The organism is Candidatus Hartigia pinicola (genome assembly GCA_020541205.1).
Lineage (GTDB): Bacteria > Pseudomonadota > Gammaproteobacteria > Enterobacterales > Enterobacteriaceae > Hartigia > Hartigia pinicola.
This window is the reverse complement of the sequence record CP048208.1, coordinates 461,372-519,042: the sequence shown is the minus strand read 5'-3', so window position 1 is coordinate 519,042 and position 57,671 is coordinate 461,372. Positions and strand designations below refer to the sequence as shown.

Genomic DNA, 57,671 nt, shown 5'->3' with positions numbered 1-57,671 from the left:
TTACTTTCAAAATTCTTTTTGAGAAAATGCAACATCACACAACCTTTTGTAGATATAAATTAATACATAAATATTTATATACAGTAATTTTCTAGGCATTAACGCTTGTAGATATTAAAAAAGTATTTAATTTATGAGAAATTGCGCAACTGATCTTTTTTATAGAAATTTATTATTGTGAAAATAGATAAAATTACTACGTGTAAAAAATAAATAAGTTCTAAAAATATGTTGTATGAAATCATTTTTTTAATTTAGATACCATGAAATTAAAAATGATAACCTGTCTAAAAGTTACAGGTGTTTAATCTATTATTTACTTAATTAATTAATTTTATAATATTACATAAATCAACTTTATAAATATAAATAATAATTAAGGTAAATTTTATTTTATTTTATTTTATAATTAATATATAACTATTAACTAAAAGGTATTAATAATAATGAATAATGATTCATATTTGATAATTTAATTGAATTTAAAAACGTATTTTAAAAAATAAAATATGAAACTAAATATTGCTTGTATTTAATAATAAACGGTTATATTTAATTTATAGTTATATATAAATACATCATACTTAAATTTACTAAAATAAAATAATAACAATTCAATATTATATTATAATAATAAATTTTATTTTTTAAAAAATTAAAATTTATGTAAATTTTACAGATCTATTAAATATTATAAAAAATGCATCAAAAGTAATAAAATGAAAAATATAATTATAAATAAATTAAGATAAATATAAATTTTTATATTATGATTTAAAATAAACTTTCATTTTAATCTAAATGTTAATCTAAAAAAATAAAAGAGTGAAGGAGTTAATTATCACTTAAAATATTATTTATTCTATATTATTAATTAATATAAAATATCTTAATAAATTATGAATAATGTATATTAAGTATTAAAAAGACTAAATAAATCTTATTGTTGAGAAATAATATATATACTAATATCAATCTAAATAAAAAATTATCTTATTTTTTATTGATATATCTTTAGATGCTCATATTGAGCATTAATAATAAATAAAGATAACATTTATTAATCCCATCCACTAAAACCAATTTTTTAGCTTAAATCATATTAAAATCAATAATTGTAAATTAATATTTTAATCATTATACATCTAGATGCTAGACCTAAAACTCTCTGGGTATTTTTGTAAAAAAATTCATAATTACATCTATTAACACCCTGAATTAAAATGATCTATTACACTATGTTATTTAGAAAAAATAATTAAATGATGATGAATATATAAATTTATAAAACAATAATGAAAATAGAAAAAAGTTTAAATATTTTTGTAAATGCACTACTATTTTAAAATAATAATAATTGATTTTATTTATTTAATTTTTAAAAAATTAATGATGTTGAAATATAATATAACACATAATAAGATTGATTCTATTATGTTAATTATATTTATTTTAAAAAAATAAATTAAAAATCTATTTATGCAAAAATAATTGATATGAATTTGATACTTCAACAAGATTATTATTTTATATTTTAAAAACGAACCTTCATTAACTACAAAAGAATAAGTGTAATGTTAAGAATTTGATAGAAAAAATATTAATTGATTTTTTTAACCTTATATCCTTTTCATCTTTCTCTACCTAAAAACTAGATACTCAGATATAATCATGTAAAATTTGTCTACTTTATAAAGTAGAAAGGAGAAGTTACATGTCGATTGCAATTAATTCATTAATAAGTGATAGCATTAATTTTTTTAAAAATCAATTAGTTGATATTCTTACACTTGTGTTCTTAGCAACCGCTACAAGTGTTGTTATTTATTCTATTATGATCCCAAATACATTAATGATATCAGTACTATTTAATGCTCAAGCTACACTTATAGATGCTGGTAGCTCAGGTTTGCAAGACTGGGTACAAAGTCTTTCTGAAGAAGATAAAAGTAATATCTTACGTGTTTCATTTGGTTTGATCTTTTCTATTATTGTTGGTAGTTTAATTCTCATATGCGGTATACTATCTTATATGTTTAGATTATCACATGGTGAAAAGATAACAGGAATTCAAGCTCTTTTAGCTTCATCATCTAAAGCTCCGTCTATGTTATTGCTGTTAATTGTTTGTTCTTTATTAGTGCAACTTGGTATTACTATCATGGTATTACCTGGAATTTTACTTGCAATTGGTTTTTCTTTAGCACCAGCTATCCTTATGCGTGAAAACACTAACCCTTTTAGTGCAATGAGTAAAAGTTGGAGTATAGCCTATAATAATTGGCGTTCAGTATTACCAATGGTTTTAATATGGATGACATCACAAATTCTCATAAGCTTATTTTTGAATAGTCTTAACTTAAATCATATTATTAACAATGGTCTCTCATTTTTACTTAATAATATGATTTCTGCATTTGCTTTTATTTATTTTTATCGTCTTCATATGTTAATTATTAATGTTACTAATAAAAATTAACAAACCAAATCAAATATATCAAACCTACATGTGTATAGTAGATATAAAAGATCGCATTTTATTATCTAATATCTCACAACTTTAAATATAAAATTTAAAGCGTATTTAGCTTTTATCTGTATAAAAAGAAGGGAAGAAATGCTAAAATGTCTTACTAAAACAAGTGTTAAAAAACTTCTTGTACTTTTACATTAAGCGATATTTTAGCTAATTTCATGTATTTTCCAAGACAAACTTTTATAAAATAAATTACAAATATAAAGTAATAAAATGTCAACATTTTAACGATGAATATTAGCATCTAATAGTCATTATTTATGCATACCCTAGCTACATAATAATAATCTACCAATACATACTTCGTGAAAAAAATTATTTTCATGCACACTAAACTAACGATTATGACACCTTTTCTATTTGTAATATCACTTTTTCGCGAAAAGAATGAGATAAGATAATAAAATTCAGTTAATATATTATATAATATATCCTTTAATAATAAAAATCTTTCTATTTTTTATACTAGTTCTAGTAATTTGGATTTTGTTTCTGACAACTAAAAATGTATTTTAAAAAATTTAAAAAATAATATAAAATATTTTTACTCAAATATCATTAAATACATCACTAATTGAGCACTATGTTTAAATACATATGTATGATACATACAATATATCACACACATTTATTTCCGGAGACATATTACTTTTATTCTTCCGTAAAACTATTTTATTGTATTAAAATATTTTTTTGACTCTTATCACTGCTGTCATTATTTTCTTTTTGAAAGAAAGTATTAACAAACATTTTAAAATAATCAATCAGCTTTAAGAGGTTCTTGCATATTAATTTTTAATTTATAACTTAACATTTATGTTCTTGATTTTAAGAAAGAAAATACTTCATAGGATTTGAAGTAAATTATATATCTTTTGAAGATTTATTTTTTTGACTGTAAATTAAATATAGTAAAAATAAATATTAGCTGAAACGTATCCGTTATCACCCAAACAATTAATTGATTTTTCTATAAAAAAATCTGACTCAAATTTTTTATCTATCCTTGAATAAAATCAATTAAGCTTATATTTTAACTATTTGAAAAATATCACTTAAAAAACACTAAAATCATTCTGAATACAATTCATAACTGAGTCAGAAACAACATATACGAAGTATTTAGGTTAATCATCTGAAGATCTATATAAATTATTCTTTTAGGCGTTGGTTTTAAAAAAGTTAATACTAAAGTGAAATAATAAATTTATACTCTTTTAATAAATTAACAATCCTTATCTTCAATATCAAAATCATCTTTACGTATAAATATCTAAAATAGTAAACAAGTCTAAAATAATTTTATTAAAAATTTATCGCTAAATATACTTGATATTTTGCAATGATCAATTCAACTACAAAATAGAAAACAAATAAAACATATCTTATAAAAGATTCACAGTTACACTGATATATTGCAAATATATTGCAGAAACGTGCTAATAACTTATGTTTCAACAATAAACAGACTACTTCATGCAAGGATTAAAATATTACTGGAAAATTATTGAAGATACTCAATTTTTCAAATATCTAATTCAGAAACATTGAAATTAAGTGATGTAGTTTTGTCTAATTATTATATCACTTAGTTTAAGCTACTATCTATGCTTATCAAAACCCTGAAAAAATAAAAAAAATATATAGCATACTGAAAATATGAAGTGACTGATTAGAGTTAATATAATATTATTCTATTCGCAGAATTCTTTAACGTTATGATCAAATTTATAAATCTAATCACTCATAAATTTTATAAAATATAATAATACGCGTATTCAGCTCAGTTGCAATGATAAAAAAATAAAAATGTTATCTAATTTTATAATAATTTTAATAATGCGATTTTTTAATATCTATTAAACATAAGAATAATATACTAAATAAATATTATCATTACAAATAATAATCATATGACAAATACCAAAAAACACTTCATGACATCAATAATATAAAAGTATTACAACTAACATCACAGTTAAAATATCGACTTTACTCATCAAGTCAGGAAAAAATCAGTATTTTAACAAAATCTTAAAAAACTATAGCACTTGTAAATTTTTCCTATCGAATTTAACAGATAGTAAAGTTAATCTTATTTTATAAATCTAATATAATTTACCGAAATAAAATTTTGGCTCGTATCTCATATCGAAAACTAATGAGTGATTAAATCACTATACTATAAATTCTATGATTTACACTCATTATTATAATCAGTGACCACAGAAAATTTTATCTGATTACTCGACAACCTGTCCATAACTAAATCACTAACAAGCTCTATGACTAAAATTATAATTAACTATTTTAATGTAAAATAAAACATAAAAAAGTTAGGATACAAATACGTAAATAAATAATACCATTTATACCTATTAGTTTAACGTATGAAAATATTGACAGATCAAATAATGATAGAAATAGATAATCTCACCTTAATTTTTAAGTTTAAACCAAGTAAAATATATAAATAATATTTTTAATCGAGTATATTAAAAATATATTTGAATATTATCAAATAAAATTTCTATATATCAGTAAATTTCATAAATTTCATTATTATATATCTTGAGTTTTGATAATGCTTTATCTTTAAAATTAAGGTAAAATATAATTAGTAATAAATATTTTTTTTAAAAAATTCACACGTAGTATAAAATTAGTTAAACTACATACTATTTTATGTATACCTTGGTATTGACTGTTATGAAACAAATTATTGATTTTATTCCGTTAGTTATTTTTTTTATTGTTTATAAAAGTTATGATGTTTTTTATGCAAGCGGCGTTTTACTAATCACGACTCCACTTGCCTTATTTGCTACCTATGTGATTTATAAAAAAGTTGAAGCAGTCGCTAAAATAGCATGTATTATTGTGATGTTTTTCACGTCTTTAACATTAATTTTTCACAGTGATATTTTTATTAAATGGAAAGTTACTATTATCTATACATTATTTGCGTTAATATTACTGTTCAGTCAATTTTGCACAAAAAAACCACTCATGCAAAGAATTTTAGGTCATCATCAAGAAATTAAACTTCTAGATAGTAATTGGGCTAAATTAAATAGTGCATGGGCAATATTTTTTACTATTTGCGCTGTGTCTAACATCTATATTGCATTTTGGTTACCTCTAGATACCTGGATAAATTTTAAAGTATTTGGTTTAACCACGGCAACCTTACTTTTTACAATATTAAGTATTGTATACATCTATAAAAATACGTCCAAAAAGAAAGCTAACGAAAAGAAAAACAAGCCTTCAGAATAATACTTTATACTTTTATTCAAATAACAAATTCCTTAACTTTATACTAATAAATCAGTAAGTTATGATATTAATCTAATAAATATATACGCAAAACTCAAAATCTATTTCATTCAAAACTGTAGAAAATAAAATACATATACTTTTATACGATATAATTTAAAATACATTTTACTTAAAAAGTATTTTTATAAATTGTATTAGGATTATATAGAAACTACATAATTCGTCTTATCATTTTTGTTAGTATATTCTTCTGCATAAAGTCTGAAACAGAATATATCAAGCAAAATACTAGAGAGAACCTACTTATTTAAAGTAATATATAAAATATAAATAAATTCTCCCAGAAATAATCATCTGAGTTATATGAAAATGTTATCAGTCAATAAAAATCATACTAATCAAAATCTTATTTTACTCATTATATGAATTTAAAATGTATCTTTTAAATAAAAGAATGATTTTATCATAAATATAAAAGACATTGTATGATATAATTATACTTAACATTTATGCACTATTACACTGCATTTGATCCTTAAATATATATGTGAATCACACTATTTTCTGAACACCATGTGTAATATATATTCATATATATCATTAAACCACTCGGAATATTTTAGATATATTCTGTTGATTTTTATTATGCTGAGCAGAGATGTATTTCGAATCATTATAATAAATTGATAATTTTATAGTAGGATAATCACTGATAACATACTTCATTATTACTAGTATTACAATACTAGTTTATGCTTGATTTAAATTAAAACATCATTGTATTTTAACAAAGAGTTAAATATGGAATTCCCAAATAACGAATTAGTTTTACGTACACTAGCAATGCCTGCTGATACCAATGCTAATGGTGATATTTTTGGTGATTGGTTGATGTCTCAAATGGATATTGGCGGCGCTATTTTAGAAAAAAAAATTGCTTTAGGACGTGCTGTAACCGTTGAAGTTAACGGACTTAAGTTTCAAAAACCTGTTTCTGTTGGTGATGTAATGTACTGTTATGCTTACTGTTTAAAGACAGAAAAAAGTTCTATGACAATTAATATAAAATATGGGTTAGGAAAATTGCCACTCAACCAGTTGGTCAACATTACCTTTCTATAAATGCTGTTTTTGCTTATATTGGCTGTTAATGCCAATAATACAGCACGAGAAATTCCTAAAGAAAAACAACACTTTGAATTATAAAAACTAGATCATCTTATTATTAGCTGTATCTATAAAAAAGATTTCAGAAAAATAATTGCTATCTTTCAAAGATCAACGTTAATTTAGCAGTATAAAAATATAACGTGTAAATGAAAGATTAACTTCATAATAGGTAATTAAAGAAATTACATTTAAATGAAATTATAGTCACATAACTTTTCTATGTTTATGCAGACTTTTAATAATGTATTGTACACTTAATATTGCATGTAAACATGCATTATCTGAGAGCTTATTAAACTAAATATTAGTTTAATAATGCATCTTCATTAAAATGATATATATTTTAACATAATTTTTAACTAATTAATACATAGTAAGTGCTACATAAATTCAATGTTGGTTGATACATTATTTATTGCTATAATATTTTACTAAAATAGCTCACATTGAGATCGTCTAATAATTTTCAACCATGTTTTAAATTGCTTCAGATTCATTATCTTAAATTTACTTTTAATTTTACGTTGCTTTTATTTTTTAAGTTTTCTTTATTTTTCTCTTAATTTTTGAAGTTCATCAACCTCTAATTTACTAAAAGATGTAATGCACGTACAATAATAATCTTTTTCTGAATTTTATTGTGATTATAATTATGTATAACTAGCGTGGTTTATAAAATAATTCTTATTGTGAGTTATGAAAATATTTAATCTTATTTCATATTGCCTTGAATGGTTTAAGGTTATGGATGAAATCTGAAAAACAATATAGTTATGCAGATTTCATCCATAACCTTAAACCATTCAAGGCAATACCGAGCAGAATTAAATATTCTACATACAATATATAAAAACCTTGTTTATAAAATAATATTACACTAATGAAGTTAATAATTACCCATAAAATCCAATTTTCAACATACTTTCTCGTCATTAGTATCATTGCAACGACAGATAAAACAGTCATGGTTGCATCCCAGAATGGAAATGCATCAAGTTCTAATACAGGCATGATTAGTTGCACCCCAAATATATTTAATATTTTAATAATCCACGTTGCTAATATGCGAAAAATAGTTTCTATATTCAAAGTTATGTAAATAATAACTAAGCTTGACACTACTGAAATACTAACTGCTTGAGGAAAGCTTAACCAACGAATTTTTAGTTTAGTATTTTGATTTTTTTTAACTCTACTCCATACATACCAGCCATAAATATTGATAATAAAAAAGAAAATTTGTAATAATAAATTCGCATATAGCTGCATGTGGAAAAATATAATACCAAATAACGTAACGTTTATCAAACCAAATAAATAATTAATCGCTTTTTCAAAGCTAGCAAAAAGCATACACAATAAACCAGAAATAGCACTAACCACTTCAAGATATGATAGTTGGTAATTTACATTTCCTAAAGAAATATTCACTAATATATGCTTTATGCTAAAAAAATCCATCTCAAAATCCCTTTAATAATTTACAATATATATTTAATAAAAAAATATATAGCATACAATCTCAATCTCTTCTATTTTAAAGACTATAAATATTATCTGCGATAACGATAAAAGAAATACTATATAAATAAACTAAATATATTCATTAATACACTTCTCACAACTACTCCTTGCATTCGTAAAGATTTTCCAGATAATCTAATCCAAATTCGATAATCTCATATTTAGAGTTTATTTTTAAGCATAAAGTCTATAAATTTTTATTAGCGATATTATAATTCCCAATTCTAATATATATAGTAAATATTTCACTGTATAAATTAAGATGAATTAATAGAATATTTTCGTACACAGATTATTATCTGTATAAAATAAAAATAATCAAATCATATTTTTCTCTAAAATCTTCCTGCATATCTTAATCATAATGTTATAAAGTAGAATGATAATATTTACTATAATACAGTATGCAACCTCCAAAACGTTTTTATTTTTCATCATAACTTTTTCTATATAGTATGCGTGTTGTTTGATGCTTTATTGCATGAATAATCACGAAAGTATTTTAATCTTTTCTAATGATTGTAATATCGATATTAAACAAGTATATTGTAATTTTTTTATCAAAAGTGACTATACTTTAACGAGTTTTTTAAAACGTAATAATACGCACAAATATCATACTTACTGAGTACTGTACTGGTAAATACGTTTTACTTGTCATTCATTATAAAATATATAAAAATCAAAACCTATCTAATTATTTGTTCTAAAAGGGTATAAATTTTATCTTCTAATTAACAAAATTTAGTTTATTAAAAATTCTTTTACTGATGCAATGGTATCGAATTTTCTCATTTTAAAATAATAAATGAAATTATTATATTAAAAAAACCTAAATAAATTCTCAGCTTAAAAATTAAGTTTTATAAGTCAACTAATTTCATGACATTAATTATCGCGTATCATAATTCAAACTATCAACAAGAGAAAATTTATAAAATAAATATAAAATAGTATATAAATTAATATATGGCTGACGTATTAATACATTAATTATATTCACGTATATCAATTATTAGATTATACTAGTTAAATGATTCATCACTAGTTATTAGTTGTGTATATGATTATATTGAGACTTATTTAGTCATTTTTGTAGAAAAATTCTCAGATTATACCAATACCACATCTTATTAAGCTGAATTGAAATAAACAATAAATTTAACGCTCTTATTGCGAAGTTTTTGATGTTTCTGACATTTTTTAATGTATACATTGAGTTATATGGTATTATCAGTATTTTAGACAACGGTAAAATCACACGATAAAATTTTATCACAAAAAAATAAATATAATAAAGTGAATTTTCAAATTCATTTTACCCTCATTTCCGAAATAATATAGAAGATAACTTAAAACTTAATAAAATAATCTTTTAACAGGAATGTTTGACATTCAAGACAATCATTTAATCAATACACACTAAGCACAGTATTAAATCAGTGATAACAGTATATACGAAATCACATTCATCACTAAAAAATATAATAATTCTCTAGATGAATCTCTATTTATTGATATGTTAAAAAACAGTTCATACAAGTTCTCTCAAACTTATTAAACTTATCTGAAGTAAAATTTAAAATTGAGTGATGCTTACATGACTGAGCATTGATAATATTACGCTTTCTAGCGTACTGTTAATAGTTATTTAATTAATCTAATAATAAGATTCGTGATGCTGATCATTCATATCAATATCAAATTCAACTAAATTAATTATTCTTTATAAGTTATTCTTGCTAAATAAAGATATTTTAAAAGACTTATTAATACAATCGTATTTATACAATAACATTTTTTGATAATATGAAAAAAATCAACAAATCTCCTGTTAAATTAGTATTTGCATTAAGTTAGTTTTCTTAATGATCTTCGGCTATATTTATCAATAAGATCTCATCATACTTATAGCACCCACTCTCGAAAAAAACTGTCCAACAATAGTTCTTAAGAAGTTATTAACTAGATATTTTTTAAAATATTATAAATAAAGTTTACGAAAATTCAGAAATTATTTTTTCCATCATCTTAGTATTTACAAGATAAACTACATCTTCAATTATAATCTCATATACATCTTTCTAAGATAGAATCATTATAACTTGTAGTACCTAGTATATCTTACGGTCTTTCTTTAATTAGTGAATTTGATTTCTAATGTACTACTATTAAAGTAGTTTTTTGTTGTTCATATCTTAATAAAATAAAAATCTCTAACATAGGAATTCAAAACATTCATCATTTTTATACAATCAAAACAGTCTTAATGGAAAACGGTAAAATAATACAGACTCTTAATGTTTCAGACAGAATGATAATATTATTGTATTGATTATATTCATCAGACTGATTAATATTATAAATCTTTAAAAAGTGAAAAAATGTTATTGATATTAAAATAAAAATATTTTATTTTAAACGAGATTATTATTAAAATTAGTTTAATTTCTCTGAAAAAAATTATATTATGAATTATATTTTATAAAAATATTACCATACAATAAATACAGTATTGTTCTTTTTAGTTTAAAATACTTAATTACTAACTAAATACTCTTGTATTAAAACACAATAAATGTATTTTCTTTACAGAGTATTATCAATATTATTGATCATTATTAAAAATGAACAAGTGTTTTGAAAGTACAATATTTATTCAACAAAATTTAGTAACAATCAGACATATATTAAATACATTATTATATAATTATTTTTCAGAAAAATTCTTTATTTACTTAATAGTTTTTAAAAAATGATAATAACAAATTATTCTTCTTCATTCTCTCTTTAAGAAAAATTGTTATCCACTACCATTATTTTAAAATTTTTCTTTCATATAAAGTAAAAAAATAACGTCTGACTGAACCAGCTGTCTTACTAATTATAAACTTTATAAAATTAGATAAAGAGTGATGAGTTAAAATTCGTTATATTGCTTATAAATTAATATTATTAAATATACTATGGGGACATTAGTAAATCTCAAAAGAACAAAATTCATTCATCTCCTTACTCGACATACGTAATACCAAGTAAGGTATTAAATGATAAGATAATTGATGCTATTAATTAAACTTACAAACCTATTAATCTATATTTCAATAGAGAATGATTGCAGAATAGCTATCTGACGCTACTTTAAGATAAGTACAATTAATTAAAAATCTATAATTTTCAGAGAAATAAATAAATTTAAACTTTAGAAAACAGACTATATCAAAAACTGAGATAAGATATTACTTCTTATACTCAAATTTTAAAAATACTATCCACCTATTTAAAATAATATATCATTATAAATATGACAGACAAGCAATTTCAACATATAACTGTACTTCTGCATGAAGCAGTCAATAGTTTACATATTAAGCCAAATGGTATCTATATTGATGGAACCTTCGGACGAGGTGGTCATTCAAAATTAATTTTAAGTCAACTCAATGCAAGCGGTCGTCTTATAGCTATCGACAGAGACCCAGAAGCTATTCAAGCTGCAAAATCAATTAATGACCCAAGATTTAAAATTAAATATGGATCTTTTTCTAAAATTTCTCAATATGTTGAAGAAGAAAGGTTAACTGGAAACATTAATGGTGTATTGTTAGATTTAGGAGTATCTTCGCCTCAATTAGATAACCCAGAGCGTGGTTTTTCATTTATGCGTGATGGTCAATTAGATATGCGCATGGACATACAAAAAGGTGAATCAGCGCAACAATGGTTAATGAATGCAAAAACAGATGATATTATATGGGTATTAAAAACATTTGGGGAAGAGCGTTTTGCAAAACGTATTGCCAGAGCAATTGTCAAACGTAATCATAATGCAAAAGAAACACCTTTAACTCGCACTTATCAGCTAGCAGAGTTAATTGCTAAAGTAACTCCGTTAAAAAAATATTATAAACATCCAGCAACGAGAAGTTTTCAAGCAATACGTATTTATATCAATAACGAATTAGAAGAAATTAAGAAAGTATTACATGGAACAATGTCAGTTTTAGCACCATCAGGGCGATTATCAGTAATTAGTTTTCATTCATTAGAAGATAGACTTGTTAAACAATTTATTCGTCAAAATAGTAAAGAATTAAGCATTCCAATAAGAATGCCTTTAACTGACGTTCAAATACGCAATCGTGGTGCTATAAAGCTTCGAGGAGCTGGTAGGATAAAACCTTCTAAAATAGAAATGCTCAACAATCCTAGAGCACGTAGCTCAATACTTCGCTTTGCACAAAGGATAGAATAATGATATTTCGTACAAAATATAGCCTTATAAAAGTTATTGGTCGTGATCTGTTCCACTATGATATAATTCCATTGATTGCGCTTTCTGCTATTATCATTAGCGCAATTTTTGTGGTCTTCACTACTCATGAAACACGCTTATTAACTGCAAAACAAGATAAGTTATATGAAGAAAAAGATTCTCTGGATATTGAATGGCGCAATTTGATTCTTGAAGAAAATGCATTATTCAGTCATAGCCGAGTAGATCGTGTATTGGCTGATAAGTTACAGATGGTTCATATTGATCCTTCTCAAGAAAACATTATTATATCTAAGCGTTAGATAAGGTTTGGAATGAACGTAGTTAAAATAACCAAAGTAGCTAAAAACAAGAAAAAAAAAGAAAATACAAACTTTGTAATTTGGCGATTTAATTTATTGTGTGGTGGCATCTTATTAGCATTAGCCTGGCTATTAATATGTATAGCTTATTTACAAATTATTTCGCCGGAAAAGTTAGTTCAAGAAAGTGATATGCGCTCTCTTCGTATTCAAGAAGTGTTTACTACACGTGGCATGATAAGTGACAGAGAAGGTCGTAAATTAGCTGTAAGCATTCCCGTCAATGCTATCTGGGCCGATCCAAAAGTCGTATGTAAAAAAAACAGCTTTAGTTCTAATAAATACTGGAAGGCACTTGCTGATGCACTTCAAATTCCACTTAAAGAAATTCATAAAAAGATATTAGCTAACCAAAAAAGTCGTTTTGTTTACCTTGCGCGCCAGGTAACCCCAACAATCAGTGAATATATTTCAAAATTGAAGATACCTGGTATTTATCTGAGCAAAGAATCTCGTCGTTACTATCCATCTGGATCAGTAACTGCGCATTTGATTGGGATAACTAATATTGATGGAGATGGTATCGAAGGCATTGAAACAAGCTTCGATCGTTGGTTAAAGGGCTCCCCAGGTGAACGCACTGTACGTAAAGATCGCAATGGTAAAGTTATAGAGACAGTCACATCTATAGATAGTCAAGCAGCAAATAACTTAGTTTTAAGTATTGATGAACGCATTCAGTCAAATGTTTATCGTGAATTAACTAAAGGTGTGATAAAAAATAAAGCTGAATCAGGTGTTGCTATTGTAGTAGATGTGGCAACAGGTGAAATTTTAGCAATGGCAAATAGCCCATCCTATAATCCAAATAATTTAGCTGGTACACCAATAGATTCTATGCGTAACCGAGCTATCACAGATATTTTTGAGCCAGGTTCCACGGTTAAACCAATTGTTATTATAACTGCTCTTTATAATCATATTGTTGAAGAACATACCTTATTGAATACCACTCCATATCGAGTAAATGGACACAAAATTACAGATGTGTCTCACTACTCTAAATTATCTATTACTGGTATTTTACAAAAATCAAGTAACGTAGGTGTATCAAAACTTGCATTAGCAATGCCTGCTAAAACTCTGGTAAACGCATATAGTCGGTTTGGATTTGGTCAACCCACTAATTTAGGATTGGTCGGTGAAAGCAGTGGTATCTTTCCAAGTAAAAAAATACAGTGGTCTAATTTAGACAAAGCTACATTTTCTTTCGGGTACGGCCAAATGGTCACACCATTACAATTAGCCCGTGCATATGCAACTATTGGTAGCTTTGGAATTTATCGCCCACTCTCAATTACTAAAATTGATCCTCCTGTTCCAGGAACTAGAGTTTTCCCTAAAAAAATAATACAAACAGTTGTTCATATGATGGAAAGTGTTACTTTACCAGGAGGCGGGGGAGTACGTGCAGCCATTAAAGGCTATCGTATTGCAGTAAAAACAGGTACAGCTAAGAAAGTAGGAGCAGAAGGAAAGTATATTAATCAATATATTGCTTATACCGTAGGTATTGCACCTGCGAGCAATCCACGCTATTCGCTGGTTGTTCTGATTAATGATCCTAAAACAGGTCAATATTACGGTGGCACAGTATCTGCTCCAATATTCAGTGCAATCATGGGAGATATTTTACGCATAATGAACATTAAGCCTGATGCATTACAAAACACTAATAAAACATCATGATCAAAAAAGAGGTTACACGTGACAGATCGTAATCTTGCTGATCTTTTAGCACCCTTTGGAATTAGTACAAAAGATATATTATTACGTGAAATGATAATAGATAGTCGTAAAACTACAAAAAATGATCTTTTTATCGCCATCAAAGGGCATAAATCTAATGGATTACAATATATTTCTCATGCTATCAATCGCGGTGTTTCTGCTGTAATTGCCGAGACTAAAGATAAAACGAAAGATGGTACAATCAGCTATATTAATGGTATTCCGATTATTTACTTGTATTCTCTTAACCATCGTCTTTCTTCGTTAGCGGGTAAATTTTATCAGAACCCAGCAAGAAAAATGAAACTTACAGGAGTCACAGGTACAAACGGTAAAACCACTACAACACATTTAATAGCAAAATTGGCAAAAGGGTTAGGTGAAATCAGCGCAGTAATGGGAACAATAGGAAATGGATTACTTGGACAGATTACTTCCAGTGAAAACACCACCAGTTCAGCAGTCAATATTCAAGCCGAATTATACCAGTTACTAAAACACAAAGTAACACTAACTGCAATAGAAGTTTCTTCTCACGGATTAGTGCAAAACCGTGTTTCAGCTTTACCGTTTAACTCAGTAATATTTACTAATTTAAGTCATGATCACTTAGACTATCACGGTGATATGAAAAACTATGAAGCTGCTAAATGGTTGCTATTTTCAACACATCAAACAAAAACAAAAATCATAAATGCAGATGATGATATTGGCTTAAAATGGTTACATAAGTTACCAACAGCTTGTGCAGTATCGATAAAAAAACATATCTCCAATCACTGGGAAGGTCCATGGTTGAAAGCTTCAACAATTCATTATCATGACCATGGGGCCACTATTCATTTTAACTCATCATGGGGAGGGGGAACGTTAGATAGCCCACTTATAGGAAGATTTAATGCTAGCAACTTACTATTAGCCATGGCAAGCTTACTAATGATGAATTATCCGTTAGAGAAAGTATTAACCTCATCAAAATTTCTGTCGCCAGTATGTGGTCGAATGGAAAGATTTCATGTACCGAATAAACCTACCGTAGTGATTGATTACGCACATACTCCTGACGCACTTGAACAAGCGCTATCCATGGCTCGTTTAAACTGTAAACGGCTATTATTATGTATTTTTGGTTGTGGAGGGGAGCGTGATAAAAAGAAACGTCCATTAATGGGAAGAATAGCAGAAAAATGGGCGAATAAAATTATACTTACGAATGATAACCCCCGTAGCGAAAAACCATTAGACATTATTAATGATATCATATCAGGTATTGTAGATGCTAGTTATGTGTTAGTCATTCCTAACCGATCAGAGGCAATAAAAACTACCATTTTGCAGGCAGGGGCTGATGATCTTATCCTTATTGCAGGTAAAGGTCATGAAAATTATCAAATTATTGGTAATCGCCGTTTATACCATTCAGATAGGTTTATAGTTACACGTTTACTGAGGATAACAGCATGATTCCTCTAACATGTACTCAGTTAGCTCAAATAACTACTGGACATATCTTTAATCTCAGCAATTTTGATTCTAAAACACTTATATTAAATCAAGTCAGCACAGATAGTCGAAAAATTAGTGGTAATTGTCTATTTATTGCATTAAAAGGAAAGCGTTTTGATGCCCATGATTTTCTTTTTTCTGTCATCCAAAATGGAGCTACTGCTCTCTTAAGTGAACGAAAAATAGCGACTACTTGTCCGCAAGTTATTGTCAATAACACTTATGTAGCAATGGGAAAACTCGCTGCATGGGTTCGTGAACAAAGCCAAGCAAAAATAATCGGTTTAACTGGATCTGCTGGAAAAACATCTGTTAAAGAACTCACAGCGTCAATTTTATCTCAACGAGGCAAAACTCTTTATACATCTGGTAACCTAAATAATGCTATTGGTGTGCCGTTAACTCTATTGAGATTAACTCATGAACATAATTATGCTGTAATTGAAATGGGTGCAAATCACCCTAACGACATTGCCTACACAACAAATATTGTTAAACCACAAGTTTCTTTAGTAAATAATTTATTTTCGGCACATCTAGCGGGGTTTGGTTCACTAGAAGGGGTTGCTCTGGAAAAAGGAAAAATTTACCAAGGATTATCTGAAAAAAGCATTGGAATCATAAACCTTGATAGTTATTCATCTCGATGGGTATTTAGGTCACAACAAAAAATCTTATTTTACTCTATGACTCCTCAAAAAAAAGCAGATTTTTATCCATTAAATATTAAAATTCAACCACTTTCAACAAATTTTAGATTACATACACCTCTTGGAGAGATTGATATTACATTACTGCTTCCTGGAATTCATAATATTGCTAATGCGTTAGCTGCAAGTGCACTTTCTATTTCAGTTGGTGCAACATTAGAAGATATCCGTAAAGGATTAGTAATAACAAAAACTATACCAGGGCGTTTATTTCCCTTGCAATTGAGTAAATATAAAATATTACTAGATGACACCTATAACGCAAACGATGGCTCAATGATGGCGGCAATTAACGTTTTAACGAAAATGCCCGGCTATCGAATTTTAGTAACTGGTAATATAAATGAACTAGGTGATTACGCAAAAAAATATCATCAACTTATAGGTATAGCAGCAAAAAATTCAGGTGTAGATAAAGTACTAAGTGTAGGAAATTTAAGTAAAATAATCAGTAAATTTAGCGAATGTGGTGAACATTTTGAATTTAAAAAAAATTTATTAAGCCGACTAATTGTGCTAATCCAACAAAATTCTGTTGTTTCTATTTTAGTTAAAGGTTCACGCAGCTCCACAATGGAAGATGTTGTGAATGAATTGAAGGAGTACTTTGTATGTTAATTTGGCTTTCTGAAATATTAGCGCATTATTTTTCTGTCTTTCACGTTTTTTCATATTTGACACTTAGAGCGATTATCAGCTTGTTAACAGCGCTAGCAATCTCTTTATGGATGGGGCCGTATTTAATTAACTACTTACACAAAATGCAAATTAATCAAGTGGTACGTAACCAAGGTCCTGAATCACATTTTAATAAATGCGGTACCCCGACCATGGGGGGGTTACTAATCCTGTCTTCAATCTGTGTATCAGCATTACTTTGGTTACGTTTAGATAACCCTTATGTTTGGTGCGTCTTATTAGTTCTTTTAGGATATGGGGTTATTGGTTTTATAGATGATAATCGTAAAGTTATGAGAAGAAATACACATGGCTTGACTGCTCGTTGGAAGTATTTCTGGCAGTCACTTATTGCTTTACTTATTGCATATACAATGTACTCAGTTTCTCAAGACGCATCAGAAACACAACTAGTTGTGCCATTCTTCAAAAATATTATGCCTCAATTAGGTATATTTTACATTCTTTTAGCTTATTTTGTTATTGTCGGGACGAGTAATGCTGTAAATCTTACAGACGGTCTTGACGGTTTAGCAATTATGTCCACTGTATTCGTCTCAGCAGGTTTTTCACTAGTTGCATGGGCAACAGGTAATCTTAAGTTCTCTAAATATTTGCATATTCCATTTTTACCATATGCAAGTGAACTAGTTATTGTATGTACTATCATTGTTGGTGCGGGCTTAGGTTTTCTCTGGTTTAACACGTATCCAGCTCAAGTTTTTATGGGAGATGTTGGCTCCCTTTCATTAGGTGGAGCACTAGGTATGATCGCTGTTTTATTACGACAAGAATTCTTATTAATGATTATGGGAGGGTTGTTTGTCATTGAAACATTATCCGTGATTCTGCAAGTTAGCGCGTTTAAATTGAAAGGAAAGCGTATATTTCGTATGGCGCCGATTCACCATCACTATGAATTAAAAGGTTGGCCAGAACCACGTGTTATTGTACGTTTTTGGATCATTTCTTTAATGCTTGTTCTCATCGGACTGGTAACATTAAAGGTACGTTAAAATGACAGATTATCGGAGTAACCAGTATCAGGGTAAAAAAATAGTTATTATTGGACTTGGGTTAACTGGACTTTCCTGTGTTTATTTTTTTCTATCACGCGGAATTATTCCTCGCGTGATGGATACGCGCTCTTCACCAGAAAATCTAAAAAAACTACCTAACAATATTCAATATTATTTGGGTGGTTTAAATAGGGAATGGTTAAGAGAATCTAATCTTATTGTTGTAAGTCCTAGTATTGCATTATCAACACCTGAGCTACATCAAGCATCAATAAATGGAACTGAGATAGTTGGTGATATTGAGTTATTTTGCCGTGAAATTAACGTTCCAGTGATTGCAATTACCGGCTCTAATGGAAAAAGTATGGTCACTTCATTAGTTAGTCATATGGCTAAAAAATCTGGGATATCTGTTGGAGTTGGTGGCAATATCGGCATTCCAGTTTTATCACTACTTCATCACAAATATCAGATGTATATATTAGAGCTGTCAAGTTTTCAATTAGAAACAACGTTTAATCTACAAGCTCTATCTGCCACAGTTCTGAATGTGACAGAGGATCATATGGACCGCTATCCATTAGGCCTACAACAGTACAGAGAAGCTAAATTACGCATCTATCACAACACGCTAACTTGTATTATAAATTCTCAAGACTTGTTAACTCTACCATTAAACATGTCAAGTAAAACTTGTACTAGTTTCGGTGTAGATGTTGGTGATTATTATTTTGATACATATCAACGCGTCTTAATGGGAAAAGGTGAAGTGTTACTAGATGTTGCTTCACTAAATATGACAGGGCAACATAATTATACTAATGCGTTAGCTGCTCTTGCTTTAGCTGATTCTGCTGGTATTGCACGTAATGTAAGTTTACATGTATTAAAAAATTATTCAGGACTAGTTCATCGTTTTCAACTAGTCTTATTTAATAAAGGTGTTAAATGGATTAATGATTCTAAAGCAACAAATGTAGCAAGTACAGCAGCTGCATTAAATGGATTAACAGTAAAGGGAATAGTACATCTTTTATTAGGCGGTGATAGCAAATCTGCAGATTTCTCTCCCTTGAAGCGTTATATTTCTGCAGATAATATTCGTTTATATTGTTTTGGTACAGATGGTCAAAAACTCTCTCTATTACAACCTAACAAATCAATTTGCACTGTAACAATGGAAGAAAGCATGAGGCAGCTTGTGCCTTATGTTAAATCAGGTGACATTGTCTTGCTTTCACCGGCATGTGCTAGCATCGATCAATTTAAAAATTTTGAGCAACGTGGAAATGTGTTTACTCAATTAGCGAAGGAACTAGGCGCATGACCATCCCTAACTCTGTACGGTTAAAAAATTGGATTATCGGTGAAAAAAATGGAATTATTGCCGGGTCAAAGCTTTATGACAGCACATTAATTTGGCTAGCGTTTGGTCTTGCCTCTATTGGTTTTATAATGATTACTTCAGCATCAATGCCTATAGGACAGAAACTTACTGAAGATCCATTTTATTTTTCTAAGCGTGCTTTCATATATTTAATTGTTGCTTTTATTTTAGCTTTGAACATACTACGCATACCTATAGAAATCTGGGAAAAATATAGTTTTACTTTACTGATAATTTCTCTAATTATATTATCCATTGTATTAGTTGTAGGAAGCTCTGTCAATGGAGCATCACGCTGGATTGATATTGGAATTGTTAAAATTCAACCTGCAGAAATTTCTAAATTTACACTATTTTGTTATATATCAAGTTATTTAGTTAGAAAGTCAGAAGAAGTACGCACATGTTTCCTGGGATTTATTAAACCGATGTGTATCCTTATTAGCATGGCATTACTGCTTCTATTACAGCCAGACTTAGGAACTGTGATTGTTATAGTTGTTACAACACTTAATCTATTGTTTCTTGCGGGTGCAAGACTTGCACCATTTATTATTGGTATTACTGTTTCTGGAATGGGTGTGCTTTTACTGATTTGGTTTGAACCTTATCGTTTACGTCGAGTGACATCTTTCTTGAACCCATGGGAAGACCCTTTCGGCAGTGGATACCAGCTAACTCAGTCATTAATGGCATTTGGTCGAGGAAAAGTCTTTGGACAAGGATTAGGAAATTCAATTCAAAAACTGGAATATCTACCTGAAGCTCATACCGACTTTATCTTCTCCGTATTAGCAGAAGAACTTGGTTACATTGGTGTATCCCTAGTTTTATTAATGGTTTTTGTACTAGCATTGCGAGCAATGATGATTGGTCGTCGAGCATTACTTACTAAGCAATTTTTTGCGGGTTACTTAGCTTGCGCAATTGGTCTTTGGTTTACATTCCAATCGTTAATTAACGTAGGTTCTGCAGCTGGCATCTTGCCAACAAAAGGATTAACATTACCTCTGATCAGTTATGGTGGTTCAAGTTTGCTTGTAATGTCTTCGGCTGTCGCACTGTTATTACGCATTGATTTTGAAACGCGTTTAAAAAAAACACAGGCGTTTATAAGGAATGTTAAATGAATGAAAAAAAACGATTACTTGTTGTAGCAGGTGGAACTGGGGGTCATATTTTCCCAGGATTAGTTTTGGCTCATCATTTACAAACTCAAGGCTGGGAAATTCTCTGGTTAGGTGTCTCTGATCGTATGGAAGCCACGTTAGTTCCTCAACATAATATTCATATTGAATTTATTCAAATAACAGGTTTAAGAGGTAAAAACATAATGGCATTAGCTACAGTACCTTGGAAAGGTGTTAAAGCGATATGTCAGTCTCAAAAAATTATTAAACAATATCGACCTAATGCAGTACTTTGTATGGGTGGTTATGTATCAGGGCCGGGTGGGATTGCGGCTTGGTTATCTGGTATTCCTATTATTATACATGAACAAAATAGAATAGCAGGCTTAGCAAACAAATGCCTGAGAAACGTTGCAACGCGTGTATTACAAGCATTTCCTGGAACATTTTCTCAGGCTACAGTAGTTGGCAACCCAATACGTAATGCTATACTAGCACTCCCTTTACCTGAAGAGAGGTTAATTAACCGTGATAATATAATTCATATCTTAGTACTTGGTGGAAGCCAAGGCGCACACATCTTAAACCAAGTCATGCCTCAAGTTGCTGGAAAAATCAACAAAAAATTACATATCTGGCATCAGTCAGGAAAAGAAAGAAAAATTTTTACAGAAGCGTTATACAATGAAAAAATAAAACATTCAGTATGTACTAAGTATACAGTCACTGAATTTATTGATGATATCAGTCAAGCTTATGCATGGGCAGATCTGGTTATTTGCCGTTCAGGCGCTTTAACTGTCAGCGAAATAGCAGCAGTAGGGTTGCCTGCCATTTTTGTTCCATTTCAACATAAAGACCGTCAACAGTACTGGAATGCTCTTCCGCTAGAAAAAGCAGGGGCAGCAAAAATACTTCCGCAACATCAGTTTACCGTAGATAGAGTTACGCATTTACTGGAAAAGTGGAGTAGAAAAGAATTGCTATTCATGGCTAAAAAAGCCCGTTCTTGTGCAATGATGGATGCAACAGAAAAAATCGCAAAAGTAATATTTGAAGTTACTAAATAAGAACAAGCCATTGATTATGAAAGATTAAAATAACCTCAACAAAATGAAAGACATATTAAATAAACAAAAGTTGATAAAATTACGAGCGTTTATACCAAAAATGAGTCGAGTCAAACATGTTCATTTTGTTGGTATCGGTGGTTCAGGGATGTGTGGTATAGCAGAAGTTTTAGCTAATGAGGGTTATGTCATTAGTGGTTCAGATTTAATGTCAAACTCAGTAACGCAACACCTTACAGAATTAGGTGCAATGATTTATTTTCATCATCGTCCTGAAAATATTAATAATTCGAACGTAGTGGTTGTATCAACAGCAATTTCTGAGGATAACCTAGAAATTCAAGCTGCAAATGTATTACGAATTCCTATTATTCGTCGCGCTGAAATGTTAGCAGAGTTGATGCGCTATCGTTATGGCATTGCGGTTGCAGGAACTCATGGAAAAACAACTACCACGGCAATGATCTCTGGAATCTATAAACAAGCAGGTTTAGATCCAACATTTATTAATGGAGGAGTAATAAAATCAACAGGAACACATGGACATTTAGGGAGCAGCCGATATTTAATTGCAGAAGCTGATGAAAGTGATGCATCATTCTTGCATTTACAACCTCTTATAGCTGTAGTCACAAATATTGAAGAAGATCACATGATTACATATCATGGGAATTTTGAAATTCTGAAAGATACTTTTATTAATTTTCTACATAACTTACCATTTTATGGACGTGCAGTGGTGTGTATCGATGATCCTGTAATACGTTCGTTATTACCAAGAATTAGACGCTATATAACCACATATGGTTTTAGCGAAGATGCAGATGTACATATTATAAAATATGAGCAAAAAAGTAACCAAAGCTTTTTCACTATTTCTCGTAAAAATATGTCAAAATTGACTCTTGTACTCAATACACCTGGCCGCCATAATGCACTCAATGCTACTGCTGCAGTTGCTGTAGCAACTGAGGACAATATTGATGATCTACAGATCGTATCTGCATTAGTAAAATTCCAAGGAATTAAGCGCCGTTTTGATTTCCTCGGTAATTATTCGTTACGTCATGTAAATGGTATAGAAGGAGAAGTTATGTTGATCGATGATTACGGGCATCATCCAACTGAAGTAAATGCAACAATTAAAACAGCAAGGACTGGATGGCCTGATAAGCGTATCGTAATGATTTTTCAACCGCATCGTTATTCACGAACACATGAGTTATATTATGATTTTGCTCAAGTTCTCAGCCAAGTCGATATACTACTTATGTTAGACGTTTACTCTGCTGGAGAAAAACCTGTATCTGGTTCAGATAGTTTATCGTTATGCAGAACCATTCGTAGACGAAGTAAACTTGATCCAATCTATATAGCAGATACTAAACACATCTCTCAAATTTTAGCAAAATTACTTAACGCAAAAGATTTAGTGTTAGTTCAAGGCGCAGGCAATGTTAGTAAGGTAGCTTCTCATCTTGCTGCAACAAAATTCCAACCAACTATAATTGAGGAATGATTATGGCAGAAAAAATTGCCATTTTATTTGGAGGAAAATCTACTGAACGTGCAGTGTCTATTAAATCAGGAAATGCAGTTTTAACGGGCTTACATCAAGCGGGTATTGACGCGCATCTTATTGATGTTAAATACTTTCCTATTCACACACTCAAAGAGAAAGGTTTTAATAAAGCATTTATAGCCCTTCATGGGCGTGGTGGTGAAGATGGAACAATACAAGGGATGCTAAGTTTTTTAGATATACCTTATACAGGTAGCGGAGTAATAGCTTCAGCATTAAGTATAGATAAGATTAAAACAAAAAATCTATGGGAATGTGCGGGACTCTCAGTATCACCTTATATTTATTTAAAACATTCTCAATTTAATATAATGTCAAAAGTTGATACGCAAAAATTAGTCTCAAGTCTCGGATTACCATTGATTATCAAGCCAAGCCTTGAAGGTTCCAGCGTAGGTATAAGCAAAATTAACAAACTAGCTGATTTATCATCAGCACTTAAATTAGCTTTTCATTTTAATGATACAGTATTGGTTGAAAAATGGTTAAGTGGCTCTGAATATACGGTTACAATATTAGGTGACAAAATACTCCCTGCAATTCGGATTCAACCTACAGGAGATTTTTACGATTATAAAGCGAAATATCTTTCTAATACCACACAATATTTTTGTCCCAGTGGTTTAAATGCAGTGCTAGAAATGAAACTTTCTCAGCTGGCAATGCATGCTTATCAAGTTATCGGTTGTCAAGGTTGTGGAAGAGTTGATGTAATGCAAGATGAAAATGGTCAATTTTATTTATTAGAGATTAATACCTCACCAGGTATGACTAGGAATAGCTTAGTGCCAATTTCAGCACGTCAAGCAAATATTAATTTCTCGGAACTAGTAGTACGTATTTTGGAATTAGCCAACTAATATGTCACAAGCAGCGTTAAATATTCAAAATCATAAAAATTATAATAACTCAATTTCAAGAAAAAGTATCAGGACTGTGCGTGGTGGGATGATTTTCTTTTTTATAGTTGTTAGTGCAATCATCTGGAGTGGGTGGGCCGTCATCACATGGATGAAAGACGCTAATAAATTACCTATATCAAAGTTAATATTAACAGGTGAGTGCTATTATACAAAAAATAATGATATAAGAAATATAGTACTATCACTTGGGAAGCTTAAAACATTTGTAACAGTTGATGTTACTACTATTCAAAAACAGATTAGTGCGATACCTTGGATACGCCAAGTGACCGTACGAAAACAGTGGCCTGATGAGTTAAAAATTCATCTAGTAGAGTACAGGCCTTATGCAAGTTGGAATGAACATAAAATGGTTGATGCTGAAGGAAGATTGTTTAGTCTTCCAAAAAATAAAACTAATAAAAATAATTATATATTATTGCATGGTCCACCCGGGAGTCAAAAAAAAGTTATTAATACGTATCTGATGATAAAAAAAATACTTTTCAACCAAAAGTTACAACTTAAGTCATTATCTATGACAACTCGTCATTCGTGGCAAATAATCCTAAATAATGATATCCGAATTGAGCTTGGAAAAAAAGATATACTTGAACGATTAAAACGTCTTCTTGAACTTTATCCGATTTTGCAGAAAATCACAAGCAAACAAGTTGATTATATAGATCTTCGTTATACCAGTGGTGCTGCGGTTGGTTGGCGCCACTTAGAGCGGATGCAACATTAAAGTTACAATAATTAACATTGCTAATAACTCAGATCAGACTAGGCAGAAAAATGATCAAAATGATAGACAGAAAATTAGTTGTAGGGCTTGAAATTGGGACTTCCAAGGTTTCGACCCTTGTAGGCGAAATTCTGCCTGATAGTATTGTTAATATTATCGGGGTAGGAAGTTGTCCATCTCGTGGAATGGACAAAGGTGGCGTTAACGATTTAGAATCTGTTGTTAAATGCGTTCAAGCAGCACTTGATCAAGCAGCATTGATGGCAGATTGTCAAATCTCTTCTGTCTACCTTTCCCTGTCAGGAAAACATGTTAGCTGCCAAAATGAAATTGGTATGGTACCAGTTTCAGAAGAGGAAGTCACTCATGAAGATGTTGACAGCGTGATTCATACTGCTCAATCAGTCCGAATTCGTGATGAATACAGAATTCTTCATGTAATCCCACAAGAATTTACGATTGATTATCAAGAAAATATTAAAAATCCAGTAGGTTTATCAGGCGTTCGTATGCAGGCCAAAGTACATTTAATTACTTGTCATAATGATATGGCAAAAAATATTGTTAAAGCTGTAGAACGCTGCCGGTTAAAGGTGGACCAATTAATATTTGCAGGGCTTGCCGCAAGTTATGCTGTTTTAACAGAAGATGAGCGTGAACTAGGAGTATGTGTTGTCGATATTGGAGGTGGTACAATGGATATAGCAATCTATACTGGTGGTGCACTACGTCATACAAATGTAATTCCTTATGCAGGTAATGTGGTTACAAGTGATATCGCATATGCATTTGGTACCCCTCCCAGTGACGCTGAAGCTATCAAAATTCGCCATGGTTGCACTCTGTGTTCGACAATAAATAAAGATGAAACAGTTGAAGTGCCAAGTGTTGGTGGGCATCCACCAAGAAGTTTACAACGTCAAACTTTAGCTGAAGTAATTGAACCACGTTATACAGAGCTATTAAATCTTGTAAACGAAGAAATCTTAAACTTACAAGCACAATTACACCAACAAGGCGTAAAACATCACTTATCTGCAGGGATAGTACTAACTGGAGGTGCTGCGCAAATAGACGGTCTTGTTGAATGCGCGCAAAAAGTCTTTCATACTCAGGTGAGGATTGGTACGCCACTTCATATTACAGGTTTAACACATTATGCTGAAGAACCATGCTATTCAACTGTAGTTGGGCTGTTACATTACGGTAAAGAAATCCATCTTGGTGATAACGCCGAAACACAAAAACATATATCAGTTAAAGAGTGGTTTAATAAGATTACTAATTGGCTGAAAAAAGAATTTTAATTTTTATTAAGAAGCATATTATTTGTTTAGTAGTAAGCAAAAACGGAGAGATATTATGTTTGAACCAATGGAGCTAACCAATGATGCGGTGATTAAAGTTATCGGAGTTGGTGGTGGTGGCGGGAATGCCGTTGAACACATGGTACGTGAGCGTATTGAAGGTGTTGAATTTTTTGCTGTTAACACTGATGCACAGGCACTGCGTAAAACTGAAGTCGGACAAACAATTCAGATCGGTACCGGTATAACTAAAGGTCTTGGTGCTGGCGCAAATCCTGAAATTGGCCGCCATGCTGCTGAAGAAGATCGCGAAGCATTACGTAATGCACTTGATGGTGCAGATATGATCTTCGTAGCAGCTGGAATGGGGGGAGGGACAGGTACAGGCGCAGCTCCTGTTGTTGCTGAAATTGCTAAAGAACTAGGTATTTTAACAGTTGCTGTCGTAACTAAACCCTTTAATTTTGAAGGTAAAAAACGTATGGCATTTGCAGAATCTGGTATTACTAATTTATCTAAATACGTTGATTCTCTCATCATCATCCCAAATGATAAATTATTAAAAGTTTTAGGTCGTGGAATTTCATTACTTGATGCTTTTGGCGCAGCAAATAACGTACTGAAAAGTGCAGTGCAAGGTATAGCAGCACTTATTACTAGTCCAGGATTGATGAACGTAGACTTCGCTGATGTACGTACTGTAATGTCAGAGATGGGCTATGCAATGATGGGGTCAGGTGTATCTCGTGGTGAAGAACGTGCTGAAGAAGCAGCTGAAATGGCTATTTCAAGTCCACTTCTAGAAGATATCGACCTTTCTGGTGCACGTGGTGTGCTCGTAAATATTACGGCTGGTTTTGACTTACGCTTAGATGAGTTTGAAACAGTAGGTAACACTATTCGTGCTTTTGCATCTGATAACGCAACGGTTGTGATTGGCACTTCTCTAAATACTGAAATGAATGAAGAGCTGCGCGTCACCGTTGTTGCTACAGGTATTGGTATGGATAAACGTCCAGACATTACATTAGTTAACAATAAAATATCACAGAAAACTTCTATGGAACAACGTTATCAGCAGATGCAAAATAGTATGTCTTGTCTATCTTCAATGACAGAAGAAAAAACAATCGTAAAAATAAAAAATGAGAAAAATACACAAGTGAATAAAGAAACTGATTATTTAGATATTCCTGCATTTTTACGTAAACAGGCCGATTAAATGTAATTAAATTAGATTCTCCGATTTTTGTACTAAACTATTCTGCTAATTATCTTGTAAAATAATTAGCAGGACAGATAATCTTGCGAGAACAATATGATGATTAAACAAAAAACACTTAAACGTATAATAGAAGCGACAGGTGTCGGTTTACATACTGGTAAAAAAGTTAAATTAACTCTACGTCCAGCATCAGAAAATACTGGGATTATCTACCGTCGTACTGACCTAAATCCTCCAGTTGATTTTTTAGCTGATGTTACTTCTGTGCATGATACCATGTTATGTACTTGCTTAGTCAATAAAGATAACATACGTATTTCAACTGTAGAACATTTAAATGCAGCTTTAGCAGGATTAGGTATTGATAACCTAGTAGTTGAGGTGAATGCACCTGAAATCCCAATTATGGATGGTAGTGCAGCACCATTTGTATTTTTATTACTGGATGCTGGCATTGAAGAGCTCAATGCTATAAAAAAATTTTTACGTATTAAAGAAAAAGTACGAGTAGAATATAGTGATAAATGGGCTGAGCTTAAACCATATAATGGTTTCAGACTTGATTTCACTATTGATTTTAATCATCCTGCTATTGATAATAGCACGCAAAACTATAAAATTGATTTCTCTTCTGAAGCATTTGTTAGTCAAATTAGCCGAGCGCGTACATTCGGTTTTAGGCGTGACATTGAACATCTACAATCTAAAGGGTTATGCTTAGGTGGTAGTTTTGATTGCGCAATTGTTGTTGATGATTACAATGTTCTTAATGAAGATGGCTTACGTTTTGAAGATGAATTTGTTCGACACAAAACACTTGATGCTATTGGTGATCTATTTATGTGTGGATATAATATTATTGGTGCATTTACTGCTTTTAAATCTGGTCATACGCTAAATAATAAACTATTACAAATAATATTAGCAAAAACATCTGCTTGGGATCTAATCACATACGAAAATGACACTGAATTTCCACTGACATTTACAGCACCTTCAACTGTTTTAACTCAATTTTACTGCTAACACTCAGTGTTAGTTTTATATAAAATTAAAAACCACTCAGCACCAAATGTAGCTCATCAGTGTGTGATTTTTATTAATTTCAACAAGTTTTTCAAGATAATTAATACATAGCGTGATGTTGTAAGTACAAAAAACGATAAATAGTAATAGATGCTTAGTCTTATTATTATTATGAAAGTGTATTGTTATATTCATAATAGACATATATATAATATACTTAAATAGTTCTATACACTAAAAGTTTAGCAATACTAACTAATAAAAATTTATATACTGCAACAATTTATATTATCACCAGATTGAGTGATGTTTCTTATTCTTTCTATACGAAACATAATAAGAAAAGTTTATCTAACAATATAACAATATATCTCTTATTGTTAATACTACTCCATCTACTGATGGTGCTTTTAATCACTAATATAGAATATATTTATATGAACGGACTGATAAAGACAACACAACACTTTGAAACATAAAATTTTCATACTATGTGTCAAACTATGTAGATCAATATCTTTATTTTCAATGCTAACGCTTCTTATTTTTTACATCTGTAACCATTGATATTAAAAAATCGAAAGAATCACTTAATCAGTTATTCAATTTATTTTAGAATTGAATATTACATGAAGAATCAAAAAACTTTAACATGTTTTCATCATTAAAACAAAAAATACATCAAAACTGAGTAGATAATCTAAGTAGTAATTTTATGCAAGAAGTTAATTGCATAACACTTTTGTTTGCACAATTATAGAGAGCGTTTTTTAGATTTTCCTAGATTATATTCAGCGTTGTTTCTATGAATATAAGATAATTAACTATGATATAATCTACTCTTAAAAACAATTATTATTTACTGCATTTATTATGATTACCTCATATACGGGGCAATTATAATTTTTTAAAATTTATAGTAATTTTAAACCAAATACCATACTACTTCTGAAATATAGTAATAACTAAACAAGTTATGTTACACGATTATTGTAACTAAATGTCTTAAATTTTAATATCTTCTTCATGTATTGGTGGATAATTTTACATTCAGATACTAATGATAGTAATCATAGAATAATTTAAAAAACAAACTTTATAAGTATTGCCAAATTTTCTATACTCTTTGTGAAACAAATAATAATAAAAATTATAATCAAGTGCTAAATAATGCATATTAAAATACATGTATAATAACACTAATAAACATTAAACAAAGTTAAAATCTATATAAGCATTTATACATCTTAACAAATTAAGCAACAGTTCAATATGAATATATTAATCATAGAATTATTGAGTATTTTTTAGCAATAAAAAAAATAAAATCTTCTAAATTAAAAAATTTTAAGACAAATATTTAAATAATTCTGATCGTTTTTATAAATAACAAAACTTTTAGACAGGCGTCTAATATACATACAATAATTGAACACATAGTCATTATTTAAACATAGGTTTCATGACAACTTAGTTATCATTCAAAATGATGTTTAGTATCTCATCTGCACTATCTAAAAATATTTCACTTACATACAAATTTTGTTTTTAGATACTTTTATACATTACAGTGGTTATTTATAAAAACTAAAAGTTATCATATCATCGTTTATATCTATGAGATTACCTATCATAATCTATAATATTATGGGATAAAGTTTAATTATTCTTATAATACATTTTTCATATCATAAAATTTTTATCTTTATTCTATCTTTTTTATACATTATATTTATATTATTCATATTTACAAACGCATAATTAAGAGCATTACTTTCAATACTCACTACTATTCAATACACTGAAGTCGACATATTCTCTTGTTTCTGACTTTGCAGCAACTTACGGTTATTGTACTGCTTTTCTAAAATTTAAAATAGCAATATAGCACTATATTTTGGAATATTAGTATTTCAAACATCTTTCACTAACAATATTTTCAAATATACAAAAGTCAAAAAATAATACATGATACCCTTGAACGTCTAAAGGGATAGAACGTTATTTGTCTGATAATAATAAGGCTAATGAATTGAAATACTTTTGGACTGCTCTTACTACTCTGAGTTTTTTTATTTTAATATAATATATGAATAAATAATTATACTTAAAAAGATCCTGCAGAAAATTTAATTATATAAGATAAACTGAGAACTCTCTGTCCGGATTTACATTAAGTATATCATATATTTTTTAAGTATAGATTTCTTCTATAAGAAGATAAAATAATATTAAAATATAGAAATTATTTGATCATGACGAGTTTAAACTAGTCAAGAAAGAAATTTTAATTTATTCCTAAGTTGTCTTACAAGTTATTAATAAAAAAATTGATGATAAAATTACTTTTCACTAATTTCAGTAAGAAGAAACAATAATTTATTGAGTTTGAAAAACAAGCTATAAAGATCTAAGTACATACAGTATAAAATTATTCATTAAATTTTAAGTTAATGGTAAATTAGTAAAGTAACTATTACTATTTCATTCTTTCTTATTCAGAAAAACAAATAATTCAATAGATTGCAGATCTTGAGGGCTAAAAACATGCAAGAAAGTTATAAAATTCTTATTGTTGATGACGATATGCGTTTACGTGCCTTACTAGAGCGCTACCTGACAGAACAAGGATTTCAAGTTCGTAGTTCTGCTAATGCTGAACAAATGGATAGAATCTTAACTCGAGAGTCTATCCATCTAATCGTTTTAGACTTAATGTTACCTGGTGAAGATGGTTTGTCAATTTGCCGTCGTTTACGAAGTAAAAATAACCCAATTCCAATTATCATGGTAACAGCTAAAGGCGAAGAAGTTGATCGTATTGTTGGTCTAGAAATCGGTGCAGATGATTACATTCCTAAACCATTTAATCCTCGTGAATTACTTGCACGTATCCGGGCTGTGTTACGGCGTCAGGCTAATGAATTACCGGGAGCACCTGCTCAGGAAGACACAATAATTAATTTTGGTAAATTTAAACTAAATCTTGGCACACGTGAAATGTTTCAAGGTGAAGACAATATGCCTTTAACAAGCGGAGAATTTGCTGTACTGAAAGTGTTGGTTATTCACCCAAGGGAACCATTGTCTCGTGATAAACTAATGAGTTTAGCGAGAGGTCGTGAGTATAGTGCAATGGAACGCTCTATTGATGTTCAAATCTCACGCTTACGTCATATGATTGAAGAAGATACAGCTCATCCTCGCTATATACAAACAGTGTGGGGTTTGGGTTATGTCTTTATACCAGACGGTATTAAAGAATGAAACAACTAAATTTTTCTTCTCTTAACGCATTTTCTTATTTATGATTTTTATATATTTTATTATTTTACCAGACCTATTATTAGGTATACAAAAATACTTTTATTTTTACAAAAGTTACTCTGCAAAAAATTAATCCATTTCCACTTATTCAGTATGAATATTAATCGCTAAAATAAATAATTCTGCATAAGTACTAAAAATACGGAGATCTCTCTCAATTTACGTAATAATCTACAATGAATTACACATTGCTTTTATGCCCAATCAGCATAAATAAAAAAAGTTGTATTGGGCTAAAAGTAATATTATTAATAATAATAATTTATTAGAATAGATTAATAAAAATTACTATTGAATCTGAATTTTAGATGATAATATCTAATTTTATACATAACACGCTATTTTATACTTGACATTTAGTTCTATCTTTCCCTAAAATAATGTTTCAAAATAATTTTTCATTCTTATCTTCTATGTACTCTCTATCTTTCTTGTCCTTTGAGATTATTCTATATATTTTACACAATAAAATATTATTTCAATATTAATATCATGCAATAAAACGAGAAATATAATATGAGTCTCTCAATAATAAAATTAGTGATAAAATTTAGAATAAATATTTTTTATTTTAACTCTATGACAAAAGATGTCAAAACTCTAAAAATTATTATGTACATTAATTTTTAAAAGTCAGAAATCACTATAGTCTATAAGAATTCACGAATATTAATTTAATGACTTTATATGAGTAGTTTAAAAAACGTATATTCTATCTAAAGATATTAATAAATATATTAAAAATAATTCTATCATTAATAAATAAATAAATAAATAAATAAATAAATGAATAAATAAATAAATAAATAAATGATTTTATATTACTTTAAAAAAGGTATATAATTTTTTTTAAACCTTAACTCTATTGTAAATACAGTTATAATTTTAATACTCACTCCTCAAAAAAATTTTACACCAAGATCATATGATTAATAATACTTATCCGTTTCGTTTCCATCCGTTTCATTTCACAAAAAACTTCATAAGCACTTAAGAAAATATTTTTAGTTAATGTCATATAATATTTTAAAAATATGATCGAGCAATATATTCACAATCATTCAAGAGGCATCTAGACGATAAATTTATAGAATAAACATAGTATATTAAATGATTTGAGATAGCTAAGATTATGTATTATATTTAAATACATACAATGTATATCTTCAGTATAATAAATACAAAATTACAGTTTTTCTAAGTAATGATTAATTATTGTTATCTGTGTTTCAACAATTATGTTATACATTTTCTTTAACTATTAAGTTATCATTCCACAAGATAAAATTTTAACTAATCTCTAACTACACAATACCGTAATCACACACTTTTAATACTTTTTATCTTGCATAAAAGTAGAAGCGTTTCACATTGCATTCAAACTTAATATTTAATAAATAACATTAACTATTTTTATGCTTTCAATACATTCACTTATCTTCTGTATATTTTTTATTTTTGCAATATTGACGTAATGAATTTTTATAAATACAATCTTAAAAAATATAATTTCTTAGAAAGCTTATATATTTACACTTATAATTATAGTCTAATAACTGATATACACATAGATAAAATTTTATTTCAATAATAAGCAGGTATTTCCTAAATTTGATACTATTATTTGATATTTGGTAGATGTCTGTTGAAAATTAGCAGAGTACTATACAAAATATACATTAGTTACATATAAAGTCTGAATAAGGGAATTAGATAACTACAAAACAATATCGCTATATTGTATAATATATTTTACAATGTCTATATGGCAATATTATTTGTAGAATTTTATCAATAATTTTGTTTATCATTACTTATAAATGTCTACTAATAGTGATTATGTGATAGTTTAAAAGATATGATATATTAAATGCATATCAACAATCCAAACAAGTAATTTACTCATTTCTTCTCGCGCTTATATGCTTAGATAATACAATAAAACAATCTTTTACAATTTGATCATTGCTATCTCATTCTTTCAGAAATGAAAGAATGACGATAATTTCTATACTAAAAAGATATAAAATTGTCTTTTCATTCGTCCTTGTAAGAGGGACGCTCATACTAATCGAGTATCTAATTATATTATACTGAGCTGTCTCTTCAAAATTCGATAACATGCTAACAATAAAATTTATTAAATATTATTTTAATTTACAAGAACACCATGCTCTCAATTTTCATATCATTTTCTTTCTCATATACTATTTATAAAAATAATTAGACGCCACAGTATAGGAATATACTTAATGCATATAATAAAAAAATTAGACATTAAACTAAAGGTTTAGTTTTATACAATTATTACTAATTGTCATAATAACACTGTAAAAAAACATACACTACATGAATTGTTTTATATTATCTGATAGTATATCTACTATTTTGATATAATAGTAAGGTGGCATATTTCAGATAAAATTTATTGGAAAATTGCTATCTTAAGACTTTTCGCTTAATATATAATGCATAAAATGCGTTAATATTTTACTAGTATCATAACTATCTATTAATACCTGTTCACGTATATCAGTATTTTTTATATACTAACATTATACATGTTTGTCTGTAACAATGCCATGACAATACTAATTATTAATGCTATTTTCAATAAGGTAATACTGAACATCTTCAGTAATATATTGTTTGATACTAAAACATCTTATTAGGCATAATAGTTCTTTTATGAAATATATTTACGTTCTGAACACTCTTCTTATTGATCATCATGCAGGCTGTGTTAAAAGCTTTAACCTTTTCTAATATAAAATTTCATGCATTATATTATAATACTTTCCCCTGCTAGAAAACCAACATTGTTAAGAGATTTATCTTTTTAGAGGTATACACGTAAATGATAATATATACCACTCTATTTTTTTGAACATAGATTAATAATCATTTGTCTAAAAATTACTTTTAAAGATATAAAAATACAAAATACAACTTATAAATATCAAGTGATATCACTATCTATAAACTTTCATTATCCTGAGTAAATACATCACATTATAATTTTTTAAAAATTTTATAAATAAAGTTTAGTAAATAAAATACTTATATTAGAACAAAAATTCTAGTTTTTTATATCAGATGATTCAGTCTTTATTCATATAAGTAGTTAATTATATTAATAATTATACAATACTTTCACTTGGATGCATATTCCTATAGTAATAAATGCACATAAATAACACTTGATTGTTCTAAAATGTATTAATAAAATATATAAACTGCATGTAAATAAAACATTTTATATCATAGAAAATAACTGTTGTAATTTGGTGCCGGCTACCGGAGTCGAACTGGTGACCTACTGATTACAAGTCAGTTGCTCTACCAACTGAGCTAAGCCGGCTAATATGGCGGAAGGATAGAGATTCGAACTCTAGGATAGTTTCCCATCGGCGGTTTTCAAGACCGCTGCCTTCAGCCGCTCGGCCATCCTTCCATATGGAATTATTATGAAGTAATATTTATAAAATGTCTACTATTAAAAGAAAAAATTTAATTGTTATATTTCAGTTTACTCTACTGCACTTACAGACAATTTGTATAAAAATTATATATCTAACTATTTATTAGATAACTTTAAATCCATTATCTATTTTAAGAAAATAATATTTTTAATATATAAAAACGGTTCATACAACTGAGATTTTTGTCATACTTATTTAATTTCTCACTTTTAGCTATTATTAAAATAGATAATTTATCAGTTAGCATATTATCACTTATTAAGTGATATGTAATACATAAGTGCATTAATAAGAAATCAAAAACTAAAACGTACTGTATACTATGAAACTACATACTCTTCCTCAGATAAAAATTTACCACTAACATTAATTGGTTATTTTTTAATTAAACAATTAATATTATTATTTTTAGTCAAACTGCATATTACATTAATTACTAGTGTTTATGAGATTGTATTAGAATTATTTGAAGACAAGAGATAAGAATATATATAACCTCTTGTCTTAATCGTTAAGATAAGAGAGTGTATTATCTAGTATAATACACTCTATTGTATAATTTAAATTATTTTATAAATAAAATTATTTTTTCATAATCACCATATAACAGTTTACAGAAATTCAGTAAATGCAACTTATTAGATAATAGATATGTATCAAATATTTAGAATTATAATTTGAACATTTTTATTATAACTATTTCTTAAGATTTTCCGTATGAATTAATTAACAGAATCTATTTCAATATTTCTGTAGATTCTGAATTATTCATTACTTACAGTAATTAAAAAAATCTTCATTACACCATAGAATAAGTTATATTCATAAAGGTATAAATATCAAAATTCATACAATCAATTAAATATATTCGTAACTAATAACGACAATCATTATCAAATTTTATTATACTGATTTAAAATCTTATCTATTTAAACATTTTCTATAATCTATATTTACATATTGATACAATTATATTCATGTTAATAATTATATTTATTAGTATCTTTATTTTTAAATGCATCATTTGGTTAATTCATACATCTTTATTGAATTAAAAATTCAATGCAACTAAATAATAAAATTTAAATAATATTAATTATAAAATTTGAGTTTACACATTATTAAATTTTTAAATATATTCAGAAATAGCATTATTAGTGCATTATTTATTTTATTTGTGTTATAAATATATATATTAAAAACATATTTTTATAAATATTATTTTTATAAACTATTTACATTAATATTTCATTTAATAAATTTAATTTTAATTATTAAATTTTTAATTACATGTTTCTTAATCTCAAATTTAAATTTTATTATTTTCTACTTAAAGAATAATTAATCTTTTTATATTATTTTAAATTATCACTAATTTTTATATACACTCATTTTCTTCGTAAAAATAAAAATAATCTATCATATTAATAATATTCTATAATGAGTCTATAGTTAAACTACTGATAAATTAATTAAAATATATTGTGTACTTATAAAATAATTTTATTATTTAATAATTTATTAATTACAATAACAGTAATAAATATTAGTAGATTATATACTGAAAGAAGTATTAAAGTTTTACTTAATATGCAATACAACACATTGTTTAAAAACACTTTTACTCTGAATAATAAGAAATTATAATACCAATATAACTTGTTAATTATTTATTTTCAATCTTAAAAATAAGTATTTTCTATCAGACTTATGTTTTTAGGCATTAAACATTTTTAATTATGTAACACAGAGATGTAAATCTTCAAATTTTATTGCATAATATAAAATAATTCTCAGTACTATCATAAATATAAAATTTATAGATTGTAGTATCGAAAAAATTATATTAATACATAAAATTCATTACAAATAATTGTAATACAAATAAAAAACTGTCGGATTCTTGAGATGATAAAAAGTTACACACTGTTAAAATGGCTCAATACAATACACTCTATATTATAGAAATATCAAGTTACGTTATTTAAGTACGATAATATTATTATAACGTTTTTTACATAAATTTCTCAAATTTAGAATTTTATTTCCTTTTTTTTATTACTGTAGTATTAATATATAAAAATTTTTAAACTGTATTTTATTTTTTTATTATAATCACTAAAATTATTTTCATTTAATATATAGTTTCACTTTAAGCACCTCAAAAAATAGAATAAAAATATTTTAAAATAGTTTTATAATTCGCAATATTTTTATATAATTTTAATATTCATACATTCATTCACGCTAATATATTAAAAATTCTTTTTTATATTTTAAATTAAAATTTAATATTAAAATTAAATACATAATTTATTTATATAATAAATAATTTAATATTTAATATTTAATATTTAATATAAAAATCTTAATTATAAAACTTACAATTAATAATTATAATTATACAATTATTAAAACTATAAAAGTCATACTAAAAAATTTTTAATACGTATTATTGTATTAAAATTTATATACTAAAGTCAGTGTTTATATAAAAAAAATAAAAAATATTCTTAAAAAAATAAAAAATTTATCTTATTATAATTCCATTATCTAATTTTATAGTAATAAAAATACAATATAAATACTAAAATATATACAAAAAATAATAATGACAAATAGACTGAATAATTGTTTACGTTTAAAAATTGATTTATCTACTTTAAAAATATGTTTTATAGAAATTTAAATAGATAAATTATAATATGATTTTATTTCATATCGTCCGAAAAATTTTTCAACTAATTTGTTATAACTAAAAGTAAGGTATTAATATAACATTAGTATACTATTATAAATAATTAAAATTTTATATAAATATCTATATATTTTAAAAATATCAAACTTTAATCTTTATAATGATAATTATAATTATCATTATTTAAATAGTTTTAACCTCTTTTCTTATTGAAAAAAATAATTTAACTATTTAAAAAAATTATATTATTTTATTTTAAATTTAATAAAAATATTAAAATTAGGACTGTAAAGTTTATTTTATAATAATCATTATATATTACAAAATTCTATTTATAAACTAAGTTCTGCCTAGATAATTCTTTTTTTAAAATAATTTAAATAAAAATTATTCCATTAATTTAATTTCTATTATATTAAATGTAAAAGTTAAATCTTATTAAAGTATTAATCAATCTTTAATGATAAAAATCATTTAATAATTTATTAAAATATATATTTTAGTCTATTTATTGATAAATGAATATATATAATATCAAGATCATTCTATGGAATTTTAATATTTATTTAAATTTAAAAAAACGCATTTCTATTCTATTTATTAAAAATTAAAATAAATCTTTCTTAACATATTCTATTTTACAGATCGAATTTTAAAACTATTTTTAAATGCAAATATGTTTTCATCACTAATTAGTGATCTTATAAACTAATGAGTAAAAACTTTTTAATATAAATATAAAATTAGATTTAGTCATCATAATATAAATTATACATAATCGTTTCTTAAAAATATAATTATTCTAATAAATTTTAGATATTTTTTTAAAGATCAATTTAGAATATACTGATCTTATCTAATTATTTTTATTTTAGTATAAATTTTTAATAAAAATAGATGCTAATAAATAGCATGCTACAAATAATTATTTTTTATTTTAATACTAACAATACACTTCTAATGATTGTAAAGTTTTTTATTGTAAATAAATAAACAAATGAATAATATCAAAAAAAACGTTAAATAATATAATAAACTAACTTCTACGAATAAAATAGATTATATTTACTTTTGTAATAAGATAAATTCTTATTTAGAATAATGTATGAAACATTAAAAATAATAAAAAAGTATTAATTTGAAATGTTAACAACGATTTTATAATTAAATTTTATCATATTAAAAATATCTATAATTAAAAAATCAAGTATATTAATATATATTTGATTTAAAGATAAAAAACATGTTTAGTACTCTACTTACAAAATCGTCATAATCCTTATTCAAATAATCTAGTATTTGAATACCCGTGTAAAAGATCTTTATACATTATTTAAAAAAACGATTATATCATAACTAAATTCATAATAATATAAATTTAGTTGGTCAAATAATGATTAATATTACAATAATAAAATTAAATATGTATATCAATAATTGTGTTGAATATTAAATATAAACATTTAAAAGTGCATATTATTTTCTTTCATCTAATATTATTCATATGAATAAAATAATAAATTTTATTTTAATATTCAATCATGTAAAAAATAATAATAGTTAATTGACGTTTAACCTTTCTCATATAAAAATATTTCAAAAAATTTAATTAAACATGATTAATATAAGAACAACATTTCTAATACTAAGAAAATATTTAATAATAGTTTAATTTTTATAAAAATCATTTATAATAATTACTTTACTAGGAAACAAAGCTAGTACTTTTTCTTACCTAACACGTATTTATTTATAGTACATCAATCACAAAACAGTAAATATAATGCTCCGTAATTCTTATACTAACATTGATAAATATTAATAATAAATTCCTTGATTATTTGAATCATAAACATATATTATGTAAACCATTTAATAAACTAAATATATATATGCAACTTAAACACAATTAATCTTTTTTAAAAATAAAACCCAAAGAGAAAATAGTATCTAAATAAAATTAGCACTTTATTATCTATTAAACTTTATTCAATTTAATGTAAAACCATAACTCTAAAACAACAGAAATTCAAAAATTACTCCACTATAAAACTTGGTATGCACTTCATACTCCTGAAAAGTTTAAAACACCATCTATCTCTTAGATATATCTACAAGATTGCATTTCATTTTAGTAACATGATTTGTAGATATTTATGTACTATTCTTGACACAAATCATTCACTTTAATTATTGGTTTAAAATAGTTATTCATTTTATCGAAAACGCTTTTAATAATGCTAACTATTCAGTTTTATGTAGCTATTGGTAAAATACATCGCATAATAGCTGAAATTTATTACCTAATCGTTATCTACTTTCATATTTAAATAATAGGTTATTTCTTAATAGGTAGATTTTGCGATATAATTAAAACATTTTCTCTATATTAATCAATACATTAACATATTTTGATATACACTAAAATTAACTAATATACAAGCAACTAAATTTAACGTTGATAAGCCTTAAATTTCGATAAAAGTATAAAATAGAAATATATAGAAATTTATAGTCAACTCTAGAATTACGACAAAGTGTAATAAACAATCTGTATCCTGTGAAAATTTTAGTATATAATCTTCTATCCTTTACAGTGACTACAAATATATTTTGTATTCTTTTCTCATATCATATTAATATCTTTAAGACAATATTAAAATTTCTGAATTTTTCTCTAGTCTTACTGACATCAATAAATAAAATTATTACACTAAAGTTGATGCATTCACACTATATCTTTAATCTTTAAATTAAAATAAATTTAGAAAAGAGTTTTAAATTTTCTTTCTCCTAATTTATCAGTTTTAAGATAGATGTTTTTATATTTTAACTAATTCACATATAATTTTTAGAAATTATTCAATATTAATGAAATAATACTTTTATTAAAAATAATATATTTGCTTCCTGAAAGTTAATATAAACTTTAACACTATTATTTTTTATTTAAAAATTAAGATTACTAAATTAATGAATCGTTTTATTTATTAATTTACAAAGTATCGTTTTGAATTATTCAGAATCATTAAAAATTTATTATTACTTATCTCTCTTACTACTATTTTAATAGCTGATCGACCTGTTTATATTCAATAATAAATTTTGAAATTATAGCTACTACATTTAAGATTCACAAAAATTAATATACCACTTTAATTACATGTAAATTATTTTAACTTTCTAGTTTTAGTTAACAATAGTAATTCCAAAACCTTTCAATATATATTAAAAGATTATATAAAATTACACTAATATAAATAAGATAGGCTAAAAATTCACTTAATATATTGTTTTAGAAAAATTAAAAACTAGTAAAAATTATAAATAAATTTAACAATACCATAATAAAAAATAATAACAGAAAAATTTTCGATCGGACTATTTATATATGATCATATTCATTTCATATTTTACTTATTTGAATAAAAAATCTTCAAATAAATAAATATACTATAGTAACTAAATTTAGTATAATATATTTACCGTGTAAACTCAAAGTATAGTTTTTAAAAACATGAAGAATAATCTCTATAAAAAATTTTACAGCATTAATTTGTTATCAACAATAATAAAATTACTACCCGTAATATCATTAAATCGTATAAACCTTTATCGTTTTAACTCAAAATGTTAATTTTTCTTATAATATTCCTGACATATTCTTTTTTATTTACGACATAATATATATTAATAAAATAAATATTTTTTTTAAAATAATGCTTCGCAATCTAATTAAATTATTATGTAACATTAATTAGATAGTAATAAATACAAAATTTAGATTTTTATAGATAATCATTAAAACTAGAAATAAAAATAACATAATTATAATCATTTTATTTTTCACTAAATATTGTATGTAATTAATGAATAATATTTTTCTAGTAAAATATTAATTAATTTTTTAATAAATATTAACTTACTTAAAATACTTTATTTTTTATTTTTAAAAAATCACAATAATATTTAATTAATATACAACACTAATCAATAACTTATTTTATATAATATATATAACATAGTTAATAATATTTGTAATATTTATTTTGTTAAAATTAGCTATTACTAATAAAATTTAGTGGAATATAAACGCTTGAAAATCTATACAATTTTTAAGAATGACTATTAGTCATGCTATTCAGCTAATTTAATTTCCTAAAATGCAATAAATAATCGATTTATTTACTTTCGAGTTATAATATAAAAGTCTCTACATTATACACTTCTATTTTAGAGACAAAATTTTTAATTTTACGGATTTTATTAAATTTTATTTTTAACATCAATATGATAGCTATCATATTTTAAACAGAAACCTTAAATAAGTTTGTTAACTTTTTAATAATATTACGCTTATTATCAACTCTAAATTGGAATTAATTTAGTTGGTAAAATACAATTTTCAATATAATGACAGTAATTTATTTAAAACTAACATAAATTTATATTTTTTAATAAAAAGTACTTGTTATTAAAAATAATATCATATATATTATATATTCTATTACTGATTCAGAATAAGTATTTAATATTAAGATTTTTATGCTTTTAAAAATTTTATTTACTTTCTTATATTAAGTATATATTTATCTACAAAAATAAAAAGTATATAAATTAAATTTATATAAGATATTCTATCTTTTAGATGTATTTTATATAATCAGATTTAATTGAATATTAACTTATCAAGTAATATTTTGATTCAAAAAAAATTGTATTTTAAATTTATAAGATTGACTAAATGTTATTACTATTACTCTATAATTTGATTCGCATAAAATGCGAAGATTTAAGCTGGTATATTGTACCAATAATCTAATTTGATGCGTAATTTATCAATACCAATTTTTTTTAGTACAGAGAAATATTCCACTTCTAAATCACCGTTAAATAAGTTAAGAGCTTGGCGTACATCAATAAGTTGTTTTCTTCTTTTACCAGAAGCAAATTTATCTGCTTTAGTTAATAGTACTAAAACAGAAAGTTTCATATTTATAGACCATTTTAGAATTTTTATATCGAGATATTTCAGTGGATGTCGAATATCCATCAGTACAATCAATCCTTTAATGCATTCTCGTTTTTCTAGGTATTCACACAGCATATATTGCCATTTACGCTTCATTTCTTTTGAAACTGCAGAGTAACCGTATCCTGGAAGATCAACAAGGCGAATACCTTCTTCTACTTCAAAAAGATTAATGAATTGTGTTCGACCAGGTGTTTTACTAGTTCTAGCTAAGTTTTGGTGTTGTGTTAATGCATTTAATACACTAGATTTTCCCACATTAGAACTGCCTATAAAAACAACTTCCATGCCACTATCTTTTGGTAAATGATGGATATCAGGTGCACTAAGGAGAAATTTTGTCATGTGATATAGGTGCTTTTTGATTGTCATTAATTTTTTCTCTGTACGAACCTTAAAAACAAAAAATTATAAACACTACCTCTTAATAAACCAAGTAATAATCAACTAATTTCATTATATTTTATACTTTATATAAATTCAGATTACTCAGTAATGTAATTTTACATACTATATTTTAGCTATCAGTATAACTTTACTTGTTGCATGAATTGATATTGCGTTATTTAGAAATATAGTAAATCACTTTATGACCTTAAAAAACAGAAACACATAAAGAAATTATATTATAATTTTATTTTTAAAGAATCATGAAGCATTTGAAAAAATATTTTTAAGTCATAAAAAATAATTAAGTGCATCTATTAATGTATAATTTAATTGTTATCACTTAATATCAATATTTAGAAAAATTTTCATATTTCCTACCAAACATTAGTAAATGAATAAAATATTGAGTTGTACTAATCATAATGCTCAATGTAATAAGCTTCTCAAGATATCTACACTTAATTATATTTTATAACTGAGATCATTTCAGATATAAAAATTAATAGAATGTTAAATTCTATAAAGCATTGATTTCTTTTCTCATCTTTTACTCTATTGAAAATATTTCTTTAGTATTGTTACTAAAGAGACTAATATTACATTAATCATTTTTTAAATAATATTAATTAAAAGTTTTAACTGCCAAAATATCAATAACGATTAATTTTTTTTGGTAATATGTCAAGTGGAGTTGTTAGAGCGGAATCAAAGTATGTCGTGCATTCTCTGCTTTTTATAATGCAGCATATTTTTTAAAAAAGATCTTAAAAAATAACTTTGCTTATAATTAAGAGAAAATATGATAACAAGTAATATAATTAACACAAAAGAATTGCCATAAAATATACTGAAAATGAAAAACTGCAAATTAACTAGTTTTTATTAATGTTTCTAACCTTTTTCTTCAAAAAGAATTTAGTATTTTTTACACAACTGTAAGAAAATAAATACTAGATTTATAAATCAAAGACAAGCATTTAAATCATTTTTGCAGTACTTTTAAATTTAGAAAAATTATTTTACCTCTCTTCATCTACATTAAAGTATTTTAATACTTTAAAAATTACACTAACAGTGTTAAATACATTTTGATTTATTCTATAAAAAATAAAGCACTTGATATAATACAAACCATTTAAAAATATTATTTGTATAAATACCATTTACTTATATAATTAAAAATTTCAGTAATTTTATGCTACTGACGATAAAGATGATAGAATATTTCTCTGTCCCTGAATTTTTAGTCATCACTAAAATTACATTCAGAAACTCTTAAGTATATACTATTTAGTATACATCATAATACTAAAAAATTTTTACTAACATCATATTAGTCCGATCAACTTATATGTATTTTAATACTCATTACATATACAGTTACTAAATAACACTAGTCTATCACGCTAATCCTGATAGAAAATAAATAGCTATATTTTAACACTTTATTCAGAATATCTAGACATTACTTCTGAATATTTTTTTACACAATTTTCAAATAATAATAATATGAAGTATTTTTCTAAAAAAGTACTATAAATATCTCTCACTAGTGAATATTTTATAGATATACAGTAATATAGAACATTTATACACATTGACTTCTCAAAACGTATATGTATTTAGTTACTGGAATAAAAATTTAATTTATTAATCAACATTAGGCAGTACACTTCTCATATTCTCAATGAGAATAATAACAGAAATTATATTTAAAAGAAATGATAAAAAAATTTTATATGAGCATCTAATCTAAATTAAACAATATTTTTTAGTAAAGTAATCAAAGAAATAAGCATGTTAATGCTATTCATAAAATAAAATAAAACTATAAAATTATTTAAAAAGATTCTTATTACATTTATTTTAAGATATTTTCTAAATCTTAGTCAAGTATAATTCAATATATAGGATTAACTTAAAAAGTTTAGAATGACCAATAACAACGTATAGGTGAATTTTATAAAATTCCCATTATAATATATTCTAACAATATAATTCTTAAGGATAAATCAATTTTCCATTTACCTGAAAAACTTAAAACATATGTAAAATATACAAAAAAACGAAAATCTTCCTATATATTTTATCATAATTTTAAAAATTTTTTATTGATCTAAATTCATTCATTAATTCAATCTCATATAATATTCATCTAAAAAAATAAAAAAGATCTCAAAACTACATAACAACAGTCGATGATACCATCTCAAATCCTTCATGATTAAATGTCATGGCAACCATTAACTAAACAATCATGCTGTCATTTGCAGTAGTAATATTCACTCTATTTATTAAATTATGATTTAAAAAACTGCAAAAAATTTCTGAAAATATTTAGACAATCTGTAAAAATATTTAACTCTATTGCACTTAAGTCAAAGATTTAAAACAAAAACAATAATAATATAAAGATTGTAATAAAATTAAAATATTACACGTGGATCGTTTTGACTTTAAAGTAATTAGATATTTATAATTTAAAAACATATTGTATCAATACTCATAAAATTTTGTTAATTTATTCTAGTATGAAAACACAAATAATCTGACTAAAAACTAACGATGTCTATTATCACGTTCAAAAAAATTATATTATGGAATATCATTAAATTAATTTTATCAGAAAATTTATAGCGATCTTACACTATCATGGAGAATTCTAAATGCACTAGTGTGTTACTCTGTAATAATATTAAAAATTTATAGAAGTATTGTTATACAATAATTAAAAGATTAAACTTTATATTCACAAACTTTAATTTAGTATTAAAATATTTTCTCAGAATTTTTCCATATTTAAAGACATTTCATTGCAGTTAATGTACGTTTAATACATGAATACTTTAATATCAAATTCAAAATATAGAATCAATTGCGTTTTTCAATCTCCATAATTACAGTAAATATATGATATTTTCTATTGATAAATATTTCAAATATATAACTATAATCTACTAACATACACTTGACGCATACAAGTAATTTTATGTGGCCTTAAAATCATTAAAATACTTTTTATATCCGTGACATCGTCTTGCATTACTGCTATTTAATAGAAAACACTTTAAGTATCTACTATGATGTATTATTTCATGCTTATAATTGCTTACGTATATTATAAAACTATATCACAAATTGTATGCACGTACTGAATGTTACGTATAGTGATAATATTGATATTATTGAACTATCTTTTTCAACTTTTCTTACCAGAAGAATGAGATACATTTCTAATAATTTATTTTTCCATATTTTCAAAATATAATATAGCACTTCTTTCTATATACATACCCGGGAAAATATGATATTAGTAAATAATTGAATAATATAAAAAAAAATAAAACACCTTATATAAATTATGATTGTGATTTTTCTCAACATGTACATTATTATTTGTTGAACAGAAAAAATCAAGGAATTGAAATAATTCTCCAATTACGTTATTTTATAAAATTTTAGTATTTAGATAACATTCATGAAAAATTAAATTTAAAAGATTTTCAAGAAACTCTTAGATCTTAGATCGAATTTTTTAGATCTGGCGTTTATTTTTAAGTAAACTACCGAAATCCTTAAGCTAGCCATACTGAAATAAGACTATTAATTATTTTATGTAGATAGATAAAGTATATACTTGTAGTAGATGAACGAACAATTATAATTTGTTCCTGCCTATAAAGTTATAATTCATGATACTATTCACTCAGGAAACATACAATGTTAAGCCAATGTATTATTAGGACTCAATAATTTAATGCACTATGTTAATCTAAATAACTTGTTAGTAAAATGATAGTAACCAGTAAAGTACTTAAAGTATAACAATATTACATGACATTCATTAAATTTTATTAATCCTCTTTAAATTTATAAACCTAATCACTTATTCTTGACGCACTGTTTATTTTGTATCAAGTAAACTATTGCTAATTTTATTAATCATATATACAGAATAACATGTAACATCTCATACTGAACTTTCAAAAAGATTTTAAGCTAAAAGACAATTACAATGAAATATTTAGTTACCGGAAGTGCAGGATTTATTGGTTTTAGTCTATGTCAGCGTCTACTAGAAAATTGGCATGAAGTTGTTGGTATAGATAATATGAATTCATATTATGATCAAGGACTTAAACAATCTCGTCTAGATATTCTTGAACAATATTCTCATTTTCGATTCATTCATCTCGATATTACTGATTACGAAAAAATTATCGTACTTTGTACGCAAGAAGATTTTGATCGCGTAATTCATCTTGCAGCACAAGCAGGTGTACGTTATTCATTAAAAAACCCATTTGCATATGCAGATAGTAACCTTAATGGTCATTTAGCTATTCTGGAAGGATGCCGTAAAGCTAAAATTAAACACTTAGTCTATGCCTCTTCCAGTGCAGTGTATGGTATGACCGATCAAACACCATTTAACCAAAATATACCTACGGATCACCCAGTATCATTATATGCTGCAACTAAAAAATCTAATGAATTAATGGCACATTCATATTCATATCTTTATCAACTTCCAACAACAGGGCTACGCTTCTTTAGTGTGTATGGTCCATGGGGTCGCCCAGATATGGCATTATTTAAATTTACAAAAGCAATTTTAGCAAATGAACCAATAGATATATATAATAATGGTAATTTAAGCCGTGATTTTACTTTTATTGATGACATCGTGGAAGGCGTTATCAGAATTTCCGATATTATTCCTCCAATGAATTTAAAAAATAGATTGCCTGCGTCTACATCAAGTAGTGAGTATTACCGTTTATATAATATTGGTAATGGTCAGCCAGTTCAGTTGATTGATTTTATTGCAGTACTTGAAAGTTTATTAGGTAAACAAGCTATTAAAAACTTCTTACCAATGCAACCTGGAGATGTTTATACAACTTGCGCTGATACAGAAGATTTTTTTTCTGTCACTGGATATCGCCCACAAGTTTCTATTGAAAAAGGAGTAAAAGCATTTGTTGAATGGTATCAATCTTACTACGAATTAGTCTCTAACTTATGATTCATTAGTGTTACTTGTTACATCTAAAAATAGATTTGAGAGGTTAGTTTTGAAAATCGCAATTGCTGGAACAGGTTATGTCGGTCTGTCTAATGCTATGTTACTATCGCAAAATCACGAAGTTGTAGCTATTGATGTCGTTTCTGAAAAAGTCGCGATGTTAAATAATAAACAATCCCCGATTATTGATGCTGAAATCGAACTATTTTTACGTGAAAAAAACTTAAATTTTCGGGCAACTGAAGATAAGGTTGAGGCTTATTCTAATGCCGAGTATGTAATTGTCGCGACCCCTACTGATGATGATCCAAAAACTAACTACTTCAATACTAAATTAGTTGAATCAGTTATTTATGATGTACAGAAAATCAACCCTGAAGCAACTAATATTGTTAAATCCACTATTCCTGTTGGATTTACTGAACGTTTACGGAAAGAATTTGGTTATACTAATGTAATTTTTTCACCAGAGTTTTTACGTGAAGGTAGCGCCTTATATGATAACCTCTACCCATCACGTATTATTGTAGGAGAACGTTCTAATCGCGCTGAAATTTTTGCTGATTTGCTCCTTGAAGGAGCAATAAAAAAAGATGTTCCAATTCTGTTTACTGATGGCACTGAAGCAGAGGCTATTAAATTATTTTCAAATACATACTTGGCAATGCGTGTAGCGTATTTCAATGAACTTGATACCTATGCTGAAAGCCGTGGATTGAATGCCCGACAAATTATTGAAGGGATTTCATTAGACCCAAGAATTGGGAACTACTATAATAACCCATCCTTTGGTTATGGTGGTTATTGCTTACCGAAAGATACAAAACAGTTGCTAGCCAACTACGATGATGTACCAAATAACTTAATTAACGCGATTGTCAAATCGAATTGTACTCGTAAAAACTTTATCTCAGATACTATCATTGCTAAAGCACCACGTAAAGTGGGTGTATATCGCTTAGTCATGAAGTCTTCTTCCGACAATTTCCGAGCTTCCGCAGTGCAAGGTGTGATGAAACGGATTAAAGAAAAAGGCATTGAAGTTATCGTATATGAACCAGTGCTGAAAGAAGATGAATTCTTCTGTTCTAAAGTTTATCGTGATTTAGCTGAATTTAAAGCAGATTGCGATATTATTCTTGCTAACCGAATGGTGTCTGAGCTAGAAGATGTTACTGAGAAAGTATATACTCGTGATATTTTCGGTAATGACTAATTTGTAATATGTTGATAAAATTTAAAATTTGTATTGTCTATTTTGTCTAATTTATCAAAATTACATAAATAATTATCTGTATTTTTACAAACTATTAAAACAAACAGTACTTTCAACAATATAATAATTGCTTATTTTAATAAATTCACAATGCATTTAGTATAATAAAATATAATTGTATATTCAATGTGATAATTATAGTGCAATAAATAATCCTGAGCTCAATAAAAGCATGAGAACTTTTTTATATTGTCTGACTGTAAATATACTTTTATTTTATATTAAGATATTTTGATTAATCTTGAAACTTATATTTTATCAACTTAGACTATAATTTTAACGTTGTGATAGAAAGATATATTTTTAAAATTAATATCAATAACTGAATTTATATTCAGCGTAAAAGCTTTTAAAATATTAAAATATTTATTTGATAAATCAGTGCTTAATGAATGCAATCTCGTGCATGATCAAAAACTAGTCTCAAATTATAGTACTTATTACACTCGAAGAATACTATAATATTTATTATAAAACCTTAGTACTCAAATCATGTTTTTCTATATTAACAATAAAATCACTTACAATAGTACTTATTTGAGAGTTAACGTGCATATCACGGTCATGAACCTCTAATATTAGTCACAAGAGTTTAAATAAATGTTCGATAATCTAATTGAGTAATACTTACTAGGTAATCGAGCACATGACTATTTTAAAATTGTAATATACCAAAAAAATATAAAAAAGATTTTTATTAAAATAAATTTAGATAATAACTAATAGTTAAGGAAATCAAAATAAAATAAGTTAACTCATTAAGATGCCTCATTAATTTGCAATTCATTTAATATTATTAATAACATTATCATTATTTTTTTCATTTTGTGCAGCTTGAATAGCTGTCAGTGCAACAGTATAAACAATATCGTCTACTAGTGCACCACGAGATAAGTCGTTCACAGGCTTTCGCATACCTTGTAGCATTGGACCAATAGAAACAAGATCCGCTGAACGTTGCACTGCTTTATAAGTGGTGTTACCGGTATTCAAATCTGGGAAAATAAATACTGTTGCTTTACCTGCAACAGGTGAATTTAATGCTTTTGATTTAGCTACATCTGCCATCACCGCAGCATCATACTGTAGTGGACCATCAATGATTAAATCAGGACGTTTTTCTTGTGCTAAGCGAGTTGCTTCACAAACTTTTTCAACATCACTACCTGCTCCAGAATTACCTGTTGAGTAAGAAATCATTGCAACACGTGGATCAATACCAAAAGCTTTTGCAGAATCAGCAGATTGGATGGCAATCTCAGACAATTGCTCAGCAGTTGGATCCGGATTTATGGCACAATCACCATAAACAAACACTTGCTCAGGTAAGAGCATAAAAAAGATAGAAGAGACTAAAGAACTACCGGATGCAGTCTTAATTAATTGAAGAGATGGACGAATAGTATGAGCCGTAGTATGCACTGCACCTGAAACTAATCCATCAACTTCACCTTTTTCTAACATTAATGTACCTAAAACCACTCTGTCTGTAAGTTGTTCACGAGCAATAATTTCAGTCATCCCTTTATTCTTACGTAAATCAAGCAAGCGAGCGACATAGCCTTCACACACTTTGATTGGATCTAGAATTTCAACACCAGACCCTAGTTCAATGCCTTGAATAGAAGCTACACGAAGGATTTCTTTTGGTTTACCTAAAAGAACACAGGTTGCGATACCACGCTCAGCACAGATGGAGGCTGCTTTAATTGTACGTGGCTCATCACCTTCTGGTAGAATAATACGTTTACTTGCTTTACGTGCTAGCTTAGTTAATTGATAACGAAAAGCTGGTGGAGATAAACAGTGAGGGCGTTCTGAGTCAGAGACCAAAGATTCAATCCATGTTTTGCTAATGTAGTTAGCTATATAATTTTGAATTTTTTCTATACGCTCATGATCATCTGCAGGAACTTCTAAACTAAAACTTTGTAGGTTTAACGAAGTTTGCCAAGTATTACTTTTTACCATAAAAACTGGTAAGCCTGTTGAAAATGCTTGCTCACATAGCTGTCGAATAGGATCATCAATATTATAACCTCCAGTTAATAGCAATGCACCAATTTCTACACCATTCATTGCAGCAAGAGATACTGACACTAATACATCAGGACGATCTGCAGAAGTTACCAAAAGAGCACCCGGACGGAAATACTGCAACATATTTAAAATGCTTCGTGAACAAAAAATCACAGATTTAACGCGTCGAGTCTTAATTTCACCTTTGTTTATAATTATAGCGTTCAAGTGTTTTGCCATATCAAGAGCACGCGTTGCAATCAAGTCACAGTTCCAAGGAATGGACGCAAGAACCGGTAGGTTCAAACACTCTAAATCTTTAGGAGTAATATTGGATACAATCACTTTTGTTGAATCATCAAAAAATTCAGATAAATCAGGGCGTGTTCTGCCTTGTTCATCAACAGGTGCGTTAACTTTGTTTACAATAACACCAACAATATTTTTGTTACGCGGCCCGCCAAATTCATTACGCACTAATTCAAGACGTTCATGCATTTGAGAAATACTGCGATTTCCTGGAGCAGTAACAAAAACAATTTCTGCACCGAGTGTTTTAGCTATATCATAGTTTAGTGATTGTGCAAAGGAGTGTTTACAGGTTGGAACTAAACCTTCGATTAGCACTACTTCAGCATTTTTAGTTTGCTGGTGATAACGAGCAACAATCTCTTCCATCAGCACGTCTTTTTGTGAAGCAGTCAACAGTGACTCAACATATTCCATTTTTAATGGCTCTACAATGGTAGTAAGGCTAGAGTGAAATCGTAAAATAGCAGTAGTCTGATCGTTATTGCCGGAAATGCGTGGCTGAGCGATAGGTTTAAAAACGCTTAGTTGAACACTGTTTTGTTCCATTGCACGGACGATGCCAAAGCTGATACTAGTAAGCCCAACACTAGTACCGGTAGGAATTAATAGAATTGTTCGAGACACGAAAACCTCTTTTATCGGTTATTCTATGATAAAACGGTATCAAAAAATACAGCAGTGTTATTTTTTAGCCGTGATTGAAATACCTTATATAGTTAAACGAGCAGAATCTTGAGCAATCACCAACTCTTCATTTGTTGGGATAACAAGAGCAGGACGACTATGATCAGTGGTGATTAGACCCTCTTTTCCAAAACGTGCGGACAAGTTACGTTGATCATCACATATAAAACCAAGAAGAACTAATTGTTTTAATGTAAGTTTACGCACATGAGCGGAGTTTTCACCAATACCACCAGTAAAGATAAGTGCGTCAAGACGACCTTCCATCAGCGAACTGTATCCACTAACGTATTTTGCTAAGCGGTGACAAAAAATATCCATTGCACGCTTAGCTTCATCTTTAGTATCATAATTATTTTCAATATAACGGCAATCACTAGTCACACCAGTTAAACCCAAAAGACCAGACTCTTGAGTCATCATTTTATTAATGTTTTCTATGCTCATATTTAAAGTATTATGTAAATAAAAAACAATTGCAGGATCAATATCACCACTTCGAGTTCCCATAACTATACCTTCTAATGGCGTTAAACCCATAGAAGTATCAACGCTTTTCCCATTGACAATAGCAGTCACTGAACCACCATTACCTAAGTGACAACTAATAGCATTAAGTTCTTCAAGAGGTTTGTTTAATTTTTTAGCTGCTTCACGAGAAACATAAAAATGGCTACTACCATGAGCCCCATAACGCCGGATTCCGTGATTTTTATATAGTTCATATGGAAGTGCATAAAGATAAGATTTTTCTGGCATAGTTTGGTGAAATGCAGTGTCAAATACTGCAACGTTTTTATCAACTAAATGTGGAAACAATTTTTTAGCTTCTTTAATACCAATCAATTGTGCTGGATTGTGCAAGGGTGCAAATGGGATTGCTATTTCAATCCCTTTTATAACATTATCATTGATTAGAACAGATGAAGTAAATTTTTCACCACCATGAACAATTCGATGACCAATTGAGACTATTTTTTCAGACAATTCTGGTTTTTTCGCAAGAATAGTAGTAACAACGAAATTGAGTGCTGCACTATGTGCAGTTTTTGCCCCTAAGGGCACTTCATATTTATTACCGTCTATTTTCCATTTTATACGGGCTTCAGGAAGATTAAAGCATTCAGAAAGACCAGATAAATATTCATTTCCATTAGTTGGATCAATGATGGCAAATTTCAGTGATGAACTACCATAGTTTAAAACCAGTACCAGCTTGTTTGACATGGCAATACCTATCGTTAATTGTTATTATGACACATTTAATTGCAAGATTATATAAAAATATTATAAAACAATGAGCGACTAAAACTTACTACATTTAACATCTAACATCGCATGATTGATTTCATCAATTAGTGGAAATATTAAACATCAATAAGATATTTAATATTTTAAAAAATTTTATCCATTCAAATACAAGTATATTTATAAAATTTAAACATTTAATGATTGATATTAAAATAATAAATAAAATTAACCTATCCTAATGTTATAAACTGATTAAAATACTTCACCCTGTTTTTTAAAGTAACGATGTACTAGTTAGACGCATCAGTATACTGAATATCAAAATTATACAAAATGACTAAATAGAAAAATCTTACTAAATATTCATATATTAAATTCTTTTTAAAAATAACATACTTTATTGATTAACATCATAAGAATTATATTATTTATTAATATTGTATAAAATGCTCATTTAATGAGTTACTCTAATTAAAATAATCGATTTTTTGTTAAAGAATATTTTTGACATGTATAAATAATTAACATTTATTATTTATACATGTCAAAAATGCGATGTAAGTAAAGAGTATGAAAATACATATCGTATTTATACATTGCTTGCAGATAGCACATTAATAGCACATAGGACAGTATTAATGAGTAGATCAGACAATTCACTTCTAGATTTTTCAATTTACTTAGGCTAGGCGATCTGTATCTAAAAATATTTCTAATAAAAATTTTCCTTCATATTTCCCATAATATTCATGCTCAAAACAATTTATTTAGTATCCGTTGTATACTGACAATTTCTATATTTACCTTAATTTAACAAATGACTTTTTATAGTAAGCTAGGCTATATACTCGATACAGCTTCATTTTGTATAATTTTCTGATGTAAAGTTTGTAGTGATTAAATCAAAAAACGCTATTCTTATTACCTGAAGATTTACTTAATTAATTTTACGAAAATCATACAATTTATGCAAAAAAATGACTTTTACAATGATTGAGCATCAGTTTTATCATACATCTTTAGTTATATTACTTAAAATTGTCTCTAAGAAAGCAAAGAAATCGCTTCTGCATGAGATATAAGTTAAGTTTTTTAACAAAAAGTAATATGAAAATTTTCCATGCAATTATGATAGAAATCAATGATAAATAACGTATTATGTAATATACATTAATATATAATAATAATTATTCTAAATATAAAAATGCAAATAACTATTAGCGTTTTTTAACATATTATCAAACGTAGTCTTCATTTATAACTGATTAATGATTAATGATTAATGATTAATGATTAATGATTAATGATTAATAGAACTCATATTAAATAAAATCAAAATACGTATAAATAATTATCATATAATAACATAAACAATTTTTAAAATACTAATGTATTTATATACAACTCCTAATTTTTATGTAGTTATAGTAACTCGTGGTTTAAACTGCATGCTCGTTTCAGTACCAGAAAAAAATTATACTTACTATGACAATCTCAATAATAATTTATACTCAAAAACATGTATATAGTCAATATATATGTATTATTTTTATATTTTCTATTTATACTCTTCTCAGTATTTTATATATCTATAATAAAATTATTATGCGTTCAATGCATAATAAACCAAATGAAATAAAAATATTTCTATTGCATTTTAACAGTGTTTAAGAAAATTAATTAACTATTTTAGCGCTAAAATAATAATCAATGTATCTATAAAAAAATAATCGATGCAACTGTAACGCAACTTTAATTTCTTTTTTCAGTGAGCGTAAGATAACAAAATGTTTAATTTATGAGACAACATGCAATACATCTCAGACTAAAGTTATGATTGTATTACTCAATGCAATAAATTGCACTTATACGTCTAAATAAATAAGGTATAATCAGCGAGATTGTTACTTTCGATATAGTTCTGAGGACTATTACTAGAAATAATCTCTAAACACACAAAATAACTCAATACTAAGTTAATAATAATAACATGCATACTAAATTACATAATAGAAAACACAGTATTTAAATATCTTTTATAGTGCATTCATATTGCCAAACATTATAATACTAGTTTAATGTGTGTGCAATAATAAAACGTTGTAGGATTACATTACAATATAGAGCTAATTATATTGCACTATCTTAATAATTTTACTTAAAAGATAATACTCATTGTCTAAAAATATTTTATCTATTTCATCAAAAAAATAATAAGACATTGAATTATAAAATTTTTATACTGTAGATGAGTTGTAAAATACGTGCTTTCTATCTCTAACATTTTTTATAATTATTGCTATTTTATAGAGTTACATTTTAGTATATACAGTAATATAAGCATTTCTGTCTGTATTCTTCACACTATGTTCGTAGCAATAATCATGATAATTATGTCAAAGGTGCCACTACTGATAACATAAACCTACTATTACATTTTTTAATACCTATTTTCAGTCACTTTGACTCTATTCTATCAATTATACTTTTCAAAATTTACAATAGTCGCATATAGTAATACTTATTAAGAAAATCCCTAGAAAACATTTTTTATTAACAATAATTTTTAACGATCTACAATCATACACAAACATTTCATACATCTTAACTATCGAAAATATGCATTTATTTTTTTCTAAAAAATAAAAATAAATTTGTTTAAATATTTTTCAACTCATTTACCATCCTAATCTTTTTATCAGATCAGATAAAATTAATCTGTTTTAATAAACTTATTAAGCTATTAAGAGTTTTAGTTAATTTTAAAAAACTATAAGACACAGCCTTTAATAGGCTAGTCTTTTATTATAAATATTATGATTTTAATGTGTTGTCTATTAATTGAGTTTCTAGGATTTACACAAGTAATAATAATATTTTTATAACTGATTACATTGGCCGGTTACATTTTTATAGCTGTATTAGTATATGTAATAATGATCCTGCTAAAAGCACAAAAAATACTTAAGTTATTACCTTCAGTACATAAAAAATCTACAA

At 27.0% G+C, this 57,671-nt stretch carries 24 protein-coding genes, 2 tRNA genes and 1 pseudogene; 21 read left to right on the top strand and 6 right to left on the bottom strand.

Annotated elements, in window-relative coordinates; translation table 11 throughout:
- Positions 1–1,714: 1,714 nt before the first annotated feature.
- The 3 genes and pseudogenes from GFV14_RS01130 to yciA all read left to right on the top strand — a co-directional run bounded on the left by GFV14_RS01130 (position 1,715) and on the right by yciA (position 7,024).
- Positions 1,715–2,479 (top strand): YciC family protein, encoded by a 765-nt coding sequence (locus tag GFV14_RS01130; protein ID WP_457914510.1) that lies wholly within the window; start codon positions 1,715–1,717, stop codon positions 2,477–2,479.
- Positions 2,480–5,245: 2,766 nt separating this feature from the next.
- A complete protein-coding gene (locus tag GFV14_RS01125) occupies positions 5,246–5,815 on the top strand; it encodes a septation protein A (RefSeq protein ID WP_457914509.1) in 570 nt (189 codons plus the stop codon).
- A gap of 804 nt (positions 5,816–6,619) precedes the next feature.
- Positions 6,620–7,024 (top strand): annotated as a pseudogene (yciA, locus tag GFV14_RS01120) (acyl-CoA thioester hydrolase YciA).
- 735 nt (positions 7,025–7,759) lie between these two features.
- On the opposite strand, the gene pnuC reads toward yciA, so the two are convergent.
- On the bottom strand, positions 7,760–8,449 hold the full coding sequence (gene pnuC, locus GFV14_RS01115) for a nicotinamide riboside transporter PnuC (protein ID WP_457914508.1): 690 nt from the start codon (positions 8,447–8,449) through the stop codon (positions 7,760–7,762).
- Positions 8,450–11,816: 3,367 nt separating this feature from the next.
- On the opposite strand from pnuC, the gene rsmH reads away from it, so the two are divergent.
- The 16 genes from rsmH (at position 11,817) to ompR (ending at position 32,438) form a co-directional block, all read left to right on the top strand.
- Complete coding sequence (gene rsmH / locus GFV14_RS01110; RefSeq protein ID WP_457914507.1) at positions 11,817–12,767, top strand: 16S rRNA (cytosine(1402)-N(4))-methyltransferase RsmH; 951 nt, start codon at positions 11,817–11,819, stop codon at positions 12,765–12,767.
- Complete coding sequence (ftsL, locus tag GFV14_RS01105; RefSeq protein WP_457914506.1) at positions 12,767–13,090, top strand: cell division protein FtsL; 324 nt, start codon at positions 12,767–12,769, stop codon at positions 13,088–13,090. Before rsmH ends, ftsL begins: the two co-directional genes overlap by 1 nt.
- A 12-nt stretch (positions 13,091–13,102) precedes the next feature.
- On the top strand, positions 13,103–14,839 hold the full coding sequence (ftsI, locus tag GFV14_RS01100; RefSeq protein WP_457914505.1) for a peptidoglycan glycosyltransferase FtsI: 1,737 nt from the start codon (positions 13,103–13,105) through the stop codon (positions 14,837–14,839).
- 18 nt (positions 14,840–14,857) lie between these two features.
- On the top strand, positions 14,858–16,345 hold the full coding sequence (gene murE / locus GFV14_RS01095; RefSeq protein WP_457914504.1) for a UDP-N-acetylmuramoyl-L-alanyl-D-glutamate--2,6-diaminopimelate ligase: 1,488 nt from the start codon (positions 14,858–14,860) through the stop codon (positions 16,343–16,345).
- Positions 16,342–17,715, top strand: coding sequence for a UDP-N-acetylmuramoyl-tripeptide--D-alanyl-D-alanine ligase (gene murF / locus GFV14_RS01090; protein ID WP_457914503.1), 1,374 nt, complete (start codon positions 16,342–16,344; stop codon positions 17,713–17,715). Before murE ends, murF begins: the two co-directional genes overlap by 4 nt.
- Entirely contained in the window at positions 17,709–18,791 is a 1,083-nt protein-coding gene (gene mraY / locus GFV14_RS01085) for a phospho-N-acetylmuramoyl-pentapeptide-transferase (protein WP_457914502.1), read from the top strand. The genes murF and mraY overlap by 7 nt, the downstream gene beginning before the upstream one ends.
- 1 nt (position 18,792) lies before the next feature.
- Positions 18,793–20,121 carry a UDP-N-acetylmuramoyl-L-alanine--D-glutamate ligase gene (gene murD, locus GFV14_RS01080; protein WP_457914501.1) on the top strand — a complete coding sequence of 443 codons (1,329 nt, stop codon included), beginning with the start codon at positions 18,793–18,795 and terminating at the stop codon, positions 20,119–20,121.
- A complete protein-coding gene (gene ftsW / locus GFV14_RS01075; RefSeq protein WP_457914500.1) occupies positions 20,118–21,311 on the top strand; it encodes a cell division protein FtsW in 1,194 nt (397 codons plus the stop codon). The genes murD and ftsW overlap by 4 nt, the downstream gene beginning before the upstream one ends.
- Complete coding sequence (gene murG, locus GFV14_RS01070; protein ID WP_457914499.1) at positions 21,308–22,381, top strand: undecaprenyldiphospho-muramoylpentapeptide beta-N-acetylglucosaminyltransferase; 1,074 nt, start codon at positions 21,308–21,310, stop codon at positions 22,379–22,381. The genes ftsW and murG overlap by 4 nt, the downstream gene beginning before the upstream one ends.
- 100 nt (positions 22,382–22,481) lie before the next feature.
- Entirely contained in the window at positions 22,482–23,900 is a 1,419-nt protein-coding gene (murC, locus tag GFV14_RS01065) for a UDP-N-acetylmuramate--L-alanine ligase (RefSeq protein ID WP_457914498.1), read from the top strand.
- Between the two features lie 2 nt (positions 23,901–23,902).
- The gene (locus GFV14_RS01060) at positions 23,903–24,823 is read left to right on the top strand and encodes a D-alanine--D-alanine ligase (protein ID WP_457914497.1); all 921 of its coding nucleotides are present in this window, start codon (positions 23,903–23,905) and stop codon (positions 24,821–24,823) included.
- Position 24,824: 1 nt separating this feature from the next.
- Entirely contained in the window at positions 24,825–25,613 is a 789-nt protein-coding gene (locus GFV14_RS01055; RefSeq protein WP_457914496.1) for a cell division protein FtsQ/DivIB, read from the top strand.
- Positions 25,614–25,663: 50 nt separating this feature from the next.
- Positions 25,664–26,920 carry a cell division protein FtsA gene (gene ftsA / locus GFV14_RS01050; RefSeq protein WP_457914495.1) on the top strand — a complete coding sequence of 419 codons (1,257 nt, stop codon included), beginning with the start codon at positions 25,664–25,666 and terminating at the stop codon, positions 26,918–26,920.
- A 55-nt stretch (positions 26,921–26,975) separates the two neighbouring features.
- Positions 26,976–28,142 (top strand): cell division protein FtsZ, encoded by a 1,167-nt coding sequence (ftsZ, locus tag GFV14_RS01045; RefSeq protein ID WP_457914494.1) that lies wholly within the window; start codon positions 26,976–26,978, stop codon positions 28,140–28,142.
- A 99-nt stretch (positions 28,143–28,241) separates the two neighbouring features.
- Positions 28,242–29,171, top strand: coding sequence for a UDP-3-O-acyl-N-acetylglucosamine deacetylase (gene lpxC / locus GFV14_RS01040; RefSeq protein WP_457914663.1), 930 nt, complete (start codon positions 28,242–28,244; stop codon positions 29,169–29,171).
- Between the two features lie 2,547 nt (positions 29,172–31,718).
- Positions 31,719–32,438 (top strand): osmolarity response regulator transcription factor OmpR, encoded by a 720-nt coding sequence (gene ompR, locus GFV14_RS01035; protein WP_457914493.1) that lies wholly within the window; start codon positions 31,719–31,721, stop codon positions 32,436–32,438.
- A 3,345-nt stretch (positions 32,439–35,783) separates the two neighbouring features.
- Here ompR and GFV14_RS01030 read toward each other — a convergent pair.
- The 3 genes from GFV14_RS01030 to yihA all read right to left on the bottom strand — a co-directional run bounded on the left by GFV14_RS01030 (position 35,784) and on the right by yihA (position 44,082).
- Positions 35,784–35,859 (bottom strand) — tRNA-Thr (locus GFV14_RS01030).
- 5 nt (positions 35,860–35,864) lie between these two features.
- Positions 35,865–35,952 (bottom strand) — tRNA-Ser (locus GFV14_RS01025).
- Between the two features lie 7,518 nt (positions 35,953–43,470).
- Positions 43,471–44,082 (bottom strand): ribosome biogenesis GTP-binding protein YihA/YsxC, encoded by a 612-nt coding sequence (yihA, locus tag GFV14_RS01020; RefSeq protein WP_457914492.1) that lies wholly within the window; start codon positions 44,080–44,082, stop codon positions 43,471–43,473.
- Between the two features lie 4,033 nt (positions 44,083–48,115).
- Between yihA and GFV14_RS01015 the strand changes: the two genes are divergently transcribed.
- Positions 48,116–49,129 (top strand): NAD-dependent epimerase/dehydratase family protein, encoded by a 1,014-nt coding sequence (locus GFV14_RS01015; RefSeq protein ID WP_457914491.1) that lies wholly within the window; start codon positions 48,116–48,118, stop codon positions 49,127–49,129.
- A gap of 49 nt (positions 49,130–49,178) precedes the next feature.
- The gene (locus GFV14_RS01010) at positions 49,179–50,345 is read left to right on the top strand and encodes a nucleotide sugar dehydrogenase (protein WP_457914490.1); all 1,167 of its coding nucleotides are present in this window, start codon (positions 49,179–49,181) and stop codon (positions 50,343–50,345) included.
- 843 nt (positions 50,346–51,188) lie between these two features.
- Here GFV14_RS01010 and pta read toward each other — a convergent pair.
- Entirely contained in the window at positions 51,189–53,360 is a 2,172-nt protein-coding gene (pta, locus tag GFV14_RS01005; protein ID WP_457914489.1) for a phosphate acetyltransferase, read from the bottom strand.
- 84 nt (positions 53,361–53,444) lie between these two features.
- The gene (locus tag GFV14_RS01000) at positions 53,445–54,647 is read right to left on the bottom strand and encodes an acetate kinase (RefSeq protein WP_457914488.1); all 1,203 of its coding nucleotides are present in this window, start codon (positions 54,645–54,647) and stop codon (positions 53,445–53,447) included.
- Positions 54,648–57,671: the final 3,024 nt, after the last annotated feature.

Coding starts and splice junctions, on each gene's coding strand:
- GFV14_RS01130 (WP_457914510.1), top strand. CDS start 1,715: ATGTCGATTGCAATTAATTCATTAATAAGTGATAGCATTAATTTTTTT.
- GFV14_RS01125 (WP_457914509.1), top strand. CDS start 5,246: ATGAAACAAATTATTGATTTTATTCCGTTAGTTATTTTTTTTATTGTT.
- pnuC (WP_457914508.1), bottom strand. CDS start 8,449: ATGGATTTTTTTAGCATAAAGCATATATTAGTGAATATTTCTTTAGGA.
- rsmH (WP_457914507.1), top strand. CDS start 11,817: ATGACAGACAAGCAATTTCAACATATAACTGTACTTCTGCATGAAGCA.
- ftsL (WP_457914506.1), top strand. CDS start 12,767: ATGATATTTCGTACAAAATATAGCCTTATAAAAGTTATTGGTCGTGAT.
- ftsI (WP_457914505.1), top strand. CDS start 13,103: ATGAACGTAGTTAAAATAACCAAAGTAGCTAAAAACAAGAAAAAAAAA.
- murF (WP_457914503.1), top strand. CDS start 16,342: ATGATTCCTCTAACATGTACTCAGTTAGCTCAAATAACTACTGGACAT.
- mraY (WP_457914502.1), top strand. CDS start 17,709: ATGTTAATTTGGCTTTCTGAAATATTAGCGCATTATTTTTCTGTCTTT.
- murD (WP_457914501.1), top strand. CDS start 18,793: ATGACAGATTATCGGAGTAACCAGTATCAGGGTAAAAAAATAGTTATT.
- ftsW (WP_457914500.1), top strand. CDS start 20,118: ATGACCATCCCTAACTCTGTACGGTTAAAAAATTGGATTATCGGTGAA.
- murG (WP_457914499.1), top strand. CDS start 21,308: ATGAATGAAAAAAAACGATTACTTGTTGTAGCAGGTGGAACTGGGGGT.
- murC (WP_457914498.1), top strand. CDS start 22,482: ATGAGTCGAGTCAAACATGTTCATTTTGTTGGTATCGGTGGTTCAGGG.
- GFV14_RS01060 (WP_457914497.1), top strand. CDS start 23,903: ATGGCAGAAAAAATTGCCATTTTATTTGGAGGAAAATCTACTGAACGT.
- GFV14_RS01055 (WP_457914496.1), top strand. CDS start 24,825: ATGTCACAAGCAGCGTTAAATATTCAAAATCATAAAAATTATAATAAC.
- ftsA (WP_457914495.1), top strand. CDS start 25,664: ATGATCAAAATGATAGACAGAAAATTAGTTGTAGGGCTTGAAATTGGG.
- ftsZ (WP_457914494.1), top strand. CDS start 26,976: ATGTTTGAACCAATGGAGCTAACCAATGATGCGGTGATTAAAGTTATC.
- lpxC (WP_457914663.1), top strand. CDS start 28,242: ATGATTAAACAAAAAACACTTAAACGTATAATAGAAGCGACAGGTGTC.
- ompR (WP_457914493.1), top strand. CDS start 31,719: ATGCAAGAAAGTTATAAAATTCTTATTGTTGATGACGATATGCGTTTA.
- yihA (WP_457914492.1), bottom strand. CDS start 44,082: ATGACAATCAAAAAGCACCTATATCACATGACAAAATTTCTCCTTAGT.
- GFV14_RS01015 (WP_457914491.1), top strand. CDS start 48,116: ATGAAATATTTAGTTACCGGAAGTGCAGGATTTATTGGTTTTAGTCTA.
- GFV14_RS01000 (WP_457914488.1), bottom strand. CDS start 54,647: ATGTCAAACAAGCTGGTACTGGTTTTAAACTATGGTAGTTCATCACTG.